41 protein-coding genes are annotated in these 43,059 nt (G+C 71.8%); 13 read left to right on the plus strand and 28 right to left on the minus strand.

The window, feature by feature from the left end; genetic code table 11:
- Positions 1 to 214 precede the first annotated feature (214 nt).
- The 4 genes from ACERZO_RS32060 to nadA form a co-directional block, all read right to left on the minus strand.
- On the minus strand, positions 215 to 1,375 hold the full coding sequence (locus ACERZO_RS32060) for a S8 family serine peptidase (protein WP_372668894.1): 1,161 nt from the start codon (positions 1,373 to 1,375) through the stop codon (positions 215 to 217).
- Positions 1,376 to 1,448: 73 nt separating this feature from the next.
- On the minus strand, positions 1,449 to 2,342 hold the full coding sequence (gene nadC / locus ACERZO_RS32065) for a carboxylating nicotinate-nucleotide diphosphorylase (RefSeq protein WP_372668896.1): 894 nt from the start codon (positions 2,340 to 2,342) through the stop codon (positions 1,449 to 1,451).
- On the minus strand, positions 2,339 to 3,982 hold the full coding sequence (locus ACERZO_RS32070) for an L-aspartate oxidase (RefSeq protein ID WP_372668898.1): 1,644 nt from the start codon (positions 3,980 to 3,982) through the stop codon (positions 2,339 to 2,341). The genes nadC and ACERZO_RS32070 overlap by 4 nt, the downstream gene beginning before the upstream one ends.
- The gene (nadA, locus tag ACERZO_RS32075; RefSeq protein WP_372668901.1) at positions 3,979 to 4,989 is read right to left on the minus strand and encodes a quinolinate synthase NadA; all 1,011 of its coding nucleotides are present in this window, start codon (positions 4,987 to 4,989) and stop codon (positions 3,979 to 3,981) included. The genes ACERZO_RS32070 and nadA overlap by 4 nt, the downstream gene beginning before the upstream one ends.
- 112 nt (positions 4,990 to 5,101) lie before the next feature.
- Between nadA and ACERZO_RS32080 the strand changes: the two genes are divergently transcribed.
- Positions 5,102 to 5,734, plus strand: coding sequence for an NUDIX hydrolase (locus ACERZO_RS32080; protein WP_372668903.1), 633 nt, complete (start codon positions 5,102 to 5,104; stop codon positions 5,732 to 5,734).
- A 40-nt stretch (positions 5,735 to 5,774) separates the two neighbouring features.
- Positions 5,775 to 6,491 (plus strand): LON peptidase substrate-binding domain-containing protein, encoded by a 717-nt coding sequence (locus ACERZO_RS32085; RefSeq protein ID WP_372668905.1) that lies wholly within the window; start codon positions 5,775 to 5,777, stop codon positions 6,489 to 6,491.
- Position 6,492: 1 nt separating this feature from the next.
- On the opposite strand, the gene ACERZO_RS32090 is transcribed toward ACERZO_RS32085, so the two are convergent.
- From ACERZO_RS32090 to ACERZO_RS32140, 11 genes are all read right to left on the minus strand, one after another.
- A complete protein-coding gene (locus ACERZO_RS32090; RefSeq protein WP_372668906.1) occupies positions 6,493 to 7,524 on the minus strand; it encodes a M48 family metallopeptidase in 1,032 nt (343 codons plus the stop codon).
- A gap of 48 nt (positions 7,525 to 7,572) precedes the next feature.
- Positions 7,573 to 8,169, minus strand: coding sequence for a DUF2567 domain-containing protein (locus ACERZO_RS32095; protein WP_372668908.1), 597 nt, complete (start codon positions 8,167 to 8,169; stop codon positions 7,573 to 7,575).
- A 162-nt stretch (positions 8,170 to 8,331) separates the two neighbouring features.
- Complete coding sequence (gene bsaP / locus ACERZO_RS32100; protein ID WP_372668910.1) at positions 8,332 to 8,538, minus strand: biotin synthase auxiliary protein BsaP; 207 nt, start codon at positions 8,536 to 8,538, stop codon at positions 8,332 to 8,334.
- Complete coding sequence (gene bioB / locus ACERZO_RS32105; RefSeq protein WP_372668912.1) at positions 8,525 to 9,538, minus strand: biotin synthase BioB; 1,014 nt, start codon at positions 9,536 to 9,538, stop codon at positions 8,525 to 8,527. Before bioB ends, bsaP begins: the two co-directional genes overlap by 14 nt.
- A 72-nt stretch (positions 9,539 to 9,610) precedes the next feature.
- Positions 9,611 to 10,336, minus strand: coding sequence for a dethiobiotin synthase (bioD, locus tag ACERZO_RS32110; protein WP_372668914.1), 726 nt, complete (start codon positions 10,334 to 10,336; stop codon positions 9,611 to 9,613).
- An 827-nt stretch (positions 10,337 to 11,163) separates the two neighbouring features.
- Complete coding sequence (locus ACERZO_RS32115; RefSeq protein WP_372668915.1) at positions 11,164 to 13,344, minus strand: SulP family inorganic anion transporter; 2,181 nt, start codon at positions 13,342 to 13,344, stop codon at positions 11,164 to 11,166.
- A 222-nt stretch (positions 13,345 to 13,566) separates the two neighbouring features.
- Positions 13,567 to 15,798 (minus strand): bifunctional SulP family inorganic anion transporter/carbonic anhydrase, encoded by a 2,232-nt coding sequence (locus tag ACERZO_RS32120; RefSeq protein ID WP_372668917.1) that lies wholly within the window; start codon positions 15,796 to 15,798, stop codon positions 13,567 to 13,569.
- Positions 15,799 to 16,016: 218 nt separating this feature from the next.
- Complete coding sequence (locus ACERZO_RS32125; protein WP_372668919.1) at positions 16,017 to 17,297, minus strand: adenosylmethionine--8-amino-7-oxononanoate transaminase; 1,281 nt, start codon at positions 17,295 to 17,297, stop codon at positions 16,017 to 16,019.
- A gap of 19 nt (positions 17,298 to 17,316) precedes the next feature.
- Positions 17,317 to 18,666: an SdrD B-like domain-containing protein gene (locus ACERZO_RS32130; RefSeq protein WP_372668921.1), complete on the minus strand. Its 1,350-nt coding sequence runs from the start codon at positions 18,664 to 18,666 to the stop codon at positions 17,317 to 17,319.
- A 95-nt stretch (positions 18,667 to 18,761) separates the two neighbouring features.
- Positions 18,762 to 19,961: a cytochrome P450 family protein gene (locus tag ACERZO_RS32135; protein ID WP_372668923.1), complete on the minus strand. Its 1,200-nt coding sequence runs from the start codon at positions 19,959 to 19,961 to the stop codon at positions 18,762 to 18,764.
- A gap of 20 nt (positions 19,962 to 19,981) precedes the next feature.
- Positions 19,982 to 20,395: an SRPBCC family protein gene (locus tag ACERZO_RS32140; protein WP_372668926.1), complete on the minus strand. Its 414-nt coding sequence runs from the start codon at positions 20,393 to 20,395 to the stop codon at positions 19,982 to 19,984.
- 64 nt (positions 20,396 to 20,459) lie between these two features.
- On the opposite strand from ACERZO_RS32140, the gene ACERZO_RS32145 reads away from it, so the two are divergent.
- Entirely contained in the window at positions 20,460 to 21,083 is a 624-nt protein-coding gene (locus tag ACERZO_RS32145; protein ID WP_372668928.1) for a uridine kinase, read from the plus strand.
- Here the strand turns inward: ACERZO_RS32145 and ACERZO_RS32150 are convergent.
- The 4 genes from ACERZO_RS32150 to ACERZO_RS32165 all read right to left on the minus strand — a co-directional run bounded on the left by ACERZO_RS32150 (position 21,080) and on the right by ACERZO_RS32165 (position 25,515).
- Positions 21,080 to 22,237 carry a glycosyltransferase family 4 protein gene (locus tag ACERZO_RS32150; protein ID WP_372668930.1) on the minus strand — a complete coding sequence of 386 codons (1,158 nt, stop codon included), beginning with the start codon at positions 22,235 to 22,237 and terminating at the stop codon, positions 21,080 to 21,082. The two genes, ACERZO_RS32145 and ACERZO_RS32150, sit on opposite strands and share 4 nt — an antisense overlap.
- Positions 22,238 to 22,316: 79 nt before the next feature.
- A complete protein-coding gene (locus ACERZO_RS32155; RefSeq protein WP_372668931.1) occupies positions 22,317 to 23,369 on the minus strand; it encodes a C40 family peptidase in 1,053 nt (350 codons plus the stop codon).
- 425 nt (positions 23,370 to 23,794) lie between these two features.
- Positions 23,795 to 24,046, minus strand: coding sequence for a hypothetical protein (locus ACERZO_RS32160; RefSeq protein ID WP_372668933.1), 252 nt, complete (start codon positions 24,044 to 24,046; stop codon positions 23,795 to 23,797).
- 68 nt (positions 24,047 to 24,114) lie between these two features.
- Positions 24,115 to 25,515 (minus strand): NYN domain-containing protein, encoded by a 1,401-nt coding sequence (locus tag ACERZO_RS32165; protein WP_372668934.1) that lies wholly within the window; start codon positions 25,513 to 25,515, stop codon positions 24,115 to 24,117.
- Between the two features lie 117 nt (positions 25,516 to 25,632).
- On the opposite strand from ACERZO_RS32165, the gene ACERZO_RS32170 reads away from it, so the two are divergent.
- The 3 genes from ACERZO_RS32170 (at position 25,633) to ACERZO_RS32180 (ending at position 28,193) form a co-directional block, all read left to right on the plus strand.
- Positions 25,633 to 27,336 (plus strand): DEDD exonuclease domain-containing protein, encoded by a 1,704-nt coding sequence (locus ACERZO_RS32170; RefSeq protein ID WP_372668936.1) that lies wholly within the window; start codon positions 25,633 to 25,635, stop codon positions 27,334 to 27,336.
- Between the two features lie 393 nt (positions 27,337 to 27,729).
- Positions 27,730 to 28,011 (plus strand): Lrp/AsnC family transcriptional regulator, encoded by a 282-nt coding sequence (locus ACERZO_RS32175; protein WP_284750247.1) that lies wholly within the window; start codon positions 27,730 to 27,732, stop codon positions 28,009 to 28,011.
- On the plus strand, positions 28,008 to 28,193 hold the full coding sequence (locus ACERZO_RS32180) for a YdeI/OmpD-associated family protein (RefSeq protein ID WP_372668938.1): 186 nt from the start codon (positions 28,008 to 28,010) through the stop codon (positions 28,191 to 28,193). The genes ACERZO_RS32175 and ACERZO_RS32180 overlap by 4 nt, the downstream gene beginning before the upstream one ends.
- Positions 28,194 to 28,257: 64 nt before the next feature.
- Here the strand turns inward: ACERZO_RS32180 and qcrB are convergent, their stop codons facing one another.
- Genes qcrB through ctaE form a run of 4 tightly spaced genes read right to left on the minus strand, consistent with a single transcriptional unit; the run spans position 28,258 to position 32,581 of the window.
- The gene (qcrB, locus tag ACERZO_RS32185; protein WP_372668940.1) at positions 28,258 to 29,931 is read right to left on the minus strand and encodes a cytochrome bc1 complex cytochrome b subunit; all 1,674 of its coding nucleotides are present in this window, start codon (positions 29,929 to 29,931) and stop codon (positions 28,258 to 28,260) included.
- A complete protein-coding gene (gene qcrA, locus ACERZO_RS32190; protein ID WP_372668942.1) occupies positions 29,928 to 31,082 on the minus strand; it encodes a cytochrome bc1 complex Rieske iron-sulfur subunit in 1,155 nt (384 codons plus the stop codon). Before qcrA ends, qcrB begins: the two co-directional genes overlap by 4 nt.
- Positions 31,079 to 31,897, minus strand: a complete 819-nt coding sequence (gene qcrC / locus ACERZO_RS32195; protein ID WP_125306905.1) for a cytochrome bc1 complex diheme cytochrome c subunit — start codon at positions 31,895 to 31,897, stop codon at positions 31,079 to 31,081. The genes qcrA and qcrC overlap by 4 nt, the downstream gene beginning before the upstream one ends.
- A 60-nt stretch (positions 31,898 to 31,957) precedes the next feature.
- Positions 31,958 to 32,581 carry an aa3-type cytochrome oxidase subunit III gene (gene ctaE / locus ACERZO_RS32200; protein WP_086681061.1) on the minus strand — a complete coding sequence of 208 codons (624 nt, stop codon included), beginning with the start codon at positions 32,579 to 32,581 and terminating at the stop codon, positions 31,958 to 31,960.
- A gap of 95 nt (positions 32,582 to 32,676) precedes the next feature.
- Between ctaE and ACERZO_RS32205 the strand changes: the two genes are divergently transcribed.
- From ACERZO_RS32205 to trpD, 3 genes are all read left to right on the plus strand, one after another.
- Complete coding sequence (locus ACERZO_RS32205; protein ID WP_372668944.1) at positions 32,677 to 33,090, plus strand: hypothetical protein; 414 nt, start codon at positions 32,677 to 32,679, stop codon at positions 33,088 to 33,090.
- A gap of 63 nt (positions 33,091 to 33,153) precedes the next feature.
- Positions 33,154 to 33,558 carry a hypothetical protein gene (locus tag ACERZO_RS32210; protein WP_372669012.1) on the plus strand — a complete coding sequence of 135 codons (405 nt, stop codon included), beginning with the start codon at positions 33,154 to 33,156 and terminating at the stop codon, positions 33,556 to 33,558.
- Between the two features lie 5 nt (positions 33,559 to 33,563).
- On the plus strand, positions 33,564 to 34,598 hold the full coding sequence (gene trpD / locus ACERZO_RS32215; RefSeq protein ID WP_372668946.1) for an anthranilate phosphoribosyltransferase: 1,035 nt from the start codon (positions 33,564 to 33,566) through the stop codon (positions 34,596 to 34,598).
- A 4-nt stretch (positions 34,599 to 34,602) separates the two neighbouring features.
- Here trpD and ACERZO_RS32220 read toward each other — a convergent pair whose 3' ends face one another.
- Positions 34,603 to 35,556 carry a GlxA family transcriptional regulator gene (locus ACERZO_RS32220; protein ID WP_372669014.1) on the minus strand — a complete coding sequence of 318 codons (954 nt, stop codon included), beginning with the start codon at positions 35,554 to 35,556 and terminating at the stop codon, positions 34,603 to 34,605.
- A gap of 83 nt (positions 35,557 to 35,639) precedes the next feature.
- Here ACERZO_RS32220 and ACERZO_RS32225 point away from each other — a divergent pair, with 83 nt between their 5' ends.
- The gene (locus tag ACERZO_RS32225; RefSeq protein ID WP_372669016.1) at positions 35,640 to 36,569 is read left to right on the plus strand and encodes a DMT family transporter; all 930 of its coding nucleotides are present in this window, start codon (positions 35,640 to 35,642) and stop codon (positions 36,567 to 36,569) included.
- Here ACERZO_RS32225 and ACERZO_RS32230 read toward each other — a convergent pair.
- Positions 36,517 to 36,936 (minus strand): cytochrome c oxidase subunit 4, encoded by a 420-nt coding sequence (locus ACERZO_RS32230; protein ID WP_372668948.1) that lies wholly within the window; start codon positions 36,934 to 36,936, stop codon positions 36,517 to 36,519. The two genes, ACERZO_RS32225 and ACERZO_RS32230, sit on opposite strands and share 53 nt — an antisense overlap.
- Before the next feature lie 28 nt (positions 36,937 to 36,964).
- Entirely contained in the window at positions 36,965 to 37,909 is a 945-nt protein-coding gene (ctaC, locus tag ACERZO_RS32235; RefSeq protein ID WP_372668950.1) for an aa3-type cytochrome oxidase subunit II, read from the minus strand.
- Between the two features lie 275 nt (positions 37,910 to 38,184).
- On the opposite strand from ctaC, the gene asnB reads away from it, so the two are divergent.
- The gene (asnB, locus tag ACERZO_RS32240; RefSeq protein WP_372668951.1) at positions 38,185 to 40,119 is read left to right on the plus strand and encodes an asparagine synthase (glutamine-hydrolyzing); all 1,935 of its coding nucleotides are present in this window, start codon (positions 38,185 to 38,187) and stop codon (positions 40,117 to 40,119) included.
- A 57-nt stretch (positions 40,120 to 40,176) separates the two neighbouring features.
- On the opposite strand, the gene ACERZO_RS32245 is transcribed toward asnB, so the two are convergent.
- Positions 40,177 to 41,166: a carbohydrate kinase family protein gene (locus ACERZO_RS32245; protein WP_372668953.1), complete on the minus strand. Its 990-nt coding sequence runs from the start codon at positions 41,164 to 41,166 to the stop codon at positions 40,177 to 40,179.
- Positions 41,167 to 41,314: 148 nt separating this feature from the next.
- On the opposite strand from ACERZO_RS32245, the gene ACERZO_RS32250 reads away from it, so the two are divergent.
- The gene (locus tag ACERZO_RS32250) at positions 41,315 to 41,485 is read left to right on the plus strand and encodes a hypothetical protein (protein WP_372668955.1); all 171 of its coding nucleotides are present in this window, start codon (positions 41,315 to 41,317) and stop codon (positions 41,483 to 41,485) included.
- Positions 41,486 to 41,546: 61 nt separating this feature from the next.
- Here the strand turns inward: ACERZO_RS32250 and ACERZO_RS32255 are convergent, their stop codons facing one another.
- Positions 41,547 to 41,924 (minus strand): HesB/IscA family protein, encoded by a 378-nt coding sequence (locus ACERZO_RS32255; protein ID WP_086845389.1) that lies wholly within the window; start codon positions 41,922 to 41,924, stop codon positions 41,547 to 41,549.
- Positions 41,925 to 42,070: 146 nt separating this feature from the next.
- Here ACERZO_RS32255 and ACERZO_RS32260 point away from each other — a divergent pair, with 146 nt between their 5' ends.
- Positions 42,071 to 42,718, plus strand: a complete 648-nt coding sequence (locus ACERZO_RS32260; RefSeq protein WP_372668957.1) for a DUF3043 domain-containing protein — start codon at positions 42,071 to 42,073, stop codon at positions 42,716 to 42,718.
- The last annotated feature ends 341 nt before the right edge of the window (positions 42,719 to 43,059 follow it).

The following is a 43,059-nucleotide window of genomic DNA, read 5'->3' on the forward strand; positions in this document are numbered from 1 at the left end:
CGCTCGCTTACGCCCCAACGAAAGCCGCCAGCTCGCCTCCCGGGCGCCCCACCGAACCGCGGCCGCTCGCTACCCCGGCCGACCTCAGCCGCCGCCCACTCGCTTACACCCCAACGAAAGCCGCCGGCTCACCTCCCGGCCGCCCCGCCGAACGGGCGCCGCCGAACCGCGGCCGCTCGCCTGACCGGCCAACCCTGCCCGGCGCCCCAGCGCGCTACGGCGTGAACCGCGATGCCCGCCAGTTCCGCTTCCGCCCCCGCCGCACCGCCGCGACCGCCACCCCGGCAGCCGCCGCCAAGGCCACTCCCGCCACCGCGATCGTTCCCGCCGGCACGTTCGCGCGGTGCTCGGCCGGCGCCGCTGCCGGGATCACCGCGGGCTCCGGCGCCGCCGGGACCACCGAGCCCGGGCCCGCGATGTCCGCCGGCAGCGTCGAGGACACCGCCGCGTACGCGTCCAGCACCCCCCAGCCCAGCCGCGGGTCGTGGCCGCCCGAGGCCGGGCGGTGGGCCGTCAGCTCCAGCCGCGTCACGACCTGGTCGCCGGTCAAGTTCGGGTGGTACGCCCGGACCAGCGCCGCGACCCCGGCCACATACGCCGCCGCCAGGCCCGGGTCCGTCACCGGCCAGCGGTGCGCCACCGCGCCGCCCGCTCCGGCCGAGGTGCTGACCAGCTCCGCTCCCGGCGCGGCGACGCCGACGTAGTCGCCCGCCTCCGGCTGCACCGGCTCCCCCGCCGGGTTCACCGACCCGACCGACAGCACGCCGGACGTCGCCGTCGGGTACGACCGCGCGCCCTGCTGGGACGCGGCCGCCGCGGAAACCACCACGGCGCCGGAAGAACGCGCCCGCGCGACCACGCCGGACAGCGCCGGGCTGTCGAACGCCGCGGGCACCGCCACCAGGATGACGCCCGCGTGCCGGTCCAAAGCCGTGTCGATCGCGCCGGCCAGCGCGCCCGGGTCGCCGCCCTCGCGGGAAGAGCCGTCCGTGTAGCGGATCGGCAGCAGGTGGGCGCCGGGTGCGACACCGGCGAACGTCGTCGACGAGTCCGGCTGCGCGCCGACGATCCCGGCCGCGATCGTCCCGCGGCCGTCGCAGTCCGTGCGCTCGGTGCCGTTGCCGCCTTCGAGCTGCCCGGGCGCGAACTGCGTGTTCTGCCCGTCGACGCCGGTGCCGATCACGGCCACCAGCTGCCCCTCGCCGCGCGTCAACGGCCAGAGCCGCGCGGGGTCGACCAGCCGCTGCCCCCACGGGACGTCGCCGGTGTACGTGCCGGACGGGTTCGCGCACTGCGCTTCGGGCGCCGCGACGGCGAACGCGGGCGATCCGAGCGTCACCAGGCCCGCGACCGCCAGAACCGCCGGTATCCGCACCCGATCCCCCCGCAACGAAAGACGGTGGCGGAAAAGGACTTCCGCCACCGCCAGTCTACCCGGGAAAGGCCCGTCAGCGAAGGTCCATGCCCAGATCCAACGCGGGTGAGGAATGGGTCAGCCCGCCCACCGACAGATAGTCCACACCGGACTCGGCGTAGGCCCTACCACGGTTGAGGGTGAGCCCACCAGAGGATTCCAGCCGCGTCTTCGGCGAAACCTCGTCGCGGCGCGCCACCGCCCGGCGGCACTCCTCCGGCGTGAAGTTGTCCAGCAGCACTTCGTCCGCTCCGGCGGCCAACGCCTCCTCCAGCTGCGCAAGCGTGTCGACCTCCACCTCGCACGCCAGTTCCGGCGCGTGCGCGCGGGCCGCTTCGAGCGCCGCGGTCACCGAACCCGCGGCGACGACGTGGTTGTCCTTGATCAGCACCGCGTCGCCGAGCCCGAGCCGGTGGTTGACCCCGCCGCCGCAGCGGACGGCGTACTTCTGCAGCAGCCGCAGCCCCGGCAACGTCTTGCGGGAGTCCCGGATCGCGCAGCCGGTACCGTCCACTTCGGACACCCAGGCGGCGGTCGCGGTGGCGACGCCGGACAGGTGGCACAGCAGGTTCAGCGCGGTGCGCTCGGCGGTCAGCAGCCCGCGCACCGGGCCGCGCAGCACCAGTGCGGGCTCGCCCGCGACGAGCCGGTCGCCGTCCTCGCGTCGGGCCAGGACTTCGTAGCCGTCGCCCAACACCATGTCGAACACCGCGAGCGCCACCGGCAACCCGGCGACGACGCCGTCGGTGCGCGGCGTCAGTTCGGCCAGCGCGACCGCGGACGCGGGCACCGTGGACTCCGTCGTCGCGTCGGGTCCGTACCGCAGGTCCTCGCCGAGCGCGGTGGTGACGACCCGCCGCACGTCTTCGACGTCGAGCCCGGAAGCGGCGATCAGCTCGAGGACCGGTTCGGAGATCGGGAACGTCATGCCACGCCCTCCAAAGGGATCGGGTCGGCCAGCACGGGCTGGCCGGACGGGCTGAGCCGGATGAGCTGGCTGCGTCGCCAGTTCTCGTCGAGCAGGGGGAAATCGGACCGCACGTGGCAGCCGCGCGACTCGGTCCGCCGCACGGCCGCGGCGAGCAACGCCTGCGCCACCACGGTCAGCGCCGCGTCCTCGACGGCCGCGTGCGTCCACAACGGACTGTCCTGGGTCGACAAGTCGAGCACCGAGCCCGCGGCCGCGAGCCCGTCGGCGTCCCGGCCGATCGCCGCGTACCGGCTCATCACGCGCTGCAGCGAATCACGCACCGCGGCCGGCGCGGTGGTCCACGACGGCAGCCGTCCGCGCGCCGGATCGGCCAGCAGCCCGGCCGCGAGGTCCGCCGCGACGGCTTCCGCGACGCGCTGCCCGACGACCAGGCCTTCGAGCAAGCTGTTGGACGCCAGGCGGTTCGCGCCGTGCAGCCCGGTCCGCGCGACCTCGCCCGCGGCGTACAGGCCCGGCACCGACGAACGTCCGTCCACAGTGGTCACCACGCCGCCGCACGAGAAGTGCGCCGCCGGCACCACCGGGATCGGGTCGGTCGCCGGGTCGAGCCCCAGTGCCGCGCACGCCCCGGACACCGTCGGGAACCGCGCCGCGAACCCCGGGACGCCGGTCGCGTCGAGGAAGACGTGGTCGTCGACGCCGCCCGGCGCCGAAGCCATCCGGCGTGTGATCGCCGCGGAGACGACGTCGCGGGGAGCCAGGTCGCCGAGCGGGTGCACGCCCGCCATGACCGGCGCGCCGGTGGCGTCGACCAGCGTCGCGCCTTCGCCGCGCACGGCCTCGGTGACCAGAGGACGGCGTCCCCGCGCGCCCGGGGTGTACAGGACGGTCGGGTGGAACTGGACGAACTCGATGTCCGCCACGGCCGCCCCGGCCCGCAGCGCGAGCGCGATCCCGTCGCCGGTGGCCATCTCCGGGTTCGACGTCGCCTGGTAGAGCTGCCCGATCCCGCCGCTGGCCAGCAGCACGGCGGACGCGCGGACGACACCCGGCACGCCGTTCCGGTCGAGCACGGTGACGCCCGCGACCCGGCCGCCCGGGGTGCGCAGCGCGTCGACGGCGATGTGGTGCTCCAGCACCGGCACCCGCGCCTGCCCGGCCTGCGCGACCAGCGCGCGTTCGACCTCGGCGCCGGTCGCGTCGCCACCGGCGTGGATGACGCGGAACGCGCTGTGCCCGCCCTCGCGGGCCCGCGCGAGCAGGCCGCCTTCCGCGGAGTCGAACTTCGCGCCGTCCGCCCGCAGCCGGGCGACGGCCGCCGGGCCGCCGTCGAGGATCGACCGGGCGGCCACCTCGTCGACCAGCCCGGCGCCCGCGGTGAACGTGTCCTGCGCGTGCTTCGCGACCGAGTCGTCGAGGTCGTGCTCGTCCTCCAGGACCACGGCGACGCCGCCCTGCGCCCAGCGTGTGTTGCCGTCTTCGATCGCCGCCTTGGTGATCACCAGGACGTGCAGGCCGAGCGCCTGGGCGCGCAGCGCCGCGGTCAGCCCGGCGACGCCGCTGCCGACCACGACCAGGTCCGCGCGAGCTTCCCAAACCGGAGTTTTCGCCTGGGGGTCATTAACCGGCGGGGTCATTCTCCGCCGCCAGGCTGCCCGATCTCGATCATCCGCTGCACCGAAGCGCGCGCCCTCGAAGCCGTCTCGACGTCGACGTGGACCTCGTCGAGGCCGTCACGCAGGCAGCGGAGCAGGGCCGCCGGGGTGATCATCTTCATGTACCGGCAGGACGCGCGGTCGTTCACCGCGCGGAAGTCGATGCCCGGCGCGGCCTTGCGGAGCTGGTGGATCATGCCGATCTCGGTGGCCACCAGGACCGACTTCGCGCGGGTGTCGCGGGCCTCGTGGACCATGTCGCCGGTCGAGAGGATCTTGACCCGCTCCGGCGCCACCGCGCCCTCGCCGGCCAGGTAGAGCGCCGACGTCGCGCAGCCGCACTCGGGGTGGATGAACAGGTCGGCGTCCGGGTTCTCGGCGGCGCGCTCGGCCAGCTCGGCCCCGTTGATGCCGGCGTGGACGTGGCACTCCCCGGCCCAGATGTGCATGTTCTCCCGGCCGGTCACGCGCTTGACGTGCGCGCCGAGGAACTGGTCCGGCAGGAAGAGAACCTCCTGGTCGGCCGGGATGGAGGCGACGACGTCGACCGCGTTCGAGGACGTGCAGCAGATGTCGGTTTCGGCCTTCACCTCGGCCGTGGTGTTGACGTAGGAGACGACCACTGCGCCCGGGTGCTCGGCCTTCCAGGCGCGCAGCTCGGCGCCGGAAATGGAGTCGGCGAGCGAGCAGCCGGCCCGCGCGTCCGGGATCAGGACGGTCTTCTCCGGGGAGAGGATCTTCGCGGTCTCGGCCATGAAGTGCACGCCGCAGAAGACGATGGTGGACGCGTCGCTGCTCGCCGCGATGCGGCTGAGCGCGAGGGAGTCGCCGGTGTGGTCGGCGATGTCCTGGATCTCCGGGACCTGGTAGTTGTGCGCGAGGAGCACCGCGTCGCGCTGCTTCGCCAGGCGCCGCACCTCCTCGGCCCAGGCCGCGTTCGCCTCCACGCCGCCGTAGGGGGTGAGGTCTTGTTCGAGCGTCGAAGTCATGCTGGCCCTCCTGGACCCGTCTCCGGTTTTCGCCTTATAATCGAAAACCGTGCGAAGTCATCTTAACACCCAGGCACCCCTGGCCCACGAGGTTTTGGGAGCGGTCCTTCAAGTGCGCTCGGACACACTGCGGGTGCTGCTGTGGCGCCGCGCGCTCGATCCGCACCTCGGCCGCTGGTCGCTGCCGGGCGGCCGGCTGCGGCCCGACGAAGACGTCGAGACGTCGGTCCGGCGCCAGCTCAAGGAAAAGGTCGACGTCCGGCAGCTGAAGCACGTCGAGCAGCTCGCGGTGTTCAGCGACCCGCACCGGGTGCCCGGCCCGCGCGTGGTGGCGACGGCGTTCCTGGCGCTGGTCCCGTCCGACGTCGACCCGGAGGTGCCGGAGGACACCGAGTGGCACGACGTCGCGAAGCTGCCGCGCACGGCGTTCGACCACGAGGCGATCGTGCTGCGCGCCCGCGACCGGCTGCGTTCGAAGCTCTCCTACACGAACCTCGGGTTCGCGCTGGCGCCCGACCAGTTCACGATTTCGGCGTTGCGCGGGCTGTATTCGGCGGCGCTGGGCTACCGCGTCTCGGCGACCAACCTGCAGCGCGTGCTCTCCCGCCGCGGGCTGCTGGTTCCCACTGGTCACACGGCCCCGCCGGGCCGCGCGGGCGGGCGTCCGGCGGCCCTGTTCTCCTTCGCCGGCAAGGGCATGCAGATCACCGATCCGTTCGCGGTGTTCAAGCCGCCGAACCGGTGACCATCCTGCGCCGGAGGCGTTCTCCCCTTACCGTGGACGAGTGACGGAGCCGGAATCGGAAAGCGACGCGACGACGACCTTGCTGCCGTTGTTCCCGTTGCAGACCGTTCTGCTCCCGGGGGCCAAGCTGCCGCTGCACATCTTCGAGCCGCGGTACCGCCAGCTGACGGCGGACCTGGTGAGCGGCACGGTGCCCGGGCGCGAGTTCGGCGTGGTGGCGCTGCGCTCGTCGCTGACCCGCGAGGTACGTGGTCTGGACCAGCTGTACGAGACCGGCTGCAGCACGGTGCTGCGCGAGGCGAAGCGCCTGCCCGACGGCCGCTTCGACGTCGTCACGCAGGCCCGGCGCCGCTTCCGCCTGACGGACCTCGACTGCACGTCGGCGCCGTACCTGATCGCGTCGGTGGAGTGGGTCGACGACGACCCGGTGGCCCCGGCCGGCGACATGGCCGAACGCCTGGCGGTGGTCGCCCGGACGGCGCACCGGCGCTACTGCGAAACGGCGTGGCGCAGCGACGACTGGCAAACCCCGGAAGCGACCACGGCACTGGCCGACCTGGCCTACCAGCTGGCGGCGGACTGCCTGCTGCCCCTGGAAGACCGGCAGCGGCTGCTGGAGGAACGCCACCCCCTGCGCCGGCTGCGGATCGCGTGCCGCCTGCTGACGCGGGAGGCGGGGTTCCTGGACACCCTGGGCGCGGTGCCGCTGCCGCCGGGCGAGCTCACCGATCTGAGCCGCCCGGCCAGCCTGAACTGACTCAGCCCGCGGACCCGTTGCCGGTGCCGAACTTGTTCCACACCTTGCCCGCGGTGCTGGAAACCGCCTCGCCGACGTCGCTGAACACCTTCGTCAGCGGGTCGGCCGAGGAGTTCCACGACTCCTTGTACGACTTGGCGGCCGACTTGAGGTCGTCCTTCCAGTCGGACGTCGGCGCGTCGTCGTCGCGGCGCGGGTAGTCGCCGGCCAGGATCGCGCGGTACTCCTCCGAGGCCGCCCACTTCTGCAGCTGGGCCGCGCGGACCACCGCGAACGGGTGCGACTCCGTCTCGACGAACTTGAGCTTGAGGAAGCTGTCGCGGATGTCCTCGACCGACTCGTATTCGGCCGCCTGCCGCAGGAACGACGGGATGTCGATGCGGGCCGGGTCGATGCCGCCGGCGACCTGGATCTGGGCGCGCAGCGCCGCCGTCGGGTCCTGGCCGCAGAGCAGCCCGGCGCGGTCGCACGACAGCTCGGCCTTGCGGAACCACTCGCGCAGCGCCGCGACGATCGCCCGGATGCCGAGCGCGCTCACCGGCGTCCACGACATCGCCAGCTGCAGCGCGATCAGGCGCACCATCATCGTGCGGTAGACGGCGTGCCCGGACAGCACGTGCCCCATCTCGTGCCCGAGCACGAACCGCAGCGACTCGTGGCTCATCAGCTCGACGAGGCCGGTGCTGACCCGGATGAACGGCTCGTCCATGCCGACGGTCTCGGCGCTGATCCGCGGGTCCTGGTAGACGAACACGTTCGGCACCGGCAGGTCGAGCGTCTCGGCGCACTCGTGGCGCAGGCGGTCGAGCTCCGGGTACTGCTTCGGCCCGACGCGGATCGACGAGGCGAGCGCCATCAGCCGTTCGCCGCGCTCGTTGTAGAAGCCCGAGATGGCCTTGACGACCTGCGCGAACCCGGGCACGGCGCGCAGCGTGGCGAGCGCGCCGCGGTCCACGGGGTGCTCGTAGGCGCGCGGGCTGATGCCCGGGAAGCGGACGGCGTGGTGGCGCGAAACTTCGATGTCTTCGGTCACTGCTGGAATCCCCCTGTGGTCGAGGGGGCACAGCTTAGGACAAGATCGTCAGCCCAGACGGCGGCCCAGGTCGTCGCGGCCGTTCCAGGTCGCGAGCAGGCCGTAGGAGATGGTCACCCCGAGCGGGCCGGTGAGCAGCACCCACCACGACTCCAGGCGCGGCGCGAGTTCGATCACCGAGCCGAGCGCGGGCGCGCTGGTGATGGTGTAGTGGCTGTTCGCCCAGCCGACGCCGAGCAGCACGGCCAGCGCGCTCGCGAGGGCGACCCCGAGCACGGCGGCGAGGAAGACGACCGGCCCGCGGCGTTCGCGCAGCAGCCAGACCACGATGCCGACGACGATCCCCAGCCCGAGCGTCATGAGCCCGAAGACGGCGAGGTCGTCGAAGCGGTGCCAGCTTTCGAGTTCGAGCGGGCCCTGGGTGCCGTCGGCGGCGATGATGCGGACGCGCTCGGGCGGCGCGAGGCGGGACCAGGCGAAGGCGAGCGGGAAGCTCAGCAGGCTGAGGGTGCCGAGCACGCTCACGGCGGGCAGCAGGTCGGCCTTGACGACGACGCGCGGTCGCCGTTCCCGGACCAGGACGGGCACCGACCACGGACCGGCCACGGCCGACGGCCGGTGCGCGGGCCCCGACGACTCACTCACCCGGACTCCCTCCTGCTGCGTGCGACTGAGGGTAACCGGTCGGTGCGTGGAGGCGGTGAGCCGCCGGTCGTGTCGCGCGGGTGACCGGATCCGAACGCCGTGAATGAGTCATTCATGTCACCTGACGCCATGAATGAGTCGTTCATGTCGTCGCCGCAGCCGTCAGCCGCTCGCCGTCTCGCCGTGCCGGCTGCAGCGGGCCGTCCAGCCGAGCGGGCTCACCTGGACCACGAGCCGTCGCGCGCAGAACGTGCAGTAGCGCGGCGGCTCGAGCGCCGTCCGGGGGTTGTGGCACGCCGGGTGGTCCGCCCCGCCCGGCGACGCCTGTCCACAATGGACACAAAAAGCGGGTGCGTCAGAGGCTGTCACTGAGCGCCTTGATGGGCATCTTGAGCTCGTCCAGCATCTCCAGGTCCGCGCTGGCCGGGCGGCCCAGGTTCGTCAGGTAGTTGCCGACGATGATCGCGTTGATGCCGCCGAGCATGCCCTGCTCCGCGCCGAGGTCGCCGAGCGTCAGCTCGCGGCCGCCCGCGAAGCGCAGCATCGTGCGCGGCATCGCGAGCCGGAACGCCGCGACGGTCCGCAGCGCGTCCTTGCCCTCGACGATTTCGTAGTTCTCGTACGGCGTCCCCGGCTGCGGGATGAGGAAGTTCATCGGCACCTCGTGCGGGCTCAGCTCGGCCAGCTGCACCGCGAACTCCGCGCGCTGCTCGACCGTCTCCCCCATGCCGATGATGCCGCCGCAGCAGACCTCCATGCCCGCCTTCGCGACCATCCGGAGGGTGTCGGCGCGCTCTTCCCACGTGTGGGTGGTGACGACGGCCGGGAAGTGCGAACGCGCGGTCTCGAGGTTGTGGTTGTAGCGGTGCACGCCCATCTCGACGAGCTCGTCGACCTGCTCCTGCGTGAGCATGCCGAGGGAGCAGGCGATCTGGATGTCGTTGCCGTCCGCGCGGATGGCCTTGACGCCCTCGCGGACCTGGGAGAGCAGCCGCTGGTCCGGCCCGCGGACGGCGGCGACGATGCAGAACTCCGTCGCGCCGGTCTCGGCGGTCTGCCGGGCGGCCTTGACCAGGTTCGGGATGTCGAGCCACGCCGAGCGCACCGGCGTCGGGAAGCGGCCGGACTGCGAGCAGAAGTGGCAGTCCTCCGGGCAGCCACCGGTCTTGAGGCTGATGATGCCCTCGACCTCGACCTCGGGTCCGCACCACCGCATCCGGACGTCGTGCGCGAGCGCGAGCAGGTCGGGCAGCCGGTCGTCGGGCAGCCGCAGCACCTCGAGGACTTCGGCTTCGCCCAGGCCGACGCCGTTTTCGAGGACGTGCTCGCGCGCGTAGGCGAGGACATCGGTGTCCGGGACTGCGGTCACGGCGGCTCCTTGGTCGTGGTGGAAGCGTCCCTCATCGTGCACGAAGGCACGCCGGGACGACAGCGACGCAGGTCACTTCCCGGCGGAAGCGCATCCCGCGAAGAGCTCGGGGTCGAACTCGCCGCCGAACCACGGCGAGAGCCCGGCCCGCGCGGCGGACAGGAATTCCTCGGGCGAGGCGTCCCCGAGCCCGGCGGGCAGCGCGCCGAGCAGCGGCGCCCCGGCGGCGACGGGCAGGTCTTCGAGGTTGGACAGCGCGGCCAGGTCCGGTTCGGCGGGCCACGAACCGATGATGACCCCGGCGACGGTCAGGCCCCGCTTGGTGGCGACCTCGGCGGTGAGCGCGGTGGCGTTGAGCGTCCCGAGCCCGGCCTCGGCGACGATGATCACGAGCGACCCGAGCGACCAGGCGACGTCGGCGAGGCTCGAACCGGCCTTGTCGAAGCGCACGAGCAGGCCGCCGGCGCCTTCGATGAGGGTGAGATCGTGCCCGGTGTCGAGGTCGGACGCGGCCCGCGCGATCTCCCCGGGATCGAGGGAGGGAAGGCCACTACGCCGCGCGGCGGCCTCGGGCGACAGCGGATCGGGGTAGCGCCGCAGCTCCCGGGTGGTGACCTCGCGGCCGGCCAGCCGCCGGACATCGGCGAGATCCCCGGGCTCATCGGGGAGGACGCCGGTCTGGGCGGGTTTGAGAACGGCAACGCGCTGCCCGCCGGCCACCGCCAGGGCGGCGATGGCCGCCGTGGTGATCGTCTTGCCGACCCCGGTCCCGGTCCCCGTCATCACCAGCATGGTCACGGACCATCAACTTAGTGACCCGGGGGTGGGGTGTGCACCGCGGGCACCGGATGTGGCGGGGTGGAGTCGAAGGATGCCCAGGTCAGCTTGGGGTTTGGTGGAGTAGGGGTGGGGCACGGCCGGCATGCGCCGACGGGCGACGAATCTCCGACCGAGCGGGTGACTCGCGCCGCGGCGCGGGTCCGGCCGGCAGGCGCGGGCTTCGGCGCGGACCGAACCGGCCAACCCCGCCGGCGCAGGCGGGCCCCGGCACACCCTGAACCGACCAACCCACCGGCGCAGGCGAGCACCGGCACAGCCCGAACCGACCAACCCACCAGCGCAGGCGAGCACCGGCACAGCCCGAACCGACCAACCCACCAGCGCAGGCGAGCACCGGCACAGCCCGAACCGACCAACCCACCGGCGCAGGTCCGTGCCCGGCAAAGTCGGCGTTCCAGGTCGCTGGACGGAAGCCCAAGTGTCTTGAATGAGTCATTCAGGGCCTCCCAGGACCTGAATGACTCATTCAAGACGTTCGCGGCGCCGCCGGCCTACCATCGCAGACTCTGCAGGAGACCCGCCCGCCGGCGCGGGCGGGCCGCCAGCGCGGGCGGGCCGCCAGCGCGGGCGGGCCGCCAGCGCGGGCGGGCCGCCAGCGCGGGCGGGCCGCCGGCGCGGGCGGGCCGGCGCAGGGCACCTGGCCGACACCGGCCGAACCCTGCCGGCGCGGACCGGACCAGGCCGGGCCCACCTACGCCGCGACCTCACCGGAGCGAGCCGAGCCGACCTGCGCCGCGATCCCGCCGGAGCGAGCCGGGCCCACCCGAGCCCGGCCCACCCCGACCTCAAGCCCCCGGCACCACCGCCGCCGCCGAACCGGCGGGCCGGAACGTCCGCTCCGCCGAGTCGAACAGATACACCTGCGCCGTCCCGACCGCGAAGTACATCCCCGTCAACTGGACCTTCCCCGCCGCCTCGGCGGCCGCCACCGATGGGTACTCCCGCAAGTGCTCCAGCTGCTGCAGCACGTTGTGCAACGCCAGCCGATCGCCCTCCCGGTCCGGCAGCCCACCGTCCAAAGTGGCCGAACCGGTGCGGTGCGCGCTCGGTTCCGCGTGCCGCAACCACACCGACAACGGTCCCGGTGGCGGGCCCTCCGCCAGCGCCGCCATCGCGCCGCAGCCCGAATGGCCGCACACCACGATCTCCTCGACCCCCAGCACGCCGACCGCGTACTCGATCGACGCGTTCATCGACGGGTCCGCCTGGCCCGGCGGCACCAGGTTGCCGATGTTGCGGATCGTGAACAGGTCGCCCGGGCCGCTCGTCGTGATCAGGTTCGGCACGATCCGGGAGTCGCCGCACGTGATGAACAGCGTGCGGGGGCGCTGGCCGTCCGCGAGGCCGGACAGCGTGTCGCGCAGCAGCGGGGCCGCCCGGCGGTGGAACTCCGTCGCGCCGCGGCGGGTCTGCTGGGACGGGATCCCCTCCACCGCCTGCCACGCCGACCACGGCGCCAGCCAGCGCGGCACCGCCCGGCTCGCGGCCAGCCGGGACCGCGTCGGCCGCCCCGCCTTGCCTTCGCCGAACCACGGGTGGCCGACCTCGTCGACGTCGACCGTGCCGCCCGCGCGCTCGTGCGCCTGCTGCCAGGTGTGCAGGCTCTCGAACGCCGCGTGGTCGAGGTAGTCGACCACCAGCTCCAGCCGCACCGGCACGCCGGCCGGGATGCCGCCGAGGATCTTCGACAGCCGCGGCACCGACAGGAACGTCAGGACACCTTCGACGACCACGCGCCAGGCGTCGCCCTCGTGCTCGACGTGGATTCCCGACCACAACGTCCGGCGCAGCATCAGCACCAGCGCCAGCCCGATGCCGGCGAGCACGCCGGTGAGCAGGTCGAACACCACGACGCCGCCGAGGGTGAGCAGGTAGACGGGCAGGTCGCCGTGGGCGAGGACGGTCCTCATGTGCCCCGGGTTGACCAGCTTCGCGCCGACGTGCACGAGCAGACCGGCCAGCGCGGCCAGCGGAATGCTCTGGATCAGCCCGGCGAGCAGGACGACGAACAGCAGCACCCAGACGCCGTGCAGCACCGCCGACGCCCGGGTCTTCGCGCCGGCCGCCACGTTGGTGGAGCTGCGGACGATCACGCCGGTGACCGGCAGGCCGCCCAGCGCGCCGGAGACCATGTTGGCCGCGCCCTGGCCGACGAGCTCGCGGTCCAGGTGGGCGCGCGGGCCCGTGTGCATCCGGTCGACCGCGACCGCCGACAGCAGGCTCTCGACGCTGGCGATCAGCGCGATGGTGACGACGGCGAGCGCGAACCCGCCCCAGCCGCCGTCGGGCAGCTGCGGGACGAGGTGGACGTTCAGCAGGTCACCGGGCAGCTCGACGCGCGGCAGGGTCATCCCGGTGACCACGGACAGGACGGTGGCGACGGCGATCGCCGCCAACGGGCCGGGCACCCGCTGCACGACCTTCGGCAGCCGGGGCCAGACGAGCAGGATCGCGATGGTGAGCAGGCCGATCAGGGCGGCCGAGTCGTGGTGGGCGACGATCTGGCCGGGCAGCTCGGCGATGTTCTCGATCGCGGAGCTCTGGGCCTTGCCGCCGAGGATGACGTGCAGCTGGCCGAGCACGATCGTGACGCCGATGCCGGCCAGCATGCCGTGCACGATGGCCGGCGAGATGGCCAGGGCGGCGCGCGCGATCCGGCTCAGCCCCAGCAGGATCTGGAGCGCCCCGGCGAGGACGGTGATCGCACACGTGACGACCCAGCCGAACGTCTGGATGGTTTCGGCCATCACGACGGTCAGGCCGGCGGCGGGCCCGCTCACCTGGAGCGCGGAGCCGCCGAGCGCGCCGGCGACGATGCCGCCGACGACGGCGGCCACCAGCCCGGCGGCGACCGGCGCGCCCGAAGCGAGGGCGATGCCGAGGGACAGGGGGACAGCGACGAGGAAGACGACCAGTGAGGCCGGCAGGTCGTGGCGGAGCACGGCGAGGGGTCTCATGATCACCATGCAACCGGAAATCGTGTGAAATGTCCGCTATGCACCACTCGATCGGGTGAACAACTGGCCATATTTAGCCCGAACGTCACAAACCGGACAGGTCGTTAACGCCGCGTTCACAAGATCATTTCGGTCGCGTGACAGTTGAATCCCTTACTACACAAGGGTTTCCGCTCACCGGCACAAGCGCCCCGACGTGACGCACTCGACGCCACATCGGGGCGCTTGGAGTCAGTGCTCCAGGGCACCCGCCGGGACGAACCCGCGGGCCCCGTCGTCCAAAAGGGACACTTGCGCGGCGCCGACGTCGAAGTACATGCCCGTCAGCCGGAGCCCGCCGCGGTCCAGCGCCGCGGCGACCACCGGGTAGCCGCGCAGGGTTTCCAGCTGCTGCACCACGTTCTGCAGCGCCAGCTGGTCGGCCTCCGCCGCCGGCCGCTCGCCGCCGAGCAGGAGCGGGGCTTCGCGCGAACGCCGCCGCAGCGTCGCCTCGCCGTGCCGCAGCCAGCTGCCGAGCTGCACCAAGCCGTCCGGGGCCTGGCCGAGCAACGCCTTCATCGCCCCGCACCCGGAATGCCCGCACACCACGATCTCCGCGACGCCGAGCACCCCCACGGCGTATTCGATCGCCGCGCCGACCGACGAGTCGTCGCCGTCGACCGGCGGGACGAGGTTGCCGATGTTCCGCACGGTGAACAGGTCGCCCGGCCCGCTGGTGGTGATGAGGTTCGGCACGATCCGCGCGTCGCCGCAGGTGATGAACAGCGTGTGCGGCTGCTGGCCGTGCGCCAGCCCGCTCCACGTCTCGCGCAGCAGCGGCGCCGTCCGGCGCTGGAACTCCGAAGCACCGCGGCACAACAACGAACTGGCCGTGCGCTGGGCCGGCAGCACGACGTGCTCGGCCTGCCACTGCGACCACGGCGCGAGCCACCTCGGCACGACGCGCGCCGCGACGCTGCGGCGTACGGTCGGCGCGCCCGACGCGCCGCGTTCGAACCACGGGTGCCCGATCTCGTCGACCGTCACCGGCCCGGCGTGCGCCTGCTGCCAGCCGCGCAGGCAGTCGAACGCGGCGTGGTCGAGGTAGTCGACGAGCAGCTCGAGCGTGACTTCGGCGTGCGGCGGCACTTCCGCGAGCACGCGGGTCAGCCGCGGCACGGACAGGAACGTCAGCGCGCCTTCGATGACGACGCGGTGGCGGTCACCGTCTTTTTCGACGTGGATGCCCGAGAAGATCATCCGCCGCAGCATCATCGCGAGCGCCAGCAGGATCCCCGCCGCGACACCGGTGAGCAGGTTGACGGCGACCGCGCCGGCCAGCGTGACGGCGTACACCGGCAGGTCGCCGTGGCGCCGGACTTCCTTGAGCCCGTTGAGGTTCACCAGCTTCGTCCCGACGTACACCAGCAACGCGGCGAGCGCCGCCAGCGGGATCAGCCGCAGCACGCCGGTCAGCAGCAGGCAGGCGGCGAGGATCCAGCAGCAGTGCAGGATCGCCGACGCCCGGGTGCGCGCCCCGGCTTCGTAGTTGGTCATGCTGCGCACGATGACGCCGGTGACCGGGAACCCGCCGAGCGCGCCGGCGGCGACGTTCGCCGCGCCCTGCCCGACGAGTTCGCGGTCGAGGTCGGTGCGCGGGCCGCCGCGCAGCTTGTCCACCGACACCGCGGACAGCAGGCTCTCCAGGCCGGCGATCAGCGCGATGGTGACGGCGGCGACCGCGAAGCCGCCCCAGCCGCCGTCGGGCAGCCGCGGCACGACGTTCAGCGCGGGCAGCCCGGCCGGGAGGTCGACGCGCGGCAGGGTCAGGCCGGCCACGACGGACAGCCCGGTGGCCAGCGCGACCGCCGCCAGCGGGGCGGGCACCCGGCGGACGGCTTTGGGCAGCCGCGGCCAGGCCAGCAGCACCGCGAGGGTGACCACGCCGATCAGCACGGCCTCGTCGTGGTGCGCGGCGATCTGCCCCGGCAACGCGAGGACGTTGGCCAGTGCGGAACCCTGCGCCGTGCCGCCGAGCACGACGTGCAGCTGGCCGAGCACGAGCGTGACGCCGATGCCGGCGAGCAGGCCGTGCACGATGGCCGGCGACACGGCGAGCGCGGCGCGGGCCAGGCGCGTCAGGCCGAAGAGGATCTGGAGCAGGCCCGCGGCGACGGTGATCGCGCAGGTGACGGGCCAGCCGTGGGTGGCGATCGTGTCGGCCAGCACCACGGTGAGGGCGGCGGACGGGCCGCTGACCTGCAGCGGCGATCCGCCGAAGAGGCTCGCGACCAGTCCGCCGACGACGGCGGAGATCAGGCCCGAGAGCAGCGGCGCCCCGGCGGCGAAGGCCACGCCGAGGGACAGGGGGACGGCGACGAGGAAGACGACTACCGAAGCGAGGACGTCGTGTTTGAGGTTCTCCAGGAACCGCGGGGTCTTCGGGGGGCCGGTGTCGTGTTCTCCGCGAACGATCTCGATCATGGGGGCAGGATCGCCGAAACCGCGCGAAAAGTCCGCTACGCAAGCATTTCTCGCGTTTGCGCCGGTACGGATCGGTTCGGTTCCCCGGACCTTTCAGGCGAAAACCACCGCGGCAACCTCCGCCGATCGCGTGGTGTGGATCTTGCTCCGGCACGCAGCGCGACGATGAGGGACCTTCGGGTCTGGCTGTGCCCGTGGTCACACCCGATGTGCTGAATTCACGCCTTTTCCGCGACCGCGAGCATCGCGCGGGTGAGCACGGCGAGGTCGTCGTCAGTCGAAACGTACGGCGGCATCGCGTAGACGAGGTCCCGGAACGGCCGCAGCCAGGCGCCGTGCCCGGTGACGACCTCGGTGGCCACGGCCACGTCGACGGGGTGATCGAGCTGCAGCACGCCGATCCCGCCCAGCACCCGGACGTCCACCACCGAGCCGAGGTCCCGCGCCGGCGCGAGACCGTCGAGCAGGCCCTTCTCCAGCCGGTTGACGTCGTCGCGCCACGCGCCGCCGGAGAGCAGGCCGAGCGAGGCGTTCGCGACCGCCGAGGCCAGCGGGTTGCCCATGAACGTCGGCCCGTGCGCGAGGACCGGCAGCGCGCCGCGGGAAATGCCCGCCGCGACCTCCGGCGTGCACAGCGTCGCCGCCATGCTCAGGTAGCCGCCGGTCAGCGCCTTGCCGACGCAGAGCACGTCCGGCGTCACACCCGCGTGCCCGGCGGCGAAGAGCGCGCCGGTGCGGCCGAAGCCGGTCGCGATCTCGTCGAAGATCAGCAGGACGTCGTGCGCCTCGGTCAGCTCCCGCAGCGCGCGCAGGTAGGCCGGGCTGTGGAACCGCATCCCGCCCGCGCCCTGCACGACCGGCTCGACGATCACCGCCGCCAGTTCCCCGGCGTGCGCGCCGATCGCCTCGGCGAGGGTGTCCACATAGGACTCGTCCGGCGGCGCGTCGAACCCGGACGGCGGGGCGGGCACGAAGACCTGCTCGGGCAGGACGCCGCGCCACAGCGAGTGCATGCCGCCGTCGGGGTCGCAGACGCTCATCGGCGTGAAGGTGTCGCCGTGGTAGCCGCCGCGCCAGGTCAGCAGCTTCCGTTTCTCCGGCAACCCGCGCGAACGCTGGTACTGCAGGCACATCTTCGCGGCGACCTCGACCGACACCGAGCCGGAGTCGCAGAGGAAGACGTGCTCGAGCCCGTCCGGCGTGAGGTCGACCAGCGTCTTGGCGAGCGTGATCGCGGGCTCGTGCGTCAGGCCGCCGAACATGACGTGGCTCATCCGGCCGGCCTGGGCGGCGAGGGCGGCGTCGAGCACGGGGTGCCGGTAGCCGTGGATGGCCGACCACCACGACGACATCCCGTCGACGAGCTCCCGGCCGTCGGCGAGCTTCAGCCGCACCCCGCTCGCCTCGGTGACCAGCAGCGAGGGCACCTTCGCCGGCATCGGCGCGTAGGGGTGCCACACGTGCTGGGCGTCGAGGGCGAGCAGGTCGGCGGAGTCCATCCGCCGACCATACGTGACCTCAGCAGGGCTTCCGCGTGAACACCCAGCCGTTCTGGTTCATCGCCGCCGCCACGACGTACACCGTCCGGTCCCCCACCAGCACCCACGGCCCGGCCACCGACAGCCGGTAGCGGCCGGCGGGCCCGGCGATGGTCAGGCTCCCGTCGGCGCCGGTCGTCGCGGTGAGCGCCTGGCCGGTGTCGATGTCGGTGGCCGTCACCGGCAGCCCGGCGAGGCCTTCCCCGGTCTCGGCGACGATCCGGCCCGTGCTGGTGCCGTCGAGGCCGAGGATCTTCGCCGTGTCCCGGGCGTCGGGGACGCCGGCGTGGTAGGCCTCGTCGCGGGTGAAGTCGCAGATCTGCTCGAGCACGCCCCACCGGCCGGCGCGTTCGGTGACGGTTCCGGCCACCTCGAACGTCCGGGTCTCCCCCGGCCGGATCGTCGCTCCCGGGCCGAAGTAGTCCAGCTCGCCCCAGCCGGCCGGGGTGATGTCCAGGGAACGGCCGATGTCACCGCGGTCGCAGGCGCCGTAGATCCCCGAGAGAACACGAGTGCCCGTGTTGGCCAGCGTCACCGTCAGCACCGCCGGGTCGCCGATGCGGTAGGTGTCCTGGTCCAGCGCGACCGTCGCGCGCAGCGTCTCGGACAACGGCCGCAACGCCCGCAGCGGCACCTCGGCGACCGGCGTCGAGCCGTCGGCCCGGACCGTCGTGCCGCCGCCCAGGATCCAGCCGCCGGGTGCGCTCTCCGGGTAGACGTCGTAGCGCCCGGGCGGCAGGTCCGCGAAGGAGTACCGCCCGTCGGCGCCCGTGGTTCGCGTAGCGGGGAGGTCACCGCCGTACAGCTTGACTTCCGCACCGGCGAGCGCCTCGCCGGGGTCGGCGACGCCGTCCTCGTCCGCGTCGGCGAACGCCTGGCCGCCGATCGTGGTCGTTCCCGCCGCCGCCCGCACGACCGCCTCGGCCGGGGCCAGCGGCGGGGTCACGCCGTCCAGCAGCGACACCGACAGCCGGAACCTCGAGTCGCCGTCGAGCGGGCCGGTGAGGTGCCCGGTCAGCAGGTACTCCCGGGTCTCGCCGGGCTCGAAGCTCGCGCCGAACCCGCCCGGCCCGAGGTCGCCCCAGCCGGAATCCACCCAGAAGCGCGTGCCGCCCAGGTGGTCGGCGATGCCGTGCGAGTAGTAGACCCCGCGGGTGCCGGCGTTGGTCACGGTGTACTTCACGGTGACCGGCTCCCCCAGCAGGTACGGCCCGCCTTCGACCACGGCGGTGCCCCGGAGGTCGTAGTCCTCCGCACTCGCCGGGACGGCGAACCCCACGATCGCCACGAGCACCGCGGCCAGTGTCACCAGTACGCGTCGGATCCCCAAGGTGACTCCCCCTCACCTCCGGCCCGCACCTCCCGCGCGGGCTTCGGCGCTTTCACGCGTGAAGGGACCTTCCGGCCGACAGCGAGTGACACACGTCACAGGCGAACGGGCAGCTCCTCCAATCCGTGCACCAGCGAGCTGTACCGGTAGACCAGATCGCCCGGCTTCGCGTCCAGCGCGAGGTCCGGGAACCGCGCCAGCAGGCCGGCCAGTGCAATCTCGGCCTCCAGCCGGGCCAGCGGCGCGCCGACGCAGTAGTGGATGCCGTGCCCGAACGCGAGGTGGCCGGCCGCAGCGCGCGTGACGTCGAGCCGGGCCGGCTCCGGGAAGCGCTCCTCGTCGCGGTTCGCGCCCAGCAGCGAGATCAGCACGAACTCGCCCTCCGGGATGGTCACTTCGCCCGCTTCGACCGGCTCCGCGGTGAACCGGAGCGTGGCCAGGTGGATCGGCCCGTCGAACCGGAGGAACTCCTCGACCGCGCCCGGCATCAGGGCCGGGTCGGCGCGCAGCAGCGCCAGCTGCTCCGGCTCGCGCAGCAGCGCCAGGACGCTGTTGGCGATCAGGTTCACCGTGGTCTCGTGCCCGGCGACCAGCAGCAGGAACGCCATCGCGATGAGCTCGTCGCCCGACAGCGAGTCGCCGTCGTCGCTCGCGTGCACCAGGTCCGACAGCAGGTCCTCGGCCGGCTCGGCGCGCTTCTGCTCGACCAGGCCGGTGAGGTAGGCGAGCATGCTCTGCGCCGCGTGCTGCGCGTTCTCCGGCGTCGACGGGCTCAGCAGCGTCTTCGACCAGGCGGAGAACTCGTTCCGGTCTTCCGGGGCGACGCCCAGCAGCTCGCAGATCACCGTGATCGGCAGCGGCGCGGCGAACGACGGCAGCAGGTCCACCCGCTCCCGCCCGGCCAGCGCGTCGAGCAGCTCGGCGGTGATCTCCTCGATCCGCGGCCGCAGCCGCGCCACCGTGCGGCCGGTGAACGCCTTGTTCACCAGCTTGCGCAGCCGCGAGTGGTCCGGCGGGTCGGTGTTGAGCATGTGCCGACCGAGCGCTTCCCCGAAACCGCCCTGGTTGGTCGCCCCGGCCGGGAGCTTCGCCTCGAACAGCTCGTATGCGCGCCGGTTGTCCTTGTGCAGCCGGGAATCCGCCAGCAGGGCCCGCGCCAGCGCGAAGTCCGTGACGATGTAGCAATCCAGGCCGCGCGGCATCCGCACGCGGCGCACCGGCCCGCCCGCGCGGAGTATCTCCGCGAACAGGTGCGCGTCCTGCGCGAAGTCCTCGGCCACTTCCACGGTCGTCATCCCGCCCCCATGAGTCCGGCTCAGCGCTCGGCGAGTGCCGCCACCACGCGCTCGGTCACGTCCTGCCAGTATGCCCGCTGTTCCTCGCGTTCCTCCGCGTCCGAAAGCCATTCCTGGTGGAACCGCAGCGTGGTCTTGGCGCCGGAGCCGCTCAGCCGCACCTGGACCGTCGAGTCGTGGTCCCAGTCGCTCGGCCGCCAGGTCAGCCGCACCCGGTCACCCTCGACGAAGCTGCGGATCTCGCCGACCGTGCCGTTCGCCGTCTCGTACTCCGCCCCCGGCTCCCGCGGCAGCTCGACGCCCGGCCCCAGCCAGATCTCGACGCCGTCCCGGCTGACCAGGAAGTCCCACACCGTGCCGGCCGCGTACGGCAAGGTCCGCGAAACCCCGATGTTCCACCCCACATCGGCCGTCTTCCCCACTGAAGAAGTCATGCGGTCATCCTCCCACCGGGGTACGACAAAACCGGTCCCCGGTCCGGGTGCAGGATCGTCAACCGTGCGCTACCGCCCCATTTCCCCCGCCGTCCTGGCCGCAGAGCTGACCGACCGCATCGACGCGCTCACCGGGCGGCGGCGGATCGCGGTCGCCGTCGACGGCGCGGCGGGTGCGACGGAAACCACAGAACTCGCCGACGCCCTGGTCGACCCGCTGCGCCTGCGCGGCCGGGCGGCCCTGCGCGTGTCCGCGCGCGACTTCCTGCGGCCCGCATCCCTGCGCTTCGAGCACGGCCGCACCGACCCCGACGCCCGCTACACCGACTGGCTCGACGTGGGTGCCCTCCGCCGCGAAGTCCTCGACCCCCTCGGCGAGAACGGATCGGGCGAGGTCCTGCCTTCGCTGTGGGACGCCGGACGCGACCGCGCGACCCGCGCCGAGCGCGTGCCGGTGCCCGAAGGCGGGGTCGTGCTCGTGGACGGCGAACTGCTGCTGGGCGCCGGCCTGGCCTTCGACCTGGCCGTGCACCTGTGGCTCTCCCCCGCGGCCCTGCGCCGCCGCGTGCCGGATGCCTGGGCGGTGCCCACGTACGAACGGTACGAGGAAGAGGTGGACCCGAGCGCGCTGGCCGACGTCGTCGTGCGCGTCGACGATCCGCGGCACCCGGCGCTCTACACGCCTTAGCGGACGACGGCCACCGGGTCGCCGTCCAGCAGGCCGGCCAGCCGCCCGGCCATGGTGTCCCAGCGCCAGTTCTCCGCCACCCAGGCGCGCCCGGCCTCGCCCATCCGCCGCGCGCGCACCGGGTCGGCCAGCAGGCTGGCCACGGTCTCGGCGAGCTGGCCGGTGTCGCGGCCTTCGACGACGTGCCCGGTGACCTCGTCGAGCACCGCTTCGGGCGCGCCGCCGGAGTTGCCCGCCACGACCGGCAGGCCGGTCGCGGAAGCCTCCAGGTAGACGATGCCGAGCCCTTCGACGTCGAGGCCCTTGCCGCGGGTGCGGGCCGGCATGGCGAAGACGTCACCCGCGGCGTAGTGCGCCGGCAGCTCCGCCCACGGCACGGACCCGGTGAGCACGACGTCGCGCTCCAGGCCCAGCTCGGTGACCAGCCCGGTCAGCGTCTTGCGGTACGGGCCGCCGCCGACGACCAGCAGGGCCGCGCCCGGGACGCGCTCGCGGATCTTCGGCAGCGCGCGGATCAGCTGGTCCTGGCCCTTGCGCGGGACGAGCCGCGACACGCACACGACGGTCGGGCGGTCGGAAAGGCCGTGCCGCGCCCGGATTTCCGCGCGCCCGGCCGGGTCCGGTTTGTACACCTCGGTGTCCACTCCGGACGGCAGCAGCTCCAGCCCGGCCATCGCGCCGAACGCGGCGGCGAACCGGCCGCGCGTGTAGCGGCTGACGTAGGTGACGACGTCCACGGTGTCGCCGATGCGCCGCAACGCCTGCCGTGAGCCGGGAAGCATCGACCAGCCGACCTCGTGGCCGTGCGTGGACGCCACGATCCGCCGCGCGCCGGCCTGGCGCAGGGAGTGCCCCAGCAGCGCGAGCGGCGCGGCAGCGCCGAACCAGACGGCTTCGCAGCCCCTCGCGCGCATGATCTGCTTCGCGCGGCGAAGGACGTCCGGCGTCGGCAGCATCAGCGACGTCGGGTGCCGGACGACCTCGAACGGCGCCTCGGCGTCGAACTCCTCGTGCGACCCCGTCCGCGACTCCCACGACGGCGCGTAGACGACCAGGTCGTCCGCCGGCAGCCGGGTGGCGAGGGAGTTCAGGTAGTTCTGGATCCCCCCGGGCCGCGGCGGGAAGTCGTTGGTCACGAGCAGGGTCTTGAGCACGCCCCAGAGGCTAGCGGCCGCCACCGACGGCGAAGGGGCGGCACCGCGTGTGCGGTACCGCCCCTTCGTGCTGCCGGGGTCAGGACGTCGGGCGTCGGGCGCCCGAGTACTGGCTCTGCAGCGGCGAGATCTTCACCACGTCACCCGTGTCGGGTGCGTGGACCATCTTGCCGTCGCCGATGTACATGCCGACGTGCGAAACGGGCGAGTAGAAGAACACGAGGTCGCCCGGCTGCAGCTGGTCCCGCGGTACCGCGGCGCCGAAGGTGGACTGCTCACGGCTCGACCGCGGCAGGGTGAGGCCGGCCTGCTTGTAGGCCCACAGCATCAGGCCCGAGCAGTCGAACGAGTTCGGGCCGGTGTCGCCCCAGCCGTAGGGCTTGCCGAGCTTGCTCAGCGCCGCGTCCAGCGCGGTCTGGGCGGCCGCGGTGGGAGCCTTCAGCCCGGTCGGCGAGCCGCCGGTGTCCTTCTGGGACGCCTTGTCGAGCGCGCTCAGGCTCTTGTTGGCCGCCTTGAGCTGCTCGATCTGGTCGTTCAGCGTCTTCTGCTTGGCCTTGATGTCGTCGGTCAGCTTGGCCGCGGCGTCACGGGCGTCCTGCGCGCGCTTCGCGGCGTCGGAGGCCTTGTTCGCGGCGTCGGTGGCCTGCTGGACGGCACCGGTGAGGTTGCCCATCGCGCCGTTCTTCTCGGTCGCGATGACCTCGAGGGCGGAGGAGCGGTCCAGGAAGTCCTGAGTGGACGTACCGGCCAGCAGCGCGGACAGCTTGTTCAGCTGGACGCCGCTGGTGAACGACGCGCCGGCGAACTTGTCGACCTCGGTCTGGTACTTCTTCTGGTTCTCGGCCGCGACGGCGGCCTGGTCCTTCGCCGCGTTGACGTCGCCGGTGGCCTTGTCGAGCTCACCCTGCTTGGCCTTCAGGTCGTCCTGGGCCTTGAGCAGGTCTTCGTTGAGCTTTTCGGCCTGGGCCGCGAGGTCGCGGTACTGGGCGAGGGCGTCCGAACCGGTGGGCGGGGCCTGGAGGACGGGGACGGGGGCGGCGGTGGCCGTCGGCTGGGCGAGGGTGACGAGGGTGATCACCGAAGCCGCCGCGAGGGCACCTGAAACCACGCGCCTAACTGGATGCGACTGCACGGTCGCGCGGGTCTCCTTTGCGTCTCGGCCGCCGTGGGGACCGGGGCGCGAAGAGGTCGGGGGTTCCTCTTCGCCGCTGTCCCTGTCACCGCGCGCGAGCCGTCTTCTTCCGCAACAGCTGCAGCGCGGTGGTGGTTCCGGTTCCCAGCTTCCCGACAAAGCTGCGTCCGGCGGCGATCCCGCGTCGCCGCCCTTATCGACGGCCGGGGGCCACGAGATCTCGGACAGGTTACGAAAAGACCGCGTGCGCGTCCACCACCTCTTCGGCAAAAACTCTCCGTAGCGCCGCTAAACCCGATCGGACCTGGGCGGGAGAAAACATGTGATGGGCGTTACACGCTGGGGTTTCTCCGGAGGCCTTTTCGGTCACCGACCGTTCATCGGATCCGATCGACCACTCGGCGCGCCGACACGAAACGGGCGCGTCAGGCGGTCCGCCGTTCTTCGACGAGCCGCAGCCGCGGCACCATCCCGGCGTCGGCCAGCGCGTCCACGGCCCGCCGTTCGTCGGCGTCCCAGACGACCGCGGGTGGCGCGCCGAGCAGCACGCTCACGACGCAGTCGTGGCAGGAGATCCCGCGCACGACGCAGCGGTCGCAGTCGACCACGACGTTCTCGATGTCGGAAACCGAAATGTGCGAGACGTCCACTTCGGACAGCTCAGGGGTGTCGTGCACGGTGTCCTCCTCACGTCGGAACTGACTTGACGAGGACGGTAGGCGCTACCACCGACAGTTTCGGTGCGTCAGACCCTCGACAAGCGGCTGACCAGCACCGCAGAGGGCGTCGGATGCGCTCCGCGGCCGCGCACGGAGTCGGCGACCGCCCGGTCGGACGTCGCCACCACCATCGGCCGGCCGGCGGGCTCGGCCGCCACGATGTTGCGGATCACGTCGTCGGCCAGGACCCCGCGGTCGGAGAACAGCACCCGGACCCCGCGCGGCACCGAAGCCGGGACCGACAGCACGCCCGCGCCGTCGAACACCACCGTCACCTCGGCCGACGTGCGCGCCGCCAGCGCGGACAGCTGGTGGATCAGCCGGTCGCGCTGGTCGGCCAGCGCCAGCTCGGGGTAGCCGGTCTTCGTGACGTTGTAGCCGTCGACGATCAGGTGCACGTTCGGCAGCGCCAGGTAGCGGTCCAACGTGGACACGTCGGCGATCTTGCCGCCCTGCCCGGTGCCGGTGCTGGCGCCGCGGACCATGTCGGCGGGCCGGGCGCCGCGCGAGCCGAGGGAGAGTTCGCGGCGCAGCCCGGTGACCGCGCCGTCGATCGTGTCGATGAGCAGCGCGAGCCGCACTTCGTCGGCTTCGCGGGCCTCGCGGGCGGACTGGCGCGCGATGTCCGCGTCCGCGGCCGCGCGCTCGGCGCGGGCGCGTTCGTTCGCGACGCGCTGGCGTTCGCGCTCGAGCTGGGCGTTGAGGGCGGCGATCTCTTCCGCGCGGGCGCCGGCCCCGCGTCGAGCCTCCGCCGACGCCGCTTCGGCCGCGTCCTTGGCCTGGCGGAGCTGGACGCCTTGCTCGCGAAGGCGCTTCAGGAGCTTCTCGACTTCGCCCTCGCGCTCGCCTCGCGCGTTCTCGGCGGTTTTGGTGGCCTCGGCGAGTTCGGCACGCAGCTGCGCGAGTTCGGCCTCGAGACGCTGGTTGCGGGCCAGCGCGGCGTCGCGTTCGGCGCGCAGGGCGTTTTCCTCGGCGTTCTTGGCGACGAGCCGGACCCGCCCGGCCGCCCCGGACTCCCCGAGCAGGACAGCGGCGGCCGCGGCGGCGACCGAGTCGGCCGCGTTCGGGTCGAGCGCGTCGGTGCGGTGCTCGCGCAGCCACTCGATGACGGCGGTGCGGAACTGGGCCGACTCGCCGAGCGCGGTGAGCAGCGCGGCACCGCCCAGCTTGGCCCGCTTCGCCGGGGCGAACTTGGCGACCGGCCGCAGCTGGCGGGGCACGTCCGTGGCGGGCAGCTTGGCGACGGCCGCGGCCGAGAGTTCGGCGATCCGGTCGCGGACCGGCTCCGGGAGTGCCGGCCAGGTGGCCGGTTCGGGCCGCTCGGCCCCCTCCTCGACCTGCTCCGGAGCCTGCTCCGGGCGCGATGCGACACCCGACGGACCGGCGGGGTCCTCGGGCGGCTCCGGCACGAGCGGCTGCGGGTGCATTGGTCCAGGGTAGGCCCCGCCCCCGCATCGTGCCCCGCGCGGCACACGGACCGGGCACGACCGGAAACCGCCGGCGCCGGTCGGAAATTGTCGGTGGTCGCCTCTAGTCTCCCGCACATGCGTTCGACCCAGGCACAGCTCGCGTTCGACGAGCTCGGAACTCCCTTGCGGGACACGACTTTCGTGGTGTTCGACCTCGAGACGACCGGGGCGGCGCCCGGCCCGTCGGGCATCACGGAGATCGGCGCGGTGAAGGTGCGCGGCGGCGAGGTCCTGGGCGAGTTCGGGACGCTGGTCAACCCGGGGATGGTGATCCCGCCGCAGATCGTCTCGCTGACGGGCATCACCCAGGCGATGGTCTACGACGCACCGCCGATCGAGGAGGTCTTGCCGGCGTTCCTCGAGTTCATCGGCGGTTCGGTGCTGGTGGCGCACAACTCCGGGTTCGACACGTCCCACATGCGGGCGGCGTGCGAAGGACACGGTTATGTCTGGCCGAAGCTGACGGTCGTCTGCACGGTCCGCCTGGCGCGGCGGGTGGTCCCGCGCGACGAGGTGGGCCGCTACAACCTGACGGCGCTGGCGTTGCTGTTCGGCGCGCGGACGCGGCCGACGCACCGGGCGCTCGACGACGCGAGGGCCACGGTCGACGTGCTGCACGGGCTGCTGGAGCGCGTCGGCAACCTGGGCGTCCATTCGCTCGAGGAGCTGATGGGGTACCTGCCCGAGGTCACGGTGGCGCAGCGGGCGAAGCGGCACCTGGCGGCGGACCTGCCGTCGGCGCCGGGCGTCTACCTCTTCAAGGGGCCGAAGGAGGAGGTCCTGTACGTCGGCACGGCGAAGGACCTCCGCCGGCGCGTGCGGACGTATTTCACGGGCTCGGAGGGGCGCAGCCGGATCCGCGAGATGGTCGGGCTGGCCGAGCGCGTCGACCACGTGGTGTGCGCGCACGCGCTGGAGGCGGAGGTGCGGGAGCTGCGGCTGATCGCGGCGCACAAGCCGGCGTACAACCGGCGGTCGAAGAACCGCCACCAGGGCTGGTGGATCGGCCTGACGGAGGAGGCGTTCCCGCGGCTGTCGGTGGTCCGCCTGCCGAGGCCGGGGGTGCTGGGCCCGTTCCGCAACCAGGCGGACGCCCGCGCGACGGCGGACACCTTGGCCGGGGCGTCGGGGCTGCGGACGTGCACCCAGCGGATTTCGCCCCGCACGGCGAACGGGACCCCGTGCGTGCTGGCGGAGCTGGGGCGGTGCGGAGCGCCGTGCGCGGGCCGGCAGAGCGTGGAGGCGTACGTCCCGGCGGTGGAGTCGGCATCGGGCTTGATCGCGGGCCTGGACGGCGGCCCGCTGCACGTGGCGGCGGCCCAGGTGGAGCGCCTGGCGGAGGGTCAGCACTACGAGCAGGCGGCCCGCCACCGCGACGAGCTGGCAGGGCTGATCCGCGCACTGGGCCGGGCGCACCGCCAGTCGGCGCTGGCATCGATAGCGGAGCTGATCGCGGCGGGCCCGGACGGAGCGGGAGGCTGGGAGCTGTCGGTGATCCGCTACGGCCGCCTGGCCTCGGCCGGCGTGGCACGGCGCGGGGTGCCACCGATGCCGGTGGTGGAGGCACTGGTGGCTTCGGCGGAGACGGTGCTGCCGGACCCGGGCCCGTTGAACGGGGCGCCACCGGAGGAGGTGGGGGTGTTGCTGCGCTGGCTGGCCCGGCCAGGGGTGAGGTTGGTGCGGACGACAAGGCCATGGGCGGAGCCGGCCGCGGTGGCCGGCTGGCGGGGATGGCTGGATCTGGTGTCCAGCGCGCATTCACTGGAGCACGTGGGGTGAGATCGGAGCTTGGCCGGGTCCCCAGGCGGCTGGGCTGGGCTGGGCTGGGCTGGGCTGGGCTGGGCTGGGCTGGGCTGGGCTGGGCTGGGCTGGGCTGGGCTGGGCTGGGCTGGGCTGGGAAAAGCTAATCCGGCAGCCGAAAGCAGCAACGGAGGACCAACGAGACCAGACCTCCCCGCAACCCCGATCCAAAGCCCGAACACGGCCGGCGGTGCCGGGTCAAGGCATCTTTCCCGCCTTGACGCGGTACCGCCGGCCGTAGTCACAATCGGGCATCGGGGTGGCGGAACCCAACCGAAAACCCACCAGCCGGCCTCCAGCCGAACACCGCCCAACACCCACCGCGGCCTAGGATCGCGACCGAACCCGAAGACCAACCTTGGAGGACCCCAGGTGATCACCGCGATCGTGTTGATCCAGGTAGAGGCGGACGCTATCCCGGACGCGGCGCAGGCGATCGCCGACATCGACGGCGTCGGCGAGGTCTACTCCTGCGCCGGGGACGTCGACCTCATCGCCACCGTCAAGGTGTCCGCCCACGAGGAGCTGGCCGACCTGATCCCGGGCCGGATCGGCAAGGTGCCCGGGGTGCTGGACACCGTCACGCACATCGCGTTCCGGTCGTACTCCCGCGCCGACACCGAGCAGGCCTTCGCGATCGGCGCGGAGGATTGAGCGAGCTCCCCGCAGAGCTGGCCGACGCCCTCGACGCGGCGCCGGACGCGAAAGCCGCGTTCGACGCCCTGCCGCCGTCACACCGGCGCGAGTACGTCCAGTGGGTGGCGGAGGCCAAGAAGCCCGAGACGCGCGTCTCACGCGCGGAGAAGGCCGTACAGCGCCTCCGCGACAAAGCCTGAAACGAAAGCCTGGAACGACCGAAGGCCACCTCCCGCGGGAGGTGGCCTTCGGCGTGTGCGGAACTCAGTGCTCCGAGCGCTTGGCGGTCTCGATGCTCTCGAACTCGCCCGGCTCGCCCTGGGTGACCGAGTGGCCGTTGCCGTGCCCGTTGCCGTGGGCCCGCTGCAGCGCGGCGGTCTCCTCGGCCGGGTCCGGCGACCAGAACGTGCCCGGGACGGCCTCGCCGGCCGAACCCAGCTTGTTCATCTTCTTCGGCACCGAAGCGCCCTGGTACTCGAGCGGGATCGCGTGGCCGTGGCTGTCGACGCCGGCCAGCGGCTGGTGGATCTCGATGAACTCACCGTGCGGCAGCCGCTTGATGATGCCCGTCTCGACGCCGTGCTCCAGCACCTCGCGGTCGGCCCGCTGCAGGCCCAGGCACAGCCGGTAGGTCAGGTAGTACGCCACCGGCGGCACGATCAGCACGCCGATGCGGCCCGCCCACGTCGTCGCGTTCAGCGAGATGTCGAACTGGTCGGCGATGATGTCGTTGAAGCCCGACAGCTCGATGACGGCGAAGAAGCCCAGCGCCATCGCGCCCAGCGCCGTGCGGACCGGTGCGTCACGCGGCCGCTGCAGCAGGTTGTGGTGCGCGGTGTCCTTGGACAGCTTCCGCTCGATGAACGGGTAGCCGAGCAGCAGGCCGAACAGGATCGGCATGCCGATCGCGCCGGGGAAGAACACCGCCGGGATCGTGTAGTTCCCGAGGTAGACCTCCCAGGCGGGCCAGATCCGGAGCATGCCGTCGGCCCAGGCCATGTACCAGTCGGGCTGCGAGCCCGCCGACACCTGCGCCGGGTTGTACGGGCCGAAGTTCCACACCGGGTTGATCTGGAACAACCCCGACATCAACGCCAGCACACCCACGACCAGGGTGAAGAACGCCCCGCCCTTCAACGCGAAGTACGGCATGATCCGCACCCCGACCACGTTGGTTTCCTTGCGCCGCACCCCCGGGAACTGCGTGTGCTTCTGGTACCACACCAGCGCCAGGTGCACCCCGACCAGCGCCAGCATGATGCCCGGCAGCAGCAGGATGTGCAGCGTGTACAACCGCGGGATGATCTGGTCCCCGGGGAACTCCCCACCGAACAGCGCCCAGTGGATCCAGGTCCCGATCACCGGCACCGACAGCACGATCCCCGACAGCGTCGCCCGGATACCGGTACCCGAAAGCAGGTCATCCGGCAGCGAGTAGCCGAAGAAGCCCTCGAAACACCCGAGGATCAGCAGCAGCCCGCCGATCACCCAGTTCGCCTCACGCGGGCGCCGGAACGCGCCGGTGAAGAAGATCCGCAGCATGTGCACGGCCATCGACGCCACGAAGATCAGCGCCGCCCAGTGGTGCAGCTGCCGCATGAACAACCCGCCGCGCACGTCGAACGAGAGGTCCAGCGTGGTCCGGAAGGCCTGCGACATCTCCAGGCCCTGCATGTTCGTGAAGCTGCCGTGGTAGACGACCTCCTGCATCGAGGGGTCGAAGAACAACGTCAGGTACACGCCGGTGAGCAGCAGGATGATGAAGCTGTAGAGCGCGATCTCGCCCAGCAGGAACGACCAGTGGGTCGGGAACACCTTGTTCATCTGGTGCCGCAGGCCCTTGGCCAGGTGGTACCGCTGGTCGGCGTTGTCCGCGGCGTCGCCCAGCGCCTTCTCGACCGGGCTCGACCCCTTGGTCGGCGTGGTGAGTGAACTCATGACTTACGCTCCCAAAAGGCCGGACCGATGGCCTCGATGAAGTCGCCTCGCGCGATCAAGTATCCCTCTTCGTCCACCGTGATCGGTAGCTGGGCCAGCGGACGGGTCGCCGGGCCGAAGATCGGCTTGGCGTAGTGGAGGGCGTCGAACTGAGACTGGTGGCACGGGCACAGGATGCGGTTGGTCCGCTGCTCGTACAGGGAGGTCGGGCAGCCGACGTGGCTGCAGATCTTCGTGTACGCGTACAGGTCGCCGAAGTTGAAGTCCTCCTGGCCGGCCCGCTTGACCACCTTGGCGGCGTCGGTCGGGCGCAGGCGGATCAGCATGACCGGGTTGTCCACCCGGGTCAGCGCGGCGGCCAGCAGCTCCGGCTTGCCCTTCTCGGAGTCGCGGTACGGGAAGACCGTCTCCATGGCGCCGGCGTCGAGGTCCTCGGCCTTGACCAGGCTGACCTGTTCGCCCTCTTCCAGGGGCTTGCCGGTGTTGCGGCGCAGGTAGACCTTCTCGCCCGGGAAGTTCGGCTGCCAGCCGGTGTGCCAGAGCGACTGCCGGTTGTCGGAGTCCTTCCACGGGTTCTTGATGAAGGACGCCAGCGGCAGCGCCGCGGCCGCGAGGCCCAGCGCACCGGCCCCGGCGATCGCCGAACGCTTGATCAGCGACCGGCGGGCGATGGTGCTGCGGTTACCGGCGTCGGCCAGGTGCGCGAGGAGCGTCGCGCGGTCGACCTCGGCCGACCCCTCGCCCTGGTTGTCGCTGCGCTGCTGCACCGCGACCTCGGCCGGCACGAACTTCTTCGTGTACAGGATCACGCCGATGCCCAGGCCGAGGATGGCCAGGCCGAGCGTGATGCCGAGCATCGGGGTGTAGAGGCTGTACCAGAAGTGGCCGCTCTCGTTGTCCGGCGCCTCGTACTGCCACGGCCACCAGATGAGCGAGACGACGAACCCGATCCCGGCCAGGGCGGACAGCCCGAACCAGAACGCGACCAGGCGCTCGGCCCGCTTCTCCGCCCGGGTGCCCTCCACGGGCCACGGGGTCGGGTACTCGACGATCTCGACGCCGTCGAGCGCCCCGCCCAGCTTGACCAGCTGGTCCCGGTCCATCTCAGCCAGTTCCGCCTCCGACGGCGGCTTCGGCCCCTCGGCACTCATGCCTTCGATCCAATCCACAACGTCACGCCGATCAGCGCGGCGATCCCGACGATAAAGGCGATCACGCCCTCCGACGCGGGGCCGACCCCGCCGAGGCCGTTCCCACCCGGGTCATTGTTGCCGTCCGACACCGACTTCACGTAGGCGACGATGTCCTTCTTCTCCTCCGGCGACAGCTGCCGGTCGGAGAACTTCGGCATGTTCTGCGGCCCGGTGAGCATGGCCGTGTAGATCTGCTCTTCGCTGGCCGGGTCCAGGTTCGGCGCGTACTTGCCGGCGGACAGCGCGCCGCCGCGGCCGGTGAAGTTGTGGCACGAGGCGCAGTTGAGGCGGAACAGCTCGCCACCGCGGGCCGGGTCGGAGCCGCGCAGGGCCTCGCCCTTCTCGGCGGGACGCTGCACGCCGCCGCCGTGCGCCTGGATGTAGGCGCCGACCGCGTCGATCTCGGCCTCGGTCAGCTTCGGCGGCTTCCGCTCGACCTGCGCCTCCTGGCGCGCGGCGGGCATGCGACCCGAAGAAGTCTGGAAGTACACCGCGGCGTCGCCGATGCCGATCAGGCTCGGCCCGCGGTCCTGCACGCCCTCGAGGTTCGCGCCGTGGCACGCGATGCAGGTGTTGTTGTAGACCTGCTCGCCGAGGCGCAGCTGCGCCGGCGTGCCCTGGGCCTGCGCGGTCTGCGGCTCGGGGGCGAACACGGCGTACAGGGCGCCGGCGCCCACCAGCGCGATACCGAGCGCGAGCAGGCCGGCGAACCGCCTCCGCAGCTTCGACCGCGCGCGGTAGCGGCGCTCCGACGATTTGGTGCTGGTGGTCATCTTGCGGCAACCCTTGCTGTCAGTTCAGGCCGATGGTGAAGGTGGTGGCGGCTGGCGGGTCTACGGAAGGAGGTAGATCACACCGAAGAGGCCGACCCACACGATGTCGACGAAGTGCCAGTAGTAGGACACGACGATCGCCGACGTGGCCTGGGCGGGCGTGAACTTGCTCAGTTTCGTGCGGATGAGCAGGTACACGAAGGCGATGAGCCCGCCGATGACGTGCAGGCCGTGGAACCCGGTGGCGAGGTAGAAGACCGTGCCGAACGGGCCGGACGGGATCGTCATCCCCTCTTCGACCAGGTTGTGGTACTCGTTGGCCTGGCCGCCGACGAAGATGGCGCCCATGATCAACGTGATGATGTACCAGCGGCGCAGGCCGTAGACGTCGCCGCGCTCGGCCGCGAACACGCCGAACTGGCAGGTCAGCGAGGACAGCACGAGGATCACCGTGAACGGGATCGCGTACGCCACGTTGAGGTGGAACTCCTCGCCGTGCAGCGGCGGCGGCCACTGGCCGGACGAGTTCTGCGCCTTGACGGTGAAGAACATCGCGAACAGTCCGGCGAAGAACATCAGCTCGCTGGAAAGCCACACGATGGTGCCGACACTGACCATGTTCGGCCGGTTCAGCGAGTGGACCCGCTGACTGATGGTGGGAGCTGCCGTTGTCACGCGTCGCATTATGTCCTCTCGCACCACCGCTCCGCCGGGTGGGTCCACGGCGAGCCGTCTGCGTAACCGATCACACCGGATGCCCGGGAAGGTGAGAGCTACTCATGGGTTTACTCGACCGGCTGCTTGACCTGGTCAAAAAGCGGGAAACCGCTGGTCTGACACCCGATTCGCCCGGCTTGGAGATCGTCGCCGAGGCCTTCGACCCGGTCGTCGCGGACTCCGCCGTCCTCGCCGGTTCACCCGCCTGGGTCAGCACGGCACCGGCCGTCCTGCGGCACCACCTGCTCCTGCCGCCGGACCGGGTGGCCGAAGCGGCGTCGATCCTCGCCCAGGACGGCTATGAGCTGCGAGAACAGTCCGCGGACGGAGCTCGCGCACGGGTGCTCGCGGTGCGCGTCCAGGTGCTCGACGCGCTGCACTGCGCCCAGGAACGGTCCCGGATGGCCGGTCTCGCGCAGCGGCTCGGGGGTGACGCGCTGGGCTGGGACGCGCTCCAGCCGGAGGCGCCCGCGTGATGTCGGTCTCGGCCGATACGATCGCCTCCAGACGTGCGGTGACGAGATGGAGGCGTGTCCAACATGGGCGAGCGGTCGATGCGGGTCCTGGTGTTCAGCCACAAGCCGGAGGTGCGCGAGGCGATCGTGAACGCGGTCGGCCGGCGGCCCGCCGCCGACCTGGCGCGCGTGGACTACGTCGAGGCGGCCGGCATCGCGGACGTGCTGTCCGAGGTGGACGCCGGGAACGTCGACCTGGCGATCCTCGACGGCGAGGCGCAGCCGACCGGCGGCATCGGCCTCTGCCGCCAGCTGAAGAGCGAAATCGCCCAGTGTCCCCCGATCGTGATCGCGGTGCGGCGCAAGGACGACCGGTGGCTGGCTACGTGGTCGCAGGCGGACGCCGTGCTGGTGCACCCGCTGGACCCGCTGACCGCCGCGGAGACCGTCGCCGACGTGCTGCGACGGGTCCCCGTCGTGAACGGCTGAGCCCGGTGGGCACCCCGGTCCCCCGCACCTGGCCGCCGCTGCTCAAGCAGCTCGTCGCGCGCGTCGACCTGTCCGAGGAGGACACCGCGTGGGCGATGGACCAGATCATGAGCGGCGCGGCGAGCCCGGCCCGGATCGCCGGGTTCGCCGTGGCGCTGCGCGCGAAGGGCGAGACGCCGTCGGAGATCGCCGGGATGGCGGCCACGATGCTGGCCCACGCCAAGCGCGTCGAGCTGGACCGCCCGGCGGTCGACATCGTGGGCACCGGCGGCGACGGCTCCAACTCGGTGAACATCTCGACGATGGCGACGATCGTCACGGCGGCGGCGGGCGCGCCGGTGGCCAAGCACGGCAACCGCAGCGCGTCGTCGAAGTCGGGCGCGGCGGACGTCCTCGAGGCGCTCGGGGTGACGATTTCGCTGCCGCCGGAGGACGTCCGGCGGAGCCTGACCGAGGTCGGCGTGGGGTTCTTCCTGGCGTCGGCGTTCCACCCGGCGCTGCGCCACGCGGGCCCGGTCCGCGGCGAGCTCGGCATCCCGACGACGTTCAACCTGCTCGGCCCGCTGACGAACCCGGCCCAGCCGGGCAGCGCGCTGATCGGCTGCGCGTACGAGGACAAGACGCAGGTGCTGGCGGAGGTGTTCGCCCGCCGCGGCACGACGGCACTGGTGGTCCGCGGCGACGACGGCCTGGACGAGATCACCACGACGACGACCTCGTCGGTGTGGGTGGTGTCGGGCGGAACCGTGACGAAGACGACCTTCGACCCGGCCTCGGTGGGCATTCCGCGCGCGACGGCGGCGGACCTGCGCGGCGGCGACGCGGCTTCGAACGCGGCGGTGGTCCGCGAGCTGGTGGGCGGCAAGCCGGGGCCGGTGCGCGACGCGGTGCTGATCAACGCGGCCGCGGCGCTGGCGGCGTTCACCGGGTTCTCGGGATCCCTCGAGGACGATCTGCGGGCCGGGCTGGCACGGGCGGCCGAGGCGATCGATTCCGGCGCCGCGGCGGCGCTGCTGGACCGCTGGATCGCCTTCAGCTGAGCCGTCAGCCGCGGAAGGCTGTCCGGTACGACGTCGGGCTCGTTCCCCGCAACCGGGTGAACTGGTGCCGCAGCGCGGCCGCCGACGCGTAGCCGCACGCCACCGCGATGTCCTCCACCGACAGCCGGCCCTCCTCTAGCAGCGCCTGGGCGCGGTCCAGGCGCCGCTCGGTCAGCCACCGGTGCGGGGTCGTGCCCGTCGCCGCCGAAAAGCGGCGCAGGAACGTCCGCTCGCCCAGCCCGCTCCGGCGCGCCAGCTCCGCCACCGTGAACGGCCGGTCCAGCCGCCGCTCCACCCACTCCAGGGCCTCCGCCACCACCGAGTCGTCCGGGACGGATGGCACCGGCGCCTGGACGAACTGCGCCTGACCGCCCGCCCGGAACGGCGCCGCCACCATCCGGCGCGCCAACGTCGTCGCCGCCGTGACGCCGCGCAGCCGGCGCACCAGGTGCAGGCACAGGTCCACCGCCGCCACCGTGCCCGCGCTCGTGAAGACCGCGCCGTCGTCGGCGTACAGCGCCTGGGTGTCCACCTCCGCCGACGGGAAGCGGGCGCGGAACTCCGCCTCGTACACCCAGTGGACCGTGCAGCGGCGGCCGTCCAGCAGGCCCGCGTAGCCCAGCGTGAACACCCCCGCGCAGAACCCCGCCACCCACGCGCCCCGCGCCGCCGCGTCGCGCAGGACGTCCAGCACCGGCGCCGGCGGCGGCGCCGTCCGAGGAGCGCAGGTCGGCACGATCAGCAGGTCCGCCGAGGCCGCGAAGTCCAGGCCCCGGAGCCCCGACAGGCCGAAGCCCGACCAGCTGGCCACCGGCGCCCCCGCGGGCGAGCAGACCCCGAACTCCCAGCCCTCGATGCCGTCGCCGGTGCGGTCCGTGCCGAACACCTCGCACGCGACCCCCAGCTCGAACGGCGAAACGTGGTCGGCCAGCACCACCGCCACCCGGTTGACGTCCATGCCGGCCAGCATGTCACAAGTTTTGCGCCCGTTGTCATCTCTGACACTGGTCGGTCATGAACAACCGGACGAACCTGAACGCCATGACGAACTCCGAAACCCGCCCGCTGCTCCAGTGGTCCGCGGCGATGGCGATGTCCGGCACGATCGGCGCCGTCGTCCTCGAGAGCGGCGCGGCCGCGCCCGCAGTCGCCTTCGCCCGCTGCTTCGTCGGCGGAGCGCTCCTCGTGATCTGGTGCTTCGCCCGCGGCTGGCTGCCCGCCTGGCGGCCCTCGAAGCGCGACCTCGGGCTGGCCGTCCTCGGCGGGCTGTTCCTGGTCGGCAACTGGGTGCTGCTGTTCGCGTCCTACGCGCTCTCGTCGATCTCGGTCAGCACGGTCGTCTACCACACCCAGCCGCTCATCCTGGTCGGCTTGGCGGCGGCGTTCCTCGGCGAGAAGGTGGCCAAGAGCCACCTGGTCCGGGCCGCGATCGCCTTCGGTGGCGTGGCCTTGATCTCGCTGTCCGCGCACGGCGAGGACGGCAAACCCGTGCAGCTCGCCGGGATCGGCCTAGCGCTCGGCGCGGCCCTGCTCTACGCCGGCGCGTCCTTCGTCGCGAAGCAGCTGAAGCACATCCGCCCGCACCTGCTCGCGGCCGTCCAGACGACGGTGGGCGCGCTCGTGCTGGCCCCCGTGCTGCTCATCACGCCGCTACCGACCACGACGCACGGCCTGCTCTGGCTCGTCCTGCTGGGCACCGTCCACACGGCCCTGATGTACGTGCTGATGTACGCGAGCATCGGCAAGCTGCCGACCACGACGGTGGCGCTGCTGTCCTACCTGTACCCGGTGGTCGCGGTGCTGGTGGACGTCGCCTTCTACGGCCACCGCCCGACCTGGCCGGAGGCACTGGGGATGCTCGCGGTACTGGCCGCGGCCCTGAGTCCTCAGCGCCGCGGCCAGTCGAAAGGAACGAAGGTCAGTCGTGCGACGGACCCGTGTGGTACTCGAACACCAGCCCGCCGATCGTGATCAGCAGCGCGACCAGCGCGATGACGAGCAGCCAGATGTGGAAGAACGCCAGGCCCAGCGCGGCGAGGGCAGCGGTGGCGGCCATGCCGACCGGCCAGTAGCTGCCCGGGCTGAAGAAGCCCAGCTCGCCGGCGCCGTCGCTGATCTCGGCGTCCTCGCGGTCCTCCGGGCGCGGTTCGATGCGGCGGGCGACGAACTGCATGTAGCTGCCCGCGAGGAACGCGAGGCCACCGGTGAGGAACAGCGCGACGATGCCGACCGGCTCGGCCCCGTGGGTCGCCGCCAGCGCGGTCCACACCCAGTACACGGCCGCCATGAACACGGCGAAGATCGCCACGATGAAGAAGATGCGGGCTTCGACCTTCATGGTCTTCTTCCTACTCCCTGTGTGGCCGTCAGTTGGACGCGGTCCGCGCCGTGCGGTCGGTGTTGAACGGCTGGGTGGTCACCGCGTGCGGGGTGCACAGCTCGCCGCAGTTCATCTTCGCCAGCGCTTCGGCGGCGGTGAACGTCTGGCCGGTGGCCGGGTTCACCTGCTTGCGCAGCTGGATGTACTGGTCGTACTTGTCCGCCGACAGCGCGCGGACCTCGAAGTTCATCACCGAGTGGTACGTGCCGCACAGCTCCGCGCACCGGCCGACGAAGGAGCCTTCGCGGTCGATCGTGTTCTGGAAGGAGCTGTCCTGGTTGTTCTTGTCCGGGTTCGGCATGACGTCCCGCTTGAAGTGGAACTCCGGCACCCAGAAGGAGTGGATGACGTCGGTGGAGATCAGGTCGTACTGGATGACCTTGCCGACGGGGAGCACCAGCAGCGGGATCTCGCCGGACGAGCCGACCGTGCTGACCTGGCCGCTGCCGTCGGGCTTCGCCGCGTTGGCGTCCTCGTACTTGAACTCCCAGTTCCACTGGAAGGCCACGACCTGGACCTTGACGTCCGGGTTCGGGATCTTGTCCAGGACCTTCGACTCCGTCGTCGCGGTGAAGAAGAACAGGACGCAGACCATGATCGTCGGGACGACGACCGTGAACAGCTCGAGCGGGATGTTGTACTGGAACTGCCGGGGCAGCTCCTCCGGCTCGCCGTCGGCGGTCTTCTTCTTGCGGTGGAACGCCGCGGTCCAGAAGATCAGGGCCCACACGATGGCACCGACGATCAGCGCGGCCACCACGGTCCAGGTCCACAGCGTGCGCATCTCGTTCGCCTGCCGCGTGACACCCACCGGCCAGCCGAACCGCAGGATCTCGTCGCCGGAGCAGCCCGTCGCGGTCAGCGCGACCAGCACGGCCAGCGCGGCGACGCGCACGGTCCGCTTCCCCAGGGTGCGCTTGGGTTGTCCCACTGCGCCTCGCCCTTTCACCCAGAGCCTCCTACGACAGATCTTTGTGACAGCCGGACTCTAGCCGAGTTGGCCCATCCTGCTGACCAAGGGGTAACTGATGAGACTTATTCAACCGTCGGTCGGCGCGAACGGCGCTTCCCCCGGCAAGCTGCGGTCCGCAGCGCCGACCTAGCTCAAATAAGCCTCAATCGACGCGCGTGGTACTCGCCACGACCGCCCCGGCATACTGGGGCCTTCCCCAGCCCGGTGAAGACCCTGAAGGTGTGTGAGTACCCGTGTGCGGCCTGCTTGGACTGATCTGCGCGACCGAGACCGGCGCGGCGAACGCGCGTGACGCCGTCGGCGCGGCCATGCGCTGCCAGCGTCACCGCGGCCCCGACGAGCAGGACACCTGGGCCGACGCCGAGGTCGTCTACGGCTTCAACCGGCTCGCGTTCATCGACGTCGAGCACGCCCACCAGCCGCTGGTCTGGGGGCCGCCGGAGGCGCCCGGCCGGTACACGATGAACTTCAACGGCGAGATCTACAACTACCTGGAGCTGCGGGCCGAGCTGGCCGAGCAGCACGGGGCGAAGTTCGAGACCGAGGGTGACGGCGAGGCCATCGTCGCCGGCTTCCACTACCTCGGCGCCGACTGGGTGAAGCGCCTGCGCGGCATGTTCGCCTTCATGATCTGGGACTCCCAGGAGAAGAAGGTCTTCGGCGCGCGCGACCCGTTCGGGATCAAGCCGCTGTTCTACTCGGCCGGCCCCGGCGGGGTGGCGTTCTCCAGCGAGAAGAAGAGCCTGCTGGAGCTGTCGGATACCCTCGGTGTCGCCCAGGAGCTGGACCGGAAGGCACTCCAGCACTACCTGGTCCTGCAGTACGTGCCCGAGCCCGAGTCGCTGCACACCGCGATCCGCCGCGTCGAGTCCGGCACCTCGTTCGAGGTGGCCCCCGGCGGCGAGGTGGCGTTCACCCGCTACTTCCACCCGCAGTTCACCGCGAAGCCGGTGAACTCGCAGGCCGAGGCCGAGGAACTGCACCAGCGCATCGCCGATGTGATGCGCGACTCGGTCGGCAAGCACATGATTTCGGACCCCGACGTCACGGTCGGCGCGTTCCTCTCCGGCGGCATCGACTCCACGGCCACCGCGACGCTGGCCAAGGAGCACAACCCGAACCTGATCGCGTTCACCACCGGGTTCGAGCGCGAGGGCTACTCCGAGGTCGACGTCGCCGCCGAGTCGGCCGCCGCGATCGGCGTGAAGCACGTGGTCCGGACGGTGTCGGCGGACGAGATGATGGAGGTCCTGCCGCTCATCGTCTGGTACCTCGACGACCCGGTCGCCGACCCGGCGCTGGTCCCGCTGTGGTTCATCGCCCGCGAGGCCCGCAAGCACGTCAAGGCGGTGCTGTCCGGCGAGGGCGCGGACGAGCTGTTCGGCGGCTACACGATCTACAACGAGCCGATCTCGCTGGCGCCGTTCGAGAAGATCCCGGGCGGGATGCGCAAGCTCATCGGCAAGGTCTCGACGAAGATCCCCGAGGGCACCCGCGGCAAGGACCTGCTGCGCCGCGGCGCGCTGCCGCTGGAGGACCGTTACTACGGCAACGCCCGCAACTTCCGCGACGACCAGCTGCGCAACGTCCTTCGCACCTACCAGGAGGGCATCGGCTTCAAGGACGTCACGGCGCCCTGGTACGACGTCTCGCGCGGCTGGGACCCGGTCGCCCGCATGCAGCACGTCGACCTCTACACCTGGCTGCGCGGCGACATCCTGGTCAAGGCCGACAAGGTGACCATGGCGAACTCCCTGGAACTGCGGGTGCCGTTCCTGGACGCCGAGGTGTTCAAGGTCGCGGCGTCGATCCCGCTGGACCAGAAGCTCGCCCACGGGACGACGAAGTACGCGCTGCGCCAGGCCCTCGCGAAGATCATCCCGGCGCACGTGCTCAACCGGCGCAAGCTCGGCTTCCCGGTCCCGATCCGGCTGTGGCTGCGCAACGAGATGTACGACTGGGCGAAGGGGATCATCAGCGACTCGAAGACCGACGAGCTGCTGGACAAGAAGGCGATCCTGGCGCTGCTGGAGGAGCACAAGGCGGGCCAGCTGGACCGCAGCCGCCAGCTGTGGGCGCTGATCGTGTTCATGCTGTGGCACGGCATCTTCGTCGAGCACCGGATCAAGCCCGAGGTGCCCGAGCCGGTGTACCCGGTCAAGCTCTGACGTTCCCGTGAGAAGGCCCCGCACCGGCTCGGTGCGGGGCCTCTCGCGTTCCGGGACTCAGGCGGGCAGGACCGCGGAGATCTCCTCGGCCGCGTCGGGGCCGAAGGCCTCGCCGATGCGGGCTAGGGCGTCCGCGCGGTCGAACGTCCACTCCTGCGTGCCGACCGTCTCCAGGACCAGCACCGCGATCAGCGAGCCCAGCTGGGCCGCGCGCTCGACGTTCAGGCCGCCGTCGAGGCCGGCCAGGAAGCCCGCGCGGAAGCCGTCGCCGACGCCCGTCGGGTCGGCCTTCGCGCGCTCGGGGACCGCGCCGATCTGCAGGGCCACGCCGTCCTTGCCGACGATCTCGACGCCCTTCTCGCCCAGCGTCGTGATCCGCAGGCCGACCTGGTCGAGGACGTCGGCCTCGGTCCAGCCGGTCTTCTGGAGCAGCAGCTCCCACTCGTAGTCGTTGCTGAACAGGTACTTCGCACCCGCGACGAACGCGCGCGCCTGCTCGCCGGTCATCCGGGCCAGTTGCTGCGACGGGTCGACGGCGAACGCGTACCCGCGCTGGCGGCACTCCTCGGCGTGGCGGACCATGCCCTCGGGGTCGTCCGGGCTGATCAGCACCAGGCTGAGGTCGCCGGCGCGCTCGGCGATCGGCTGCAGCTCGATGTTGCGGGACTCGGCCATCGCGCCGGCGTAGAACGTCGCGATCTGGCAGAGGTCCTCGTCGGTCGTGCAGACGAACCGCGCGGTGTGCGCGACCTCCGACACGTGCACACCGGACGTGTCGACGCCGTGCCGCTCCAGCCAGGAGCGGTAGTCCGCGAAGTCGGCGCCGACGGCGCCCACGAGCACCGGCCGCACGCCGAGCACCCCGAGGCCGAAGGCGATGTTCGCGCCGATGCCGCCGCGCCGGACCACGAGGTCGTCGGCGAGGAAGCTCAGCGAGACCCGGTGCAGCTGCTCGGCGACCAGCTGCTCCGCGAACCTGCCCGGGAAATGCATGAGGTGGTCGGTTGCGATACTGCCGGACACCGCGATCCTGGCCCTGTCTGCCACCGGCTGCTCCTTTGTGCTCGACCTCACGGCAAAAGGCGCGAAGTTACCCCCGGGTCATGACCCAACCGGGTAGTTCGCGCGCGCCCAGCCGACACTACCGGCTGGTACTCCTTCTCCAGTCGAGAGCGGATCAATAGCGTTACGAATCGTGAACGCCGTCACCGAACCCGAGACCCTGTCCGAGCTGATCGCCGACTGCGCGCTCATCCCGGCGACACTGCAGGCCGAGAGCCGTCCGCCCGCCTTCGTCACGGCCAGTCCGTGGGAGGTCGACGAGGTGTGCCACGCCCAGGTCGCGGAGCTCGACGCCTACGTGTAGTCCGCAGAGACGAAGAAGGCCCCGCCTCCCTTTCGGGGAGCGGGGCCTTTCTCGCGCTGCCTCAGTGGAACGAGTCGCCGCAGGCGCAGGAGCCCGTCGCGTTCGGGTTGTCGATCGTGAAGCCCTGCTTCTCGATCGAATCCACGAAGTCGATGACGGCTTCCGACACGTACGGCGCGCTCATCCGGTCGACGGCCACCTTGAGGCCGTCGAAGTCGCGGAACAGGTCACCGTCGAGCGTGCGCTCGTCGAAGAACAGCTGGTAGCGCAGGCCCGCGCAGCCACCGGGCTGGACGGCGATGCGCAGGTGCATGTCGTCGCGGCCCTCCTGCTCGAGCAGGGCCTTCGCCTTGGAAGCCGCGGCGTCGGTCAACGTGACGCCGTGGGTCTCCTCGGCGGTCTCGGCCTGCGTCGCGCCGGCGTGCTCAGCGGTCGTCATGGCACTCCCTCTAAGTTCGAACTCGCTGCGGATACTCCTCGTGCTGACGTCTTCAACACCCGGAGCGTCCGATCTGTTCCCCCACCATGGTCGCACATCGATCGACCTGGTGAACGGCGGCGTGACGCCTGCAATACCCTGATGACGTGAGGTTCCTGCGCCGAAGCACCACAGACAACGCCGCCGACGAGCCGGAGGCGACCGACGCCGTCGACGTCGGCGGCAAGGCGTACACGCCCGGTAAGGGCAAGGCTACGCCGAAGCGCCGCGAGGCGGAGGCGAAGCGGCGCGGCCCGGTGGCGCCGCCGCCGACCACCATGCGCGAGGCGATGAAGCGCAACAAGGAACTGCGCAAGTCGAACCCGCAGACGAAGGAAGACCGCCGCGCGGCGGCCAAGCTCCGCCGCGACCGCATGATGGCGGGCGACGACAAGTACCTGCTCCCCCGCGACCGCGGGCCGGTCAAGGCGTACGTCCGCGACCTGGTCGACACGCGGCGCAACCTGCTGGGCCTGTTCATGCCGCTGGCGATCCTGGTGTTCCTGGCGCTGCTGGTGCCGATGCCCCAGGTGCAGTCGTACATCACGCTGCTGTGCACGGCGCTGCTGCTGGTGATGGCGATCGAGGGCTTCGTGAACGGCCGCAAGATCGCGAAGCTGGCGCGGGAGAAGTTCCCGAAGGAAACGGTGAGCGGCCGGTCGATCGGGTGGTACGCGTTCGTCCGGGCGTCCCAGATCCGGCGGCTGCGGGTGCCCAAGCCGCGGCTGAAGCCGGGGGATCCGATCCCGAACTGAGCTGGATTCGAGAAGCCGGGTGGAGCGAGCCTCCACCCGGCTTCTTGCTGTCTGCGGCTCGGCACACATCACGTGAATGACTCATTCATGTCGTCTGACGACAGGGCTCCGGCAAGGTCGGGTGGGGCGAGGCTCCGCCCGGCACCACCGCCCGCGGAACGCCGGGCCGAAGAGGCGCGTCGGCGGGATGCCGAGCTTCGGCGGTCATGAACGACTCGTTCATCGCATCCGGCGAGGTGAACGACTCGTTCATGCCAGCCGCCAATCCCGCCTGAGCGACTGGCTGCCCACCGTCTCGCCCCAAAAGCCGAGACCAAAGGCGAGAGGCCCCCGAGAACCGA

Origin of the sequence: Amycolatopsis kentuckyensis, assembly GCF_041679295.1 — a bacterium.
Taxonomy (GTDB): Bacteria; Actinomycetota; Actinomycetes; order Mycobacteriales; family Pseudonocardiaceae; genus Amycolatopsis; species Amycolatopsis kentuckyensis_A.

Excerpts from the sequence above, each read along its gene's own strand:
- nadC (WP_372668896.1), bottom strand. The coding sequence starts at position 2,342 with ATGACGTTCCCGATCTCCGAACCGGTCCTCGAGCTGATCGCCGCTTCC.
- ACERZO_RS32070 (WP_372668898.1), bottom strand. The coding sequence starts at position 3,982 with ATGACCCCGCCGGTTAATGACCCCCAGGCGAAAACTCCGGTTTGGGAA.
- nadA (WP_372668901.1), bottom strand. The coding sequence starts at position 4,989 with ATGACTTCGACGCTCGAACAAGACCTCACCCCCTACGGCGGCGTGGAG.
- ACERZO_RS32115 (WP_372668915.1), bottom strand. The coding sequence starts at position 13,344 with ATGGTGATCATGAGACCCCTCGCCGTGCTCCGCCACGACCTGCCGGCC.
- ACERZO_RS32120 (WP_372668917.1), bottom strand. The coding sequence starts at position 15,798 with ATGATCGAGATCGTTCGCGGAGAACACGACACCGGCCCCCCGAAGACC.
- ACERZO_RS32125 (WP_372668919.1), bottom strand. The coding sequence starts at position 17,297 with ATGGACTCCGCCGACCTGCTCGCCCTCGACGCCCAGCACGTGTGGCAC.
- ACERZO_RS32135 (WP_372668923.1), bottom strand. The coding sequence starts at position 19,961 with ATGACGACCGTGGAAGTGGCCGAGGACTTCGCGCAGGACGCGCACCTG.
- ACERZO_RS32140 (WP_372668926.1), bottom strand. The coding sequence starts at position 20,395 with ATGACTTCTTCAGTGGGGAAGACGGCCGATGTGGGGTGGAACATCGGG.
- ACERZO_RS32165 (WP_372668934.1), bottom strand. The coding sequence starts at position 25,515 with ATGCACCCGCAGCCGCTCGTGCCGGAGCCGCCCGAGGACCCCGCCGGT.
- ACERZO_RS32170 (WP_372668936.1), top strand. The coding sequence starts at position 25,633 with ATGCGTTCGACCCAGGCACAGCTCGCGTTCGACGAGCTCGGAACTCCC.
- qcrB (WP_372668940.1), bottom strand. The coding sequence starts at position 29,931 with ATGAGTTCACTCACCACGCCGACCAAGGGGTCGAGCCCGGTCGAGAAG.
- qcrA (WP_372668942.1), bottom strand. The coding sequence starts at position 31,082 with ATGAGTGCCGAGGGGCCGAAGCCGCCGTCGGAGGCGGAACTGGCTGAG.
- qcrC (WP_125306905.1), bottom strand. The coding sequence starts at position 31,897 with ATGACCACCAGCACCAAATCGTCGGAGCGCCGCTACCGCGCGCGGTCG.
- ctaE (WP_086681061.1), bottom strand. The coding sequence starts at position 32,581 with ATGCGACGCGTGACAACGGCAGCTCCCACCATCAGTCAGCGGGTCCAC.
- ACERZO_RS32205 (WP_372668944.1), top strand. The coding sequence starts at position 32,677 with ATGGGTTTACTCGACCGGCTGCTTGACCTGGTCAAAAAGCGGGAAACC.
- ACERZO_RS32210 (WP_372669012.1), top strand. The coding sequence starts at position 33,154 with ATGGGCGAGCGGTCGATGCGGGTCCTGGTGTTCAGCCACAAGCCGGAG.
- ACERZO_RS32220 (WP_372669014.1), bottom strand. The coding sequence starts at position 35,556 with ATGGACGTCAACCGGGTGGCGGTGGTGCTGGCCGACCACGTTTCGCCG.
- ACERZO_RS32225 (WP_372669016.1), top strand. The coding sequence starts at position 35,640 with ATGACGAACTCCGAAACCCGCCCGCTGCTCCAGTGGTCCGCGGCGATG.
- ACERZO_RS32230 (WP_372668948.1), bottom strand. The coding sequence starts at position 36,936 with ATGAAGGTCGAAGCCCGCATCTTCTTCATCGTGGCGATCTTCGCCGTG.
- ACERZO_RS32255 (WP_086845389.1), bottom strand. The coding sequence starts at position 41,924 with ATGACGACCGCTGAGCACGCCGGCGCGACGCAGGCCGAGACCGCCGAG.